The sequence below is a fragment of the Sphingomonas sp. jy18 genome, assembly GCF_056931895.1.
Window position 1 is genome coordinate 1 of sequence record NZ_JBXPBT010000006.1, and the last position, 56,680, is coordinate 56,680.

49 protein-coding genes are annotated in these 56,680 nt (G+C 61.1%); 8 read left to right on the forward strand and 41 right to left on the reverse strand.

The features are described from left to right. Positions 1–37: 37 nt before the first annotated feature. The gene (gene sbcD, locus AC0QC4_RS13635; protein ID WP_483660468.1) at positions 38–2,137 is read right to left on the reverse strand and encodes an exonuclease subunit SbcD; all 2,100 of its coding nucleotides are present in this window, start codon (positions 2,135–2,137) and stop codon (positions 38–40) included. Between the two features lie 73 nt (positions 2,138–2,210). Here sbcD and AC0QC4_RS13640 point away from each other — a divergent pair, with 73 nt between their 5' ends. Then, complete coding sequence (locus tag AC0QC4_RS13640) at positions 2,211–2,984, forward strand: BrxR family transcriptional regulator (protein WP_127692108.1); 774 nt, start codon at positions 2,211–2,213, stop codon at positions 2,982–2,984. Between the two features lie 41 nt (positions 2,985–3,025). Then, positions 3,026–4,498, forward strand: a complete 1,473-nt coding sequence (locus AC0QC4_RS13645; protein WP_483660469.1) for a DUF6035 family protein — start codon at positions 3,026–3,028, stop codon at positions 4,496–4,498. 467 nt (positions 4,499–4,965) lie between these two features. Here the strand turns inward: AC0QC4_RS13645 and AC0QC4_RS13650 are convergent, their stop codons facing one another. From AC0QC4_RS13650 to AC0QC4_RS13725, 16 genes are all read right to left on the reverse strand, one after another. Continuing rightward, a complete protein-coding gene (locus AC0QC4_RS13650; protein WP_481774161.1) occupies positions 4,966–5,832 on the reverse strand; it encodes an Eco29kI family restriction endonuclease in 867 nt (288 codons plus the stop codon). A gap of 2 nt (positions 5,833–5,834) precedes the next feature. After that, positions 5,835–7,016 carry a DNA cytosine methyltransferase gene (locus AC0QC4_RS13655; RefSeq protein WP_058456596.1) on the reverse strand — a complete coding sequence of 394 codons (1,182 nt, stop codon included), beginning with the start codon at positions 7,014–7,016 and terminating at the stop codon, positions 5,835–5,837. A 300-nt stretch (positions 7,017–7,316) separates the two neighbouring features. Next, positions 7,317–7,670, reverse strand: a complete 354-nt coding sequence (locus tag AC0QC4_RS13660) for a CopG family transcriptional regulator (protein WP_483660470.1) — start codon at positions 7,668–7,670, stop codon at positions 7,317–7,319. 32 nt (positions 7,671–7,702) lie between these two features. Next, positions 7,703–9,691, reverse strand: coding sequence for a conjugal transfer protein TraG (locus AC0QC4_RS13665; protein ID WP_483660471.1), 1,989 nt, complete (start codon positions 9,689–9,691; stop codon positions 7,703–7,705). A gap of 112 nt (positions 9,692–9,803) precedes the next feature. After that, a complete protein-coding gene (locus AC0QC4_RS13670; protein WP_481774165.1) occupies positions 9,804–10,505 on the reverse strand; it encodes an RES family NAD+ phosphorylase in 702 nt (233 codons plus the stop codon). Further along, the gene (locus AC0QC4_RS13675; protein ID WP_483660472.1) at positions 10,492–10,929 is read right to left on the reverse strand and encodes an antitoxin Xre-like helix-turn-helix domain-containing protein; all 438 of its coding nucleotides are present in this window, start codon (positions 10,927–10,929) and stop codon (positions 10,492–10,494) included. Before AC0QC4_RS13675 ends, AC0QC4_RS13670 begins: the two co-directional genes overlap by 14 nt. A gap of 79 nt (positions 10,930–11,008) precedes the next feature. Then, the gene (locus tag AC0QC4_RS13680) at positions 11,009–12,754 is read right to left on the reverse strand and encodes a relaxase/mobilization nuclease domain-containing protein (protein WP_483660473.1); all 1,746 of its coding nucleotides are present in this window, start codon (positions 12,752–12,754) and stop codon (positions 11,009–11,011) included. Between the two features lie 246 nt (positions 12,755–13,000). After that, positions 13,001–13,702, reverse strand: a complete 702-nt coding sequence (locus AC0QC4_RS13685) for a lytic transglycosylase domain-containing protein (protein WP_483660474.1) — start codon at positions 13,700–13,702, stop codon at positions 13,001–13,003. Positions 13,703–13,705: 3 nt separating this feature from the next. Continuing rightward, positions 13,706–14,035 (reverse strand): DUF736 domain-containing protein, encoded by a 330-nt coding sequence (locus AC0QC4_RS13690; protein WP_127692118.1) that lies wholly within the window; start codon positions 14,033–14,035, stop codon positions 13,706–13,708. Positions 14,036–14,038: 3 nt separating this feature from the next. Then, positions 14,039–14,617 carry a S26 family signal peptidase gene (locus AC0QC4_RS13695; RefSeq protein ID WP_483660475.1) on the reverse strand — a complete coding sequence of 193 codons (579 nt, stop codon included), beginning with the start codon at positions 14,615–14,617 and terminating at the stop codon, positions 14,039–14,041. Further along, positions 14,614–15,303, reverse strand: coding sequence for a DUF2840 domain-containing protein (locus AC0QC4_RS13700; RefSeq protein ID WP_483660476.1), 690 nt, complete (start codon positions 15,301–15,303; stop codon positions 14,614–14,616). The genes AC0QC4_RS13695 and AC0QC4_RS13700 overlap by 4 nt, the downstream gene beginning before the upstream one ends. Then, positions 15,300–16,193, reverse strand: a complete 894-nt coding sequence (locus AC0QC4_RS13705; protein ID WP_127692121.1) for a replication initiator protein A — start codon at positions 16,191–16,193, stop codon at positions 15,300–15,302. The genes AC0QC4_RS13700 and AC0QC4_RS13705 overlap by 4 nt, the downstream gene beginning before the upstream one ends. Positions 16,194–16,201: 8 nt before the next feature. Next, the gene (locus AC0QC4_RS13710) at positions 16,202–16,474 is read right to left on the reverse strand and encodes a helix-turn-helix transcriptional regulator (RefSeq protein WP_066479195.1); all 273 of its coding nucleotides are present in this window, start codon (positions 16,472–16,474) and stop codon (positions 16,202–16,204) included. Positions 16,475–16,605: 131 nt separating this feature from the next. After that, the gene (locus tag AC0QC4_RS13715; RefSeq protein WP_483660477.1) at positions 16,606–17,109 is read right to left on the reverse strand and encodes a DUF2285 domain-containing protein; all 504 of its coding nucleotides are present in this window, start codon (positions 17,107–17,109) and stop codon (positions 16,606–16,608) included. Beyond that, positions 17,087–17,380, reverse strand: coding sequence for a transcriptional regulator domain-containing protein (locus AC0QC4_RS13720; protein WP_483660478.1), 294 nt, complete (start codon positions 17,378–17,380; stop codon positions 17,087–17,089). The genes AC0QC4_RS13715 and AC0QC4_RS13720 overlap by 23 nt, the downstream gene beginning before the upstream one ends. 157 nt (positions 17,381–17,537) lie before the next feature. After that, positions 17,538–17,804: a DNA -binding domain-containing protein gene (locus AC0QC4_RS13725; protein WP_127692125.1), complete on the reverse strand. Its 267-nt coding sequence runs from the start codon at positions 17,802–17,804 to the stop codon at positions 17,538–17,540. 220 nt (positions 17,805–18,024) lie between these two features. On the opposite strand from AC0QC4_RS13725, the gene AC0QC4_RS13730 reads away from it, so the two are divergent. After that, positions 18,025–18,249, forward strand: coding sequence for a helix-turn-helix domain-containing protein (locus tag AC0QC4_RS13730; RefSeq protein WP_124811454.1), 225 nt, complete (start codon positions 18,025–18,027; stop codon positions 18,247–18,249). A gap of 50 nt (positions 18,250–18,299) precedes the next feature. On the opposite strand, the gene AC0QC4_RS13735 is transcribed toward AC0QC4_RS13730, so the two are convergent. From AC0QC4_RS13735 to AC0QC4_RS13745, 3 genes are all read right to left on the reverse strand, one after another. Next, a complete protein-coding gene (locus tag AC0QC4_RS13735; protein ID WP_127692126.1) occupies positions 18,300–18,620 on the reverse strand; it encodes a DUF736 domain-containing protein in 321 nt (106 codons plus the stop codon). Between the two features lie 611 nt (positions 18,621–19,231). After that, positions 19,232–19,636, reverse strand: a complete 405-nt coding sequence (locus tag AC0QC4_RS13740) for a hypothetical protein (protein ID WP_374143692.1) — start codon at positions 19,634–19,636, stop codon at positions 19,232–19,234. A 144-nt stretch (positions 19,637–19,780) separates the two neighbouring features. Continuing rightward, entirely contained in the window at positions 19,781–19,945 is a 165-nt protein-coding gene (locus AC0QC4_RS13745; RefSeq protein WP_483660479.1) for a hypothetical protein, read from the reverse strand. A gap of 303 nt (positions 19,946–20,248) precedes the next feature. On the opposite strand from AC0QC4_RS13745, the gene AC0QC4_RS13750 reads away from it, so the two are divergent. Continuing rightward, positions 20,249–21,130: a Shedu immune nuclease family protein gene (locus tag AC0QC4_RS13750; RefSeq protein ID WP_483660480.1), complete on the forward strand. Its 882-nt coding sequence runs from the start codon at positions 20,249–20,251 to the stop codon at positions 21,128–21,130. A gap of 42 nt (positions 21,131–21,172) precedes the next feature. Here AC0QC4_RS13750 and AC0QC4_RS13755 read toward each other — a convergent pair whose 3' ends face one another. The 6 genes from AC0QC4_RS13755 to AC0QC4_RS13780 form a co-directional block, all read right to left on the reverse strand. Further along, positions 21,173–22,090 (reverse strand): DUF2493 domain-containing protein, encoded by a 918-nt coding sequence (locus AC0QC4_RS13755; protein ID WP_483660481.1) that lies wholly within the window; start codon positions 22,088–22,090, stop codon positions 21,173–21,175. A gap of 305 nt (positions 22,091–22,395) precedes the next feature. After that, a complete protein-coding gene (locus AC0QC4_RS13760; RefSeq protein WP_483660482.1) occupies positions 22,396–23,454 on the reverse strand; it encodes a DUF7146 domain-containing protein in 1,059 nt (352 codons plus the stop codon). Position 23,455: 1 nt separating this feature from the next. Next, on the reverse strand, positions 23,456–27,799 hold the full coding sequence (locus AC0QC4_RS13765; protein ID WP_483660483.1) for a strawberry notch-like NTP hydrolase domain-containing protein: 4,344 nt from the start codon (positions 27,797–27,799) through the stop codon (positions 23,456–23,458). Positions 27,800–27,840: 41 nt separating this feature from the next. Next, on the reverse strand, positions 27,841–28,056 hold the full coding sequence (locus AC0QC4_RS13770) for a DUF6117 family protein (protein ID WP_058456597.1): 216 nt from the start codon (positions 28,054–28,056) through the stop codon (positions 27,841–27,843). Between the two features lie 73 nt (positions 28,057–28,129). Beyond that, positions 28,130–30,202 (reverse strand): ParB/RepB/Spo0J family partition protein, encoded by a 2,073-nt coding sequence (locus AC0QC4_RS13775; RefSeq protein WP_058456598.1) that lies wholly within the window; start codon positions 30,200–30,202, stop codon positions 28,130–28,132. Positions 30,203–30,331: 129 nt separating this feature from the next. After that, the gene (locus AC0QC4_RS13780) at positions 30,332–31,525 is read right to left on the reverse strand and encodes a hypothetical protein (protein WP_058456599.1); all 1,194 of its coding nucleotides are present in this window, start codon (positions 31,523–31,525) and stop codon (positions 30,332–30,334) included. A gap of 788 nt (positions 31,526–32,313) precedes the next feature. On the opposite strand from AC0QC4_RS13780, the gene AC0QC4_RS13785 reads away from it, so the two are divergent. Beyond that, complete coding sequence (locus AC0QC4_RS13785) at positions 32,314–33,621, forward strand: tyrosine-type recombinase/integrase (protein ID WP_483660484.1); 1,308 nt, start codon at positions 32,314–32,316, stop codon at positions 33,619–33,621. Between the two features lie 10 nt (positions 33,622–33,631). On the opposite strand, the gene AC0QC4_RS13790 is transcribed toward AC0QC4_RS13785, so the two are convergent. Next, the gene (locus AC0QC4_RS13790) at positions 33,632–34,432 is read right to left on the reverse strand and encodes a hypothetical protein (RefSeq protein WP_483660485.1); all 801 of its coding nucleotides are present in this window, start codon (positions 34,430–34,432) and stop codon (positions 33,632–33,634) included. Between the two features lie 518 nt (positions 34,433–34,950). Between AC0QC4_RS13790 and AC0QC4_RS13795 the strand changes: the two genes are divergently transcribed. Both AC0QC4_RS13795 and AC0QC4_RS13800 read left to right on the forward strand, forming a co-directional pair. Then, complete coding sequence (locus AC0QC4_RS13795; protein WP_483660486.1) at positions 34,951–35,835, forward strand: type IV toxin-antitoxin system AbiEi family antitoxin domain-containing protein; 885 nt, start codon at positions 34,951–34,953, stop codon at positions 35,833–35,835. Then, positions 35,828–36,730, forward strand: coding sequence for a nucleotidyl transferase AbiEii/AbiGii toxin family protein (locus AC0QC4_RS13800; RefSeq protein WP_483660487.1), 903 nt, complete (start codon positions 35,828–35,830; stop codon positions 36,728–36,730). Before AC0QC4_RS13795 ends, AC0QC4_RS13800 begins: the two co-directional genes overlap by 8 nt. Positions 36,731–36,756: 26 nt before the next feature. Here the strand turns inward: AC0QC4_RS13800 and AC0QC4_RS13805 are convergent, their stop codons facing one another. After that, on the reverse strand, positions 36,757–36,993 hold the full coding sequence (locus tag AC0QC4_RS13805) for a hypothetical protein (protein WP_483660488.1): 237 nt from the start codon (positions 36,991–36,993) through the stop codon (positions 36,757–36,759). Between the two features lie 267 nt (positions 36,994–37,260). Here AC0QC4_RS13805 and AC0QC4_RS13810 point away from each other — a divergent pair, with 267 nt between their 5' ends. Continuing rightward, positions 37,261–37,557 (forward strand): type II toxin-antitoxin system TacA family antitoxin, encoded by a 297-nt coding sequence (locus AC0QC4_RS13810; protein WP_483660489.1) that lies wholly within the window; start codon positions 37,261–37,263, stop codon positions 37,555–37,557. A 20-nt stretch (positions 37,558–37,577) separates the two neighbouring features. On the opposite strand, the gene AC0QC4_RS13815 is transcribed toward AC0QC4_RS13810, so the two are convergent. The 13 genes from AC0QC4_RS13815 to AC0QC4_RS13875 form a co-directional block, all read right to left on the reverse strand. Then, complete coding sequence (locus AC0QC4_RS13815; RefSeq protein ID WP_483660490.1) at positions 37,578–37,985, reverse strand: hypothetical protein; 408 nt, start codon at positions 37,983–37,985, stop codon at positions 37,578–37,580. A 1-nt stretch (position 37,986) separates the two neighbouring features. Next, positions 37,987–38,370 (reverse strand): DUF3768 domain-containing protein, encoded by a 384-nt coding sequence (locus AC0QC4_RS13820; RefSeq protein ID WP_483660491.1) that lies wholly within the window; start codon positions 38,368–38,370, stop codon positions 37,987–37,989. Next, complete coding sequence (locus AC0QC4_RS13825; protein ID WP_483660492.1) at positions 38,367–38,555, reverse strand: hypothetical protein; 189 nt, start codon at positions 38,553–38,555, stop codon at positions 38,367–38,369. Before AC0QC4_RS13825 ends, AC0QC4_RS13820 begins: the two co-directional genes overlap by 4 nt. Positions 38,556–39,056: 501 nt before the next feature. Then, the gene (locus AC0QC4_RS13830; RefSeq protein ID WP_483660493.1) at positions 39,057–40,592 is read right to left on the reverse strand and encodes an AlbA family DNA-binding domain-containing protein; all 1,536 of its coding nucleotides are present in this window, start codon (positions 40,590–40,592) and stop codon (positions 39,057–39,059) included. 8 nt (positions 40,593–40,600) lie between these two features. Then, positions 40,601–42,301 (reverse strand): GmrSD restriction endonuclease domain-containing protein, encoded by a 1,701-nt coding sequence (locus tag AC0QC4_RS13835; protein ID WP_483660494.1) that lies wholly within the window; start codon positions 42,299–42,301, stop codon positions 40,601–40,603. Positions 42,302–42,319: 18 nt separating this feature from the next. Then, entirely contained in the window at positions 42,320–42,721 is a 402-nt protein-coding gene (locus tag AC0QC4_RS13840) for a DNA-processing protein DprA (protein WP_483660495.1), read from the reverse strand. 98 nt (positions 42,722–42,819) lie between these two features. Next, a complete protein-coding gene (locus AC0QC4_RS13845) occupies positions 42,820–43,701 on the reverse strand; it encodes a phospholipase D-like domain-containing protein (RefSeq protein WP_483660496.1) in 882 nt (293 codons plus the stop codon). Further along, positions 43,698–46,979 carry an Eco57I restriction-modification methylase domain-containing protein gene (locus tag AC0QC4_RS13850; RefSeq protein ID WP_483660497.1) on the reverse strand — a complete coding sequence of 1,094 codons (3,282 nt, stop codon included), beginning with the start codon at positions 46,977–46,979 and terminating at the stop codon, positions 43,698–43,700. The genes AC0QC4_RS13845 and AC0QC4_RS13850 overlap by 4 nt, the downstream gene beginning before the upstream one ends. A 2-nt stretch (positions 46,980–46,981) precedes the next feature. After that, positions 46,982–50,419: a helicase-related protein gene (locus AC0QC4_RS13855; RefSeq protein WP_483660498.1), complete on the reverse strand. Its 3,438-nt coding sequence runs from the start codon at positions 50,417–50,419 to the stop codon at positions 46,982–46,984. Then, positions 50,416–51,321: an ArdC family protein gene (locus AC0QC4_RS13860; protein WP_483660499.1), complete on the reverse strand. Its 906-nt coding sequence runs from the start codon at positions 51,319–51,321 to the stop codon at positions 50,416–50,418. Before AC0QC4_RS13860 ends, AC0QC4_RS13855 begins: the two co-directional genes overlap by 4 nt. A 222-nt stretch (positions 51,322–51,543) precedes the next feature. Beyond that, on the reverse strand, positions 51,544–54,291 hold the full coding sequence (mobF, locus tag AC0QC4_RS13865) for a MobF family relaxase (protein WP_483660500.1): 2,748 nt from the start codon (positions 54,289–54,291) through the stop codon (positions 51,544–51,546). Further along, entirely contained in the window at positions 54,291–56,123 is a 1,833-nt protein-coding gene (locus tag AC0QC4_RS13870) for a type IV secretion system DNA-binding domain-containing protein (protein WP_483660501.1), read from the reverse strand. Before AC0QC4_RS13870 ends, mobF begins: the two co-directional genes overlap by 1 nt. Further along, positions 56,120–56,500, reverse strand: a complete 381-nt coding sequence (locus AC0QC4_RS13875) for a hypothetical protein (RefSeq protein WP_483660502.1) — start codon at positions 56,498–56,500, stop codon at positions 56,120–56,122. The genes AC0QC4_RS13870 and AC0QC4_RS13875 overlap by 4 nt, the downstream gene beginning before the upstream one ends. Positions 56,501–56,680: the final 180 nt, after the last annotated feature.

Here is a 56,680-nt window from a genome sequence, read left to right on the forward strand (position 1 = left end):
AAAACCCAACAACAGACGAGGCCCGCACTCCGCTAATTTACGCCGCGACCTGTGCCAAATGTTCTGACGACGGACAGAGGCTTCCGAAGCCTTCATCGATGAAAATGGTGTCGAGCCGGATGGCTCCGTTTGTCATTTCGACAATGTCGGACAGGCCGAGTGCTAGGGACAAGGCTGCGATGAAGGTCTCGCCGCCGGACAGCGTGATGATCTCGCGGGCCCGCCCGGTCTCGATATCATGGACGCGAACATCCAGTCCTCGCTTCGATCGGCCTCCAACGCTGACGGTGTCGCGCTCGAACCGATATCGGCCGCTGGTCATCGGATCGAGGCGCAGGTTCGCCGCTTCGAGAACCTGATCGAACATCGCACCGATGGCGAACGTCTCGAGACTGGTCCGCATGTCGTTCTGACCGTCGAAGGCTTCTGCGATACCGCGCAGCGCCCCGGAGGACTGCTCAAGGGCTTGAAGGGTTTCAAGCTGATCCACCAGACTGGTCTGCAGATCGATCAGCGATTGATGTTTCTGCTGAGCAGCGGCGCTCTGCTGCACCGCCTCGTCTACAGCGGCCTGTGCTTGAGCGCAGCTCAGACGATAGGGCTCGAGGCTTTGCCTCTGCGCATTGCCGACCGCGTTTCTTGCCATCGTTTCTCGTGCACGGGCTTCAACAAGGGCGGTGTCAAAGCCTGCGATTGCCTTCTCTAGTGCGGAGATTTCGGCAATATCGGGGATTGCCGCGCGATATTCTGCCTCTGCCATCCCAAGCTCAGTAAGCCGGGCTTCAAATGCGGTTTGCTTTGCGGCGAGTTCGATCTCGGTGTCGCTGACCGCGGTCGCAGCGCTCTGCAGTGCGGCTGCTGCTTTGATGGCAATGGCATTTAGCTCGCGCTGCTTCGCATCGGCATCTGCAAGGGCCTGCTTCCGGCAGCTCAAGTCTGCGGTGGCGGCATCGATTGCGGCCTGCAGACCGTCTTGCTGGCGCAGATTTTCGGGGACTGATGCAATCTTCTCGTCGTAAGCTTGGCGTGCCAAGGCCTCTGCAGTCGTGGCACCCCCGAGCGCGTCGCGAGCCTCTTGGAGGGTCTCTGTCGCTGCCAGCTTGCGCTTGCGTGCGTCATCCAGTTCCTGGGTGAGAAGGCCGATGTCGACGTGCGCGCCCAAAGCATCGATCTGAGTAAGAATGAGCTGCAACTCGCCATCGATGTCGCTCGCGCTGCGCTTCGGCTCCGCGAGTCCGTCCAGGACTGCACGCTTTGCGTCGAGTGTGGCACCAGCGGAACTGGCTGTCGCTTGGGCCTCGCGATCGGCCTTGGACGCGGCATGGGCTACTCCCTGAGCATCGCGCCACGCCTTTTCGAGTGCACCCGCATCTCCGGAAACATGCGCCGGTTCGGGGTGGTCGCTGGCGCCGCAAACCGGGCAGGGGTGCCCGCTAGGCGCGCCGGAATAACGGATGTGATCCTGTCCGACCGGTTGCGGGCGGTGGAGGTGCCCTAGGGCCACATAGTGCGCGCCCTCGAAGGCCGCCGCCGACACGGTCTCAATCCCGCCGACCATGCGCGTCAAGGGGCGCTCGCTTTCGCTGGTGGCGGCGCCGTCGACAAAGGCGTGTACGACGACAACCCAACGCATTCCCTCGGCCACGTGCTTGCGAGCGCTTGCAAGCTGGGCCCGGATGACGTCCGCAGGGCAGGCGATGGCGTCGTCTTCGAAGCACAGGCGCGCGGCATATTCGAAGGCAAAGGGCAGGGCGGAGATGGCCACCGGCCCATGTGCATCAGAAATCACGAGCGGGCGCTCATCTTCATCCAGTGGTCCGCGCACAATTGCCTCGCCGCCATCTGCAAGCACGCCCATCGCACCGATCTGCGCCGCAGAATCGTGGTTGCCTGCGATCATAACGATTGCCGCATTGGATGCTGCCCGCACCGCTATGAGGAACTGCGAGAGGCGGGTGATTGCGCTTTGGGGCGGGTTTGCCCGGTCGAAGATGTCGCCGGCAATAATCAAGACGTCGGGGCGCTCGTCATCGATCATCGCGAGGATCTGAACGAGGATGTGCTCGTGGTCATCATCGAGGGACAGGCCATGGAACTGTCGGCCCAGATGCCAGTCGCTGGTGTGCAAGATGCGCATTAATCTGTCCTCGAATCCAAGTGCATATAAAATTTATATAGACTTGTGATGGTGCGTCAAGTAGGGTTCGGACATGGACGAACCTGCACTCAAGCCAGCAATGCTTGCCCGCCTAGTCTATCTTGACCGGTGCCTGACATGGCGCGGACAGGTGAATCGCAAGGATCTCATCGAGCGTTTCGGGATCTCGTCTCCGCAGGCAGCAATCGACCTGAGGGAATATCTCGAGCGGGTTGCAGAGCCGAAGCCTCGCTATGACACAGTGCGAAAGTGCTATGTTGCCGACCCCCACCATCGCGGCCTGCCTTTTGTGGAGGATGCAGGCTCACCGGATGAGTTTGTTGGTCATCCCACATCGAGCGGCCTTTCTGTACTTCCTTCGCCGGCACGGCAGTGCCCGCCATTTGTGATGCGTCGCCTTTGGCAGGCGATCGAGCAGCGGCAGAAGATCGAGATCGGCTATGTGTCGATGTCGAGTGGGCTGCGTCAGAACCAATGGATCGCGCCGGCGCATTTTGCCTACGACGGAGAGCGTCTGCACGTTCGGGCGTGGAGCTTCCGCCGTGAGGAATGGCGTGACTACGTTCCGGTTCGGGTCCTGCCTGACAGCACCTTTGCCGTGGCTCCGGTCGACGAAGACCTTCCGCGCGATGAAGAATGGGAAGAGTTCGTTGAAATTCGGCTTCGGCCGCTGAGCAGCCTGACGGAAGAGCAACAGGCCGCTGTCCGGCTAGAATATGGGTTCACCCAGGAAGTTCTGCGCTTCGAAGTCCGTAGGTCGCTCGAATTCTATGTCGAGCGACGCTGGGGGCTCAAACAAACGGGCGCGCGACTGGAACGCTGTTAGGCTCGCCGTGCGAGCGAAGGGTTCTGCCTCAAGGAAAGGAGATGACCATGGTTGGAAACACGACAGTCGATCCGTTGGCATGGGCCGAGGCGGTGACAAAGCCGGAAATCGACGCGGTCAGGAATCCGAGAACTGGCCATGTGCTCAATGTCCGCCGGTTGATCCGGGCATTCCGGTATGAACGCGCAATCCTGCTACGCCAGAGACTCAAGGCGCTCGTCAAAAGTGACGAAGCTCGCTTGGTCTGCGCGATGTGCGGTGTCCCAGGCTATCTGGCTTGCAGCACGACCAAGCGCTTCTTCTTCCGGCATCGCCATGAAGATGGCTCGTGTCCGGCTGTCACGCGGACGGATCTGAGCGAAGCTGATATCAGGGCCATGAAGTACCGCGGTGCCCAAGAAAGCGGGGCGCACAAGCGGGTCAAGGCACTTCTTCTGCGGAGCCTCTCAGCCGATCCACGGTTCAAGGATGTGGCCTCAGAAAGGACCTGGAGAGCGAGCGAAGGTCTCTGCGGCCTCCGCCGACCTGACGTTTCGGCCCGGACGGACACCGACAGACTGGCCTTCGAGGTGCAGCTGAGCACAACCTTCATGGACGTCGTGCTGAGCCGGAAGGAATTCTATCGGGCCGAAGGGGCGGCGCTCGTCTGGGTCTTGCCGTTTTTCCATCCGAGCTATCGGCGCATGACGGATGACGACATCCTTTTCGGGAACAACTCCAACGTTTTCGTGGTCGATGAAAAAAGTGCTGCTGCGTCCGAAAGGGCAGGGACCTTCATCATGACATGCTGGTATCGCAAGCCGCTGATACAGGGCGATAAGATCGTCGATGAGTGGGTCGAGCGCCTGGTCTGCTGGGATGAGGTCACGGTCGATGTGGACCGCCAGACCATTATCGCGTTCGACTATGGGCACAAGGCGGCAAGACTCGGCGAAGAACTCAGAGCGGCCCGCTTGGAAAGGATCGCCGCTGCCGAGGCGACTGAAAGGCAAGCCCGGGAGGACCGGGAGAATGAGCTGCGCGAGCAAGTGCTTTGTTTCGTTCTCGATGCCTCGCGTGATGACGTCTACCCGCCACGGCACAAGGAATGGCTGCTTCTCAACGATCGCCTTTGTTCCATAGGATTCGGCCTCGAAGGGGAATACCCTGATCTGCAGACAGCCACTCGCATCGTCCATTTGATCGAGAGTGCGAGGGCAGGGAAGCCGGTGGGGTTCCGATACAAGAGGTTCGCCGAGCTAGGCCATCATCTCATTCATCAGCACCCGGAATTGCTGCTCGCCTTTGGCCATATGCTTCGCAGGTTTGGGACGAGGGACGCCTTGTATAGCGACGATAGGACGGGAAAGCTGAGGGCTAAGCTTGACGCCATACGGTCTGACCTCACCCAAGACCCGAAATACAGGATGGCAAAGGATGAGGAGCGCTTGTGCGCGTTTCTTTCCATGGGAGCATCTCGAAAGGCACAACCCGACAACGACAATCGCGATCAGCAAGGCCGCGAGGCGGCATAAGCTGACCATTGCGAACACAGGACACGACCAATGGGACTTCTCGCGCTCGCCTCGGCTGCAACTTTTGTCTGCACACCCGTTGCCGTCTGGGATGGGGACGGCCCTATCTGGTGCAAGGAGGGGCCAAAGATCCGCATCGCCGGCATTGCAGCTCGCGAAATGGACGGGACTTGCTCTCGGGGACACCCATGCCCAGCGGCCTCCGCAGTCGCGACAAGGGACGCATTGATCCGGCTATTCGGCGGGCGGAAGGGCCAGCGCGACACCGGTCATATCATCGTGCGCGCACCGGCAATGCGGTGTTCGGCAAATGGGCAGAGCTACGGCCGCGTCGTTGCCAGTTGCAGGCTTTCAGATGGTCGAGATCTCGCCAAAGCCATGCTCGCGACAAGAACCGTTCAGCCTTGGAGATGACGCAAGCGTGATGGGATGGAGCGCTGGAGAAGCGAAGCCGAGCTAGGATGAGTCTAGTCTTCGCCCTTGGGTGCAGCGGCGGGGTCTTGGCGATCGAGGCGGTCTTCTCTCTTGATGTTATCGACGAATGCCTGAAGCACCGCGTTTCTGTCCCGGAACACCGTCGCGGACCGGAAATGGTCGCGCACTTTCGCCTCGATCTCGCCGACCGTCTGATTTTCAGGGTTGCCAGCGGCCCACTTACGGCCGGGATGGACCGTATCGAAGGGCGACTTGTTGTTGGCTCGTGTAGTGGCGTCATCACCGTGCTTTCCGAGCCCGTAAAGAATGCCTGTCTCGTTGTTCCAGATCGGCCGGAACATTCGGATTAGGTGACTTTCAGCGGCTGCCTGATAGCCTGTCTGCACGGCCAGCGCCCTGCATTCGAAGTCCTCGATTTCGATACCTTCGACCTTCTCTATATTGCGGCGATGTTCGTTGAGGCGGTCTGCAAGCTTCGTACCCTGATCAATCGCTGTCTTGGGATTGCCCTTCGGATCGGCTTTGCCGACATAAATCGGCGTCTCGGTCCCGCTGATCGGAGCGTAAAGCCGGTTGGGCCCTGTGTAGTAAATTGCGTAGACGCCGGACCCATAGAAGCGGGTCAGGCTACCGAGTAGCTTGCGGTCCTGGGCCACCATCGCAAGCGCCACGAAGTTTCCGATGAGACTGGGTTCCGCCGGGTCGAAAAAGGCATCGGGTAATTCGTTGGGATCGATCTTGCGCGTAAGGCGCTCAAGACGATCACGCATCGCGTCAACGCTGCTGACCAGCTTCTTCCGCGCCGGGGTTGTCAGCCCCTCGGCCTCGGTGGCGGCAAGCAGCGCCTCGATCTCGGCGAGGATCTTGCTCGCCTTCGTTACTGAAGGATCCCGCGACATGCCTATTGCTTGGTGCTTTCCGCGCTTCGCAGCGCAAGGGCGACACTGCGCGCCACGCGTTCGGCGAGCGTGACTGGCACGGCGTTGCCAAGCTGCCGCATGGCCTCGGACCAGACGCCCTCGATTCGATAGGAGTCGGGAAAAGTCTGAAGGCGGGCGCTCTCCCTGACCGTGAAATAGCGAACCGATCCATCGGGCCGAGCGAGCATGTTTTCTCCTCCGGGAACGCCATGAACGCCGGCCTTCAATGCCTTCGCGGCGTCATCCAATGGGCTGCCGGTATGGCCGGGATAGCTGCGAGCTCCCGGCTGGAACCTGTGGCCGGAAAGGCCCGAGGCTTCCGCGGGGTTGCGCTCGGGGTCGGGCAAGGTCGCGAGAGCATCGCGTACGGTGAGCCATGGCAACTCAGCTGGCTTTTCCGTAAGCCGCTCTGCTCGGGACCTGGTGCGCTCGGCGTTCGACCATCGCTCCGCCTTGGAAACGTTGTGCCGTTCGAAATAGTCCCCGTGGGCCTGATCCCACAATAGGGCTTCCTGCGAATGAGACGCTTCGGGGAAGGACCATTCAATACCCTGATCCTTTCGGAACCCAACAAAGAATACCCGGTGCCGCTTCTGGGGCACGCCATAATCGGCCGCGTTCAATACCTCCGCAACAAGTCGGTACTCCAACCCGCGCTCCGCCCTCGAACTCGTATGATGCCTTTCGAGCCTGCGCAGATGCGTGGACCAGTCCTCGTCGTCCATTGCGACGAGCTCGGGGTATTGCATCTGTAGCTTGATGTATTCGTAGTAGGAACTGAACCGAGCCCGCGTCAGTCCTCGCACATTCTCGAAAATGAAGGCTCGAGGCTTGACCTCGCGCACCGCGCGAACCGCCTCCGGGAACATGTCGCGCCGGTCCGCTTGGGCGCGATGTCGGCCACCAACCGAGAAGGGCTGGCAAGGGGGGCCACCGGATACCAGCTCGATCTTGCCCTCGTGCGCGGTGAAGTCGGCGTCGCGAACGTCACGCTCGATTTCGAGCGGCCAACGTTTCGCGTCCGCCTGACTGGCATGCCGATTGGCGAGAAGGGTGCGCTGGCAATTCGGCTCCCATTCGACAATGCGCTCAGGCTTGAAGCCCGCTCGCCCAATCCCAATGCTGAGACCGCCAGCCCCTGCGAACAGTTCGATCGCCTTCATTGCGCATCATCCATAAATATCGACAAAGTCTGCCTCATTTCACCCTCTTTCCTAGTCCGGCACGCCCATCTGACCAAGGCCTTTCAGTCCTGTTTCCGCAGTTCAATCGCTGCGAGGTCTTCACGAGCCTTGTTGTGCTGAAGTGTGGATAGCTAGCAGGTAGGAAAGGGGCCCATGACGCGCCCCATATTGTGCTGTAGCGGCATCGTGCCGAGCGCACGCTGAGATGGCCATTCCATCATGTGTGTGTCGAATTTACATCTCGTTGGTGAATGCCGCCTCTTCTACTTTCCGCCTCTTCTACTTTAAAGAATCGCCCAGTCGCGATCGTCCCTCCAATCGCCGCGCAAGTGCCTCGACAAATCCCTCATACCGCTCCCTGCCCTGCGCTTGCGCTGCGGCAAGGCCACTATCCGGCAGTGGCGGATTGGCAGTAAGCCAGAACCGCACGAACAAGGCCAAAGCCTCTGTGGTGATCTCAGTCTGCTGATCGAGCTGTCCAAGCCGCCGGTCGATGCGATCAAGGCGGCGGCTGAGCGCTGCCTCGAGCTGCTCAGGGTTGTCTGGCGACATGAATGATCTAAGCGCGGCCTCCACCACATCGGGCTGGCCGACGCGCCTGCGCATTGCGAACTCGGCAAGTTGGTCGATCACATCAGGCGGCAGCCGAAACGTACGCTTCAGCTTCACAGTTCGATCCCGTCGCCGAGGTCGAGCGAGGCCTGCCGTGCGCCGCGTTCCATCGTGCGCCGGATGCGCTCGTTGTTTGCGGCTGATTGGTCAGCGTCTGCGCCGTCAGCTTCAGCAAAGTCGAATTCGGCTGCTGGAGACTTGGGCCGCGCAACCACTTCGACATGTTCAGGCAGGTCAGGCTCCCGCCGCAAGCCGCCATTGGCAGGATCGATCCTGCGCCCGCCGTCTTCGGATGATTTGGGGTCTGGCTCTATTGGGGGCAGAGCGCTCCAGTCATCGGTGGCGCGCGCGTCCGCAGGCTGGCCGCAGTTCTCGGGGGCGGGCAACACTCGAGACTGCAGCCTCCGATCGGCGTAATAGCGCGCCTTCTTCGCCTTGATCGGCGGTGCTCCTGACAATAGCACAACCTCGTCGGTCTGCGGCAGTTGCAGGATCTCGCCGGGCGTGAGGAGTGCGCGCGCCGTTTCAGAGCGCGAAATCATCAAGTGGCCAAGCCAGGGCGAAAGTCGGTGCCCGGCATAGTTCTTCATCGACCGCTGTTCCGTGGTTGTGCCCAGCGCTTCGGAGACCCGCTTGGCTGTCCGCTCATCGTTGGTCGCGAAGGCAACGCGAACATGGCAATTGTCGAGGATGGCGTTGTTCTGTCCGTAGGCACGCTCGATCTGGTTCAGTGACTGTGCAATCAGGAAAGCCTTGAGGCCGTAGCCCGCCATGAAGGCGAGGGCGCTTTCGAAGAAATCGAGCCGGCCGAGAGCTGGGAACTCATCCAGCATGAGCAGCACGCGCTGGCGTTTGGTTGCAGGATCGAATTCTTCGGTGAGGCGGCGACCAATCTGATTGAGGATAAGGCGGATCAGCGGCTTGGTGCGGCTGATGTCGGACGGCGGCACGACCAGATAGAGCGAGGTCGGCCGACCGTTGACCAGATCGGCAATTCGCCAATCCGAATGGCTGGTGACCTTGGCGATGACCGGATCGCGATAGAGGCCCAGAAAGGACATCGCGGTCGACAGCACGCCCGATCTCTCGTTGTCAGACTTGTTGAGCAGTTCGCGCGCAGCGCTGGCAACGACCGGGTGCGGGCCTGCTTCACCCAGATGCGGGGTGTCCATCATGGCATAGAGCGTGTTCTCAATGGTCTCGTCGGGGTTGGAGAGGAAAGCCGCAACGCCAGCGAGCGATTTGTCGGCACCGGCGTAAAGGACATGAAGGATTGCGCCGACCAGCAGCGCGTGGCTGGTCTTTTCCCAGTGATTGCGCTTCTCGAGACTGCCTTCCGGATCGACCAGGATATCAGCGATGTTCTGCACGTCGCGCACCTCATTGAGGCCGCGGCGCACTTCAAGCAGCGGGTTGTAAGCGGACGATTCAAGACTGGTTGGATCGAAACGCAGGGTTCGGCTGAACGTGCTGCGAAAACCGGCAGTGACATCCCAGTTCTCGCCCTTGATGTCATGCACGATCGCCGAGCCCGACCAGGTCAGCAGGGTCGGGATTACCAGGCCGACGCCTTTGCCGGAGCGTGTCGGAGCAAAGCACAGGACATGTTCAGCCCCGTCGTGGCGAAGGTAGTTGTTCTGAAACTGGCCAAGCACTACCCCGGTGTCTGCCAGTAATCCGGCCTTGCGGATGTCATCGCGGGTTGCCCAGCGTGCGGTTCCGTAGGTGTTGGCGTTGCGGTTCTCGCGGCCGCGCCAGACGGACATCGCGATGGCGACCACGATTGCCACGAACCCGCCCGAGGTGGCGATCATCCCCCCGGTATCGAATATCTGCGGAGCGTAGGCGTCGAACGAGAACCACCACCAGAACAGGTCATAGGGGCGATAGACCGGATGGTCGAACAAACGGAACCAGGGCGCACCGAGCTCTGGCTGGAACCCGAGCTGCGAGGCTGTCCATTGGGTTGCCGACCAGACGCTCGCAACAATGATGATCAGTACCGCGAGGATCTGACCCCACAGGATTTTGGCAGCCGACATAGCGCAACTCCGCTTCGTTCACGCCTAGGTCGGTGAGCTTCGGAGAAGTTGGCAAGCGAGGAGTTGGGTTGTGAAGGCCTTGGCGTAGAAACGGACAGGTTTGCGCAGATCGTTAGATCGGCTCCCACGCATAATCCGGTGTGCCCGACCAAGTCAGCCGAACCATTGCGCCTTGCACCACCGACTGCACGACGTTTGGCCAGAGCGCAGCGATGCAGGTGCCACCTGTGTGGCGGACCGAGGGGTAGATGATGCCGTTGTGGCCCTCGACGCGTGCCTGCGCGGCTAGAACATTGCCAGCGGCATATCCGGTCGCGGGGTCGGCATCGAGCGCGGGATGATCCGCTGCCTCGCGCAGGTCAACGAACACGCCGGCCATGCTCGCCAGCATTTCGCTATATTCGACAACCGCGTTGAAGTCGCCAGCGTCAGCAAGTGCCTTGGTTAGGTGATGCCCGACTTCTGCAATGCAGGTTTCAACCGCCAGCGCTGCATACCATGCACCGCGGTCTGCAGGGTTGAAGCGCATCGGCTCGCGCGGTTTGGCATAAGCGAAGCTGGCGTTGATGAAACGGGAATGGGGGACGCCGTGAACCAGTTCTTCAGGGCTGAGCGCGCCAAGCCCGCGCTCCTCAGCAACCAACCGCCCGCTGGTCGCGCCTTCGATCTCGGCAAGCAGCACCAACTCGTCGGGATCGTCGGCCAGCGGCGCGAGCACGGCTTCGCGCAGCCGCGCGCTGGCCACAAGCCTGATGGTGCGCGGGAATGCCTCACGCACCAGCGGCAGTGCGGATTGCGGCTCAGAGCCCGCCACGCAGCGCGTCGATATACTGCCGGGTTTCGAGCATACGGGGAATGCCGCCTTCAATCATCGCCTCGACCGGCGACTTCGCGCCGAAGACCGGCGCCCGGTTGGGCAAGCGCGGCCAGCGGTCGGCCATCGCGTCGGCAAACAGCAGATGCAGCCCCTTGAACACACCGATCAGAGCCGAGGCGCGGGTCAGTTGGTCCTGACTCAAGGCGCCGTCCCATTTGCCGGCCTTAATGCGGTCCCATGTGCTCTCGGACACGCCAAGCAGCGCGGCGCCTTCGGCATTGCTGCCACCCCAGGCATCGACGAGCCGCAACACGGCCTTGACCGCCGCGCCGGTCAGACGCTTGCGGTCGCCGTCGCTCGAAAAGGTCTGCAGGCCTGCTGCTGCCGGGGCCGCATGATGGGTGAATGCTGCGCTTGCCATGGTCGTTTCTCCTGACGCGAATGTACGCATCACATGGTGCGTTTGTCAAGATTGGGCTGATACCGGTCAGCTTGCCACATCATATCTCGATCGACCTGCTTCGGCCGAGTGTCCATTCGATGCCACCACCTGACCGCGGCTGGCCGCTCACATATTGCCCGAGCTGCCGGTCGAGCTGCTTTGACCAAGGGACAAGCGAAAACCCAAGGCCATCGTCGATCATCGCAAACCGGCCCGAAGCAAGTTGGATGCGCTGGCGATAGACGCCTGATACCTCACCGGATGATCGGCTTTGGCGATAGGGCAGGCCGTGCTCCCGTGAAAGTGCGGCACCAGCGTCGGCGAGGTCGCGCTCGCGCAAGGTGCCAAGCAGGTTGCGGGACATGGCGAAGCGGTCACCGCGCCGTTGGGCAAGACCTTCGCTTTCCAGATATTCGAGCCGGCGCGTTTTCGCTGCCTCGACTTCGCTGCCAAAACCTGGACCGAGCGGCAGAGGCTCCGAGGCAATCAATTGCTTGTCGAGCCAGGTGGCTCCGCCGCTGCGCTCCTGGGTAGCAAGATCGCAATCGGAATGTGTCAGGAGCGAGGATTGCTCGCGGCCGCGCCGATCAGTCCAGACGCGCAGCTCGACGATTGCGCCCGGCGCAGCATCGCCGGTCAGGTCGATGTCGGAGAATTTGCAATGATGGACACGGCCATCGACGCCGTCGACCACGGCGTAGGCCTGACCGGTCAGCTCATTGTGAAGGCCGCGCTCGACCAGTCGCCCGATGACGGGCTCGCTCGCCCTTTCATTATGAAGGGCAAGTCGCCCCGCTTCAGCGGCAAGGCCGTGCCCGGTCATGGCGCGGTGCATCGTTTTGATGATATCGCCTCTGGTGCCAAGCTCCCGCAAGGTCTGCTCGAGTGCTGGCTTTATCCGCCAGCAGCCAGGCGCAATCTTCTCTGCCAGGCCCATGCGTTCGAGTTTTGTGGCGCGGCCGATCAGATGCTGGTTGGCCGGGTTGGCGATCCGCTGCGGATCGGGGCGCAGGTCGACTACGCCGCCGAGGCCGTCACCAAGCGTTTGCAGCTGGCGATCAAGACCGGTCCAGCGATCGGCTTGCACCTCGCGGGCCAAGCTTCGATCCATGTCCTGCTGGGTTCGGGCGCCCAGTTCCATGGTCACCAGATGCGCGGCGCGAGCCCGCATGCCCTCGCTGATGTAGCTGCGGTCGATAACCAGGTCGCGGCCATCCTCGGCCTTGCCGCGGACCAGAATGTGGATGTGGGGATTGTCGGTGTTCCAATGGTCAACGGCGACCCAGTCGAGACCTGTGCCAAGATCCTTTTCCATCTGGGTCAGCAGGTCTCGGGTAAAGCTTTGCACATCGGTCAGTTCGGCCGTGTCTTCGGGCGAAACAATGAAACGGAAATGGTGGCGGTCATCGGCGCAGCGCTCGGCGAAGGCTTCGCCGTCGACGGTATCATCGCCGCTGCCGAACAGCGCCGCATCCTTCCCGTCGCGGGTCACGCCATCGCGCTTGAGATAGGTCAGGTGCTTTGCCAGCGGCGCTGCAGTGAAGCGAGCGCCGCGATGCCGCACGATCCTCGCCTTGACGATCACACGGCGTTGGCTGGCGCGGGAGCTTGCCTGCAGGCTTGCGATGCGGCCTCGGGCAAGGCGACCGGTGCTGCGCCGCGATCCGGAACCACCCGCTCGGCCGCCATGTCCTGACCGGTTGGCAAGCGCCCGCAGTTGGGCTTTGAGAGTGCGCGCTTTGCCCTGGCCGGAACTACGATCGCGGATGCGCCCGGGCCTGATTTCAAGATCGTCATCACTCATGAGGTCAAGCGATGCGATACAGCGGCTGGCTCATCGAACGGCGGAATTGCGATGATTGTCGAGACTGGAGCCAGCCATGGGGCAGGGCGGCTGGCTGTGAAAATCCCGCAATTCTGCGGCCCCACACCCCGGCGGCTGGCTCCGCTTTCATCTTGCCATCCTCCTGACCCATCCTTTCCTGCAACCCCGCTTCCGCACAATTTTGCGCCAGGCCACGCCATACCGCGCCAGATGGGAGGTGGCCCATCACTGGTCGCGGTTCCCCAAGACAGGGACGAATAGGCCGCCATGCGGACGCAGCGAAGCAGGTGGCGCAGCCGCCGCTCCTTCGCTTATGTCCGCGTTCGGCGCTGACTCGGTCGCGGCAGTTCGCGCCGCGAACAGCCCGCTTTGCGTCCACGCAATGCGCACGGGCCGCGCAGGCGACGCGCTGGCGACGACATTTGCTATGCTGTCGGATTGCAGCATCGGTGCGATTTTTGCGACATAAGCGCGGGTTTCGGCAGGAAGGGGGCGACCGCGATCGCGCCACTCCTGATAGCGCCCTGGGCCTGCATTATACGCGGCGAGCATGCCGTAGGCGCCGTAACTGTCGTACATTTCGCGAAGATAGCTGGTGCCTGCCAAAATGTTGTCGCGCGGATCGAACGGGTCGCTGCCGAGACGGAAACGGGCGCGCTGGCGCCCCCAGGTTCCAGGCATGAGCTGCATCAGCCCCATCGCTCCGGCCGACGATACCGCGCCGATCCGGCCAGCGCTCTCGGCCCGCATGACCGCATAGATCCATTGCTCCGGGATGCCGAAACGCAGCGATGCCTCAGCAACGTGCGCTGCAATGTCGACGGTGCGCGGCGCTGCCGGGTCGGCAGCGTCCTGCCCAAAGGCAGGCGCGGCACCGAACATGGCGAGCGCAGCCAAGGCGGCAAAGCCCAAGCGGCGTAGCTGCATGGCTCAGTTCGCCTTTTCGCGCCGCGAGGGACGCGACCACACCAAAACATGGCCGTCGTCATCGCCCTTGAACAGGTTGGCCCGCAGCGGCTGCAAGAATGAGGGATCATCGATCTGCAAGCTGACATAGTCGCCAGCCTTCTCCCCGACATGCTTCCAGCCTGCGCCGATTTCGCGCGCGCCTTCATCTTCGCCAGCAACCACACGGAAGTCCGGAGCATTTTCACTATCCGATAGGTCTGCCGGGACGAGTGAGATCTCAATGCTGAGCGACAGCGTCCGCAATTGCCCGTTGTAGCCGCCACCGGCCGCACGAAAAGTTCCGATACGCATGGGTCAATCTCCTTGGGTTGAGGGTAAAGAAGCGTCGGAGGTGCGCGGATCGGCGAACCAGACATGGTCGCCAATGCCCGCTTCATCGGTCCAGACTGGGGCCGCGCGACCAATGACATGGGTCAGACGCAGCACGCCGAAATAGCGCCCATCGAAACTGTCGGGCGCTGCCGGGTTCATGACAAACAGCTCGCCGATGCGCAGCACATGGCAGCCGGCCCAGATCGGCAGTGGGCGCCCCAGACGGTCCTGCGGACGCGCCGCGCCGACATATTGGCCGTCGATCGTGATGCTCAATGCATCTCGGCAGACGCGCTGGCCGCGCACAGCTGCGATGCGCTTCAGCAGCGGGACGCCTGTCGGGAGGTAATGCCGCTCGGCGAGCAAGCGGCGCAATTCCGGCGGCGGCTCAATGGCCACCCGCTCGCCTACATGTAGGCTCGCCTTGCCACGGATGGCGTAGAGTCCAGTGGGGACCGAGGCGGTCGCATTCCACACGGCGAAGCGCGCGACTGGCACGGCCAACGTCGTGAGCGTTGCGCAACTTACGATGGCTGCAAATATCATGCTGCGCCGCTTCATGGCAGAAGTGCCTTGCGCTGGAGCCAGGCTTGGTGCCGCGCGGGCGTGTAGTCGCGCGGGGTAAGTCGGCCCGCCATCCTGTTGTGGATGTGTCGCCAATATTCCGGAGCAACATCACAGGGGTCTATGCCTGACGCTTCGATGGCATCGATAAGGCGGAAGACTTGCGCGACCTTGGGCCAGCCATGGACCGAAAGCAGCAGCTCTCCGCCGGGGTCGACCTGCGGCACGGTTGCGCATTGCTTGCCCAGGCTGACAGCTTGAACGATGTCCAAGGTTGAACGGACGGTGCCATAATCGTTGGACGCCCAGCGAACCAAGGCGAACATCTGGCCCGCCATATAGCTCTCGATTCGCTCGCTACGGCTGACGATCCGTTCGGCAACGGGCCTGCCGAATTTGATCCAGTCCTCATGCTGGCCTTCGCGCCAGACCAGCGTCACATGGGTCAGCTGCGGGTCATCACCCATCCTCGTACCGGCAGGCCTTTCGGGGTCCGCCCCGCTTTTTGTCCACAGGCTCGCAGCCGTTAGCAAGAATCCGAAGGATTCTTTGTTAGGATAGTTAAGGGCAAAAATTGCCGATGTTTTCCCGTAATTTGGACGGCGTTTTGGTTCCCGATAGTCCGAACTTCCGGTTCCTGATGGTCCGAGTGTGGCGGTTCCTGATAGTCCGTGCTGCATCATGACATATCCACAGGGTGATGGTTGGTGGTCCGCAGACCGAGACGGCGCATTGCGGCGTCGATCGGGTCGGGCCGGACAGCGACAAAGTTCAACCGTTCGCGGCCGAGTGCATGTTCGATGGTGAGCGTGTATCCCGGCAGCGCTTGGCGGCGGACGATGTCGCGCAGCTCGAATGCGAAGCGTTTCGGCGGCGAGAGCGCACCTGACTTCATGTGCAGATGCTGAAAGTCGAAGCTCCAGCCTCCGCGCTGTTTGCCCCCATGCTTGCGCACGAGGCGGTAAAGCCAGCGCTCCAGACCACCGGTCAGTGCGAAGTAGTCGGCATCAATGGTGAGCACGAGCGCCTGATTGATCACGCCTTCGTAGAACCAGTCGGGGATGATCATCTCGATCCCGAGCGCGCGACCCGAATGGTCGAGACGCTCCTTCCATTCATTGATCCAGGAAAAGCGGTGCCGCCGCCGCGCGTCATGCTGGCGGATCGAGGTCGCGATGGTGGTGGATTGCAGGCGATCCAGCCCGGCCTTCAGCCGCTCGTAGCTGGCTTTGCCTGTGCCCCGCCGGGTGAAAGCAAGGATCTCGTGCGGGGTCGCGGCGATCAACCGCGAGGTAGGCCGACCGGCATCGCGCGCTTCGACGATCTGGCTCGCTACCCAGATGAGGACATCAGCGTCCCAGATAGTCGCCATGCCATGTTCGGCTGTCGCCTCGACGAGGATCGAAACCTCACCCATCCGGAAATCGATCGGACGGACTCGCTTTGATTTGGCGAGGCTGAAGAACGGCCAAGCCATCAGGTCCTGCGCGTCGCGCGCGGCAATATCGCGGCCCTGGGACATGAACAGGTCAAGCTGAGCAGGCTTGGCTGGGAAGGCGGACAGGCGTCGCATTGCGTGCCTCAGCGCCGGACCGGCGGAGTATAGCCATCAAGACGCTTGGCTGGGTGGACGATACCTTTTCCGGGATCGCTGGTTGACCGTCGCAGCCCTTGCTCTGCCCATGCGTCGAGATCTGTCACCGCATAGACGATCCGGCCACCGAGCTTGCGATAGACTGGCCCCGTCCCGAAACAGCGGTGCTTTTCGAGTGTGCGGGCCGAAAGCCCGAGGTGCACTGCAGCATCGGGCGTCCGCAAAAATCGTGCAGTCACGGGGGTGGGTCTGGCATCCATGGCAAGGCTCCGGCGAAGGTTGGCAGCAGCAGCGGGCTGTCGCTGGGGTTCGCGAGCTTTGGCGGAGGATTGGCATGGGCAGGGAGTGACCGAATGCAGGTGACGCAATATGTCACCCCCGAATGTCTCGGTCAGCGGTGTAAAAGAATATCGCGATATCCGCGGGAGACGAGGCTACGCGCTTGGGCGATCAGCCGAAGAACCTGCCGCCGCTCACTCGAGGCTTTCCAGGTCGCTCCGAAAAGAGGACGGTGGTTGGGGAAGATCAGGCCGTAGGCGAGGTCACGAGAAGACGCACCCGCCACAAGCGCATCGTAAATCGCAAGGAAGCGGCTCAACCGCAGTCGTTGATTGTGCGTGATGACGTTAGCGCCTTGGGATGTGGAGCTGGAGGCGCGCGTTATCAGATGCATACGCGTGACAGCTGCGATGCGAAGTTCATAGGTCTCATCGCACGGTATCGAGACGGCGGGAACGGGCAAGGCGGCTCGGTATTGAATGCAAAGTCGCAGCTTGGAGTTGCCCCTCGTATAAACGAGATGTTTGCCGACTGATGTCGATATCTCTGCCAGCGGCTTCCAGCTCGACAGCCACATCAGAGGCAGGTCCGGGTTAGAAGTTTCGACGATGATCACGTCGGGCGATGCGCTGGGCGACCAGTGGGCCGGGCTCTTGCGCGGATTTGCTTGTGGATCGGTGGGGAAAGCTCAGGCCCCATCGCCGGGACAGGCCCTCCTTTTCATGGTGTTCGACCGATGGGAAGCGAGCAATGCGCTCTTCAGTTTCGGCATAATCGCGGCGGTAATCAGCATTACGGTGCAGGAATTCCTGCGCGAAGTCCGCATAGTCGTGATCGCGATATTGATCCGCGGTCGATGGTGACCGCCATGACGAACCACCGGGCATAAAGACCCCTGCAAAGCACAGGCAAAAAGGCCAAGCTTCAAGTCTTTGTTAACCAACGGTAAGCCGCAAGTAACAAATTCTGGGGATGCTTATGCCCGGAGGCGCAGAAATTTTGACGGAGCGCTTAGGGCAAGGCGTCCGATCTGTGTCCAAGAATTCAGCCTTTTTGTTCTTTCTCAAGCAGATGTCGGTAGCCGTGGGACGTCATCCAGCGTGCTCGGTCGAGGTGGGTCTCATGGACCTGACGCGCCCAGACCGGCTCCAGGGCAGGATCGATCCCAAAGACGATCTGCACAACTTCGGTCCATTCCGCACCCTCGTCCGCGGCGTCAAGTAGCCGTAAATACGTGACAAAATGGCGTTCGTCATACGGCGTTACCGTATCCGACAGGGGCGGGCTTTTTTCGAAAGAAGCAATCGTCATGGTCCGAGCCTTTGGTTCCGACTCATTTTTGCATCCACAGTCTTTTAGCACCAAGACCCACCAAAATGGCGAAAACTTCGCTTGTTCGACAACGGGCAGGGAATTGTACCTTTTCGCGGATAAGCCGTGCGCGTTGCTAGCCTGCTGAACTCAGCCGAATTTCAGTCGTGACGAGTATACTCCGTGGTTAAATACTCTGCAACGGTGGTGAGTTCGTGCAATGAAATTGCGCGAGGTCCTGGCTGCGAATCTGAAACGCTATCGGTTGGCTGCTGGCCTGTCGCAAGAAGAGCTTGCACATCGGGCCCATCTCGATCGAACCTATGTCAGCAGCCTTGAGCGTGGACGCTACAGTGCCTCGGTCGACAAGCTTGAGCATCTTTCCATAGCGCTCGGGATTGAAGCCTCAGAACTCCTTATGAGAGTGACGTCAGCAGACGAATGAGAATGCCGGAAGCCCCGCCCGGCAGGTGCCGGGCGGGGCTGGCTGTTCGGTCAGTCGCCGTTGGTGCGGCGGGCGCGCGACCAGATCAGGTTGAAGCTCTTGCCGTCTTCGTCATCGAAGAGGTTGGCAAAGATGGGAGCGGTGAAGCTGGGATCGTCGAGCTTGACCGAGAGATACTCGCGGCCTTCGTTGGAGGTCTTGGTCCAGGCGGCGCCGATTTCCGCGCGGCCGACGAAAACCCGGTGCGACGGCGCATTTTCGTTGTCGCTGGTTTCGGGGACGATGCGGACGTTCTTCTGCTGCACCGACATGGTGACGATCTCGCCCTTGTATTCGTTGCCGGTCTTGGTGAAAGTTCCGATGTTGGCCATGATGCATTCCTTCAAGTTGGTCGAACCCGCGCCCATCGCGGCCTCGATGGCTGGTTGAAGGCAGGGGCTTGCGCCCGCTGCACTGGAACGGCCGAAACGCAGTGGAGGACGACGGCGAGACGGCTTTCTTGCCTCGCGAGGAATGGGCGGCACGCCCAGGGGAAGAAAGTTGGCGCAGACGGCGTTGCAGCAAGGGATCAAGCGGCGAAGCCATCCCCTGCCAACCACGGCCATTGACGAGGCAGCAGTGGGCTCGGGTCACACTTGACCGGGAGAAATGGCACTTCCCGGACTTCCAAGCCCGAACTGCGATGAGAAAGGTGTCGTCACCGGTGTGCTGCCTAGTCGTCACTGCAATCGCAGATATCGGCAACGGCCATGCGCCAATCCGGGCCTGATTGAGATCAGCGCAATCGGTCCGCCACTGGCCAGGTCAAAACCGGCTGCGAATTCTCGGCCTCGCTCCGACCGCGCAAACGCCCAGACCAAGCTGACCTAAGAAGAGGGACGCAGAAACTGCCACTCGAACACAACGCCTGCCTCGTACTGGCCGATTTGGCCGTGCGAGCCCCGCCGGGCAACTGCCGGGCGGGCCTTCGAAAATGGCAAAGCTAGGGACGGGCGCGGCTCCATTGAGTCCAGGATGCAGCCGCGATTATCGCAGCGCCAAGCAATGACAAGGCGTGTTGCCATGCGCTTGGCGGCATGGTCGCCGCAGCAATGCCGTGGACTGCGTGATAGCCCGCAATGGCTGCGGGCGCGGCAAAGGCGAACCCGACCGCAGCACGTGTCAGGTCGGACTTAGCGAACGCCAGTGTTAATTGGGCTGCAGCAAGCAGAATGATCGCGGATATGGCTGCAGCGGCGAGCGCAGCGAGAATGCCGCTATCGGTGCGATAAGTCGCCGAACCCGCAAGAAACGCGACGAACAGCGGAAGGGCGTAGATCGAAAGGCGGAATAGAAGCGCGCAGCACAGGAATACTGCGACGATTATCAGGGCAAAGCCGATCAGCATGGCGTCCTCCTTGGAACCAAGGGCAAGGGACGCGCTCTCCGCCTCCACCGCAGCGCAATGTGCATGGAATCCATAGCAGAAATGGGCATCGGCTGGAATACCCGATGGGCATCCAGCCATGCGCCGCAACGCAATCTGACGCGGTCAGGGATTGAACGGGTCATATTCATGGATGACGCTGTCGGCATCGCCATCGAATTCGGCGGTGGGAACGACGGCATAGCCATTACCGGCTTGGAACAAGGTAACGCAGACCATCAGGGTGCGGGCGAGGCTCCATGCGTGGCGCTGTGCGACGGTGAGTGACATGTTCGAGCTCCTGTCTCGGAGCAGGGACCATCCCCGCTCGACAGGCCCCGGACAGACGGCGCAAAGCCGCAATCACCACGAAGGTGCAGCCGCAGTGGCCGCACGCAGAGCGTAGCGGACCCTTTACGGGTTGATTGAAGGAGGCTTGGGGTCGGCCAACGGATTGGCCTCAAAGAGCGGGGTGGTTGGTGTTTAGAACCAAGGGGGAGATTTCAAGAATTCCGCGCAATGGTAAAGGGCGCTCATGGCGCTTGAAGTAGGCCAAAAGTGGCATACACTAGAGGCTCTTTTTGGGATGAAACTATGTATCTGCCAATTGACGAGGACCTGATTAGCCGGTTTCTGCAGGTTCTCGCTGATCCGCCACCTAAGGGGAGGCAAAAGGAGCAGGTGGTCCAAGCTTTCCTTGAGGAGAATAGCGTTCTCATTCCGATGCATAATCTCGAGAACCACGGCCTGCACATGGACTCGATAATTTCCAAGTTTCCCTTGGGTACCGCATTCACAACAGACTACGCCTACCTTACAAAAAGCTCGAGCAGGTGGGTGGTGACATTTGTTGAACTTGAAGCTCCCGAAAAGCCGATTTTCACCGCTGACATGGATCGACCCACCTTTTCTTCAACGTTCAACGGGGCAATCTCACAAGTCGAACAATGGATGCATTACGTCGAAGAGCACCGCGATGCTGTTCGGGAGAGTGTCTCAAAACTGCTGCGTCCTATGGCAGGAAACAAGCTGACCTTCGCCTATCAACTCGTAATAGGACGGTCGGCTAGCAAAAATGTGTCGGATGATCACAAGGCCGCTTTCGAGATGAGAAGAGACAAAAGCGGGATCGATATCTTCACTTACGACGCCCTCATTAGCCATTATGGCAGCGGCAAGCGGTTTGAAAAAAATGTCATGTTCGCTTCAAAGAACCGATTTGCGTTCAAGCGCCTTGCCTGCGAATTCGGCAATATGCTTGCGTGGATCGGGCCGGATGCGCTGAAGTTCAGCACCGAGCAACGCGCAGAACTTGTCTCGCGTGGCTATGAAATGGACGCTTGGGAAGTTGGCGAGACATTGAGTGTTGGTGGTGGAAAGCGAGCCTTGTGCATTGACGAAGAGGTTGGAAGCATGCTGGAAAACGTCCTCGCCTCGGCGCTGAATTCTAATATTCGTGACGCCCCCAAGAGCTGATGGGCACAATCGATAAAAATTCCATGAAGTGCGATCTCGCGGTCATTCAATAGACCAAACCGAGATCCCCAGCTTGCGGGCCTTGTCGACGAGGTTGGCATTGATGCCATTGCCTGGGCAGGCGACCACGGCTTTGGGCAGGGCTTCCAGCATTTGATCGTTACGACGAAATGGGGCGGCCTTCTTGTATCGCGTCCAGTCTGGCCGGAACGGGACATGGGTGATCTTGCGATTGCGCGCCCAGAGCGAAGCGATGTGTTCGCCGCCGGTGGGATTGCCGCCGTGGAACAGGACCATGTCTGGATATTTGGCGAGCACCTTGTCCAGCACGGCCCATATCCGGGTGTGGTTCTGATACTCAGGGCCAGACGTGAACGCGATGCGGGTGCCTACCGGCAGCAGCGGTTCGGTTTCTGAGCGACGCTTGGCAGCGAGGAAGTCACGGCTGTCGATCATGGCGGCTGTCATAGTGCGATGGTTGACGAGTGACCCGGTGCGCGGGGTCCAGGCCTTGCGGAAATGCATTTCGAACTGGTCTCCGGCAGCATCGCGCATAAATTCCATAGCGTTGCGGCGTTCGATCAAGCCGGTGCCTTCGCGAAGCAGGCGTTCGAGTTCGACCGACATGACCTCGGAGCCATCCTGCTCGCGCTGGCTGCGCTTCTGGGCATCTTCGTTGTCGTCGAGTTCGCGCTGGATCCGGCCCTCGGCGCGGTGGAAGAGGTTGGCGAGCGACCAGCACAGGTCCTCCAGATCGGGTTCGAGCCTGGTGTCGATCATGGTGGCGATGAGGGCATCGAACATGTCGGCGACGGCGCCAGCGGCGATGCGCTCTTCAGGGAGCGGCCGCGGGTCGGCTTCGTCGGAGAAGGGGCGATAGCCGTAGAGGGCGATTTCATCGAGAAGATGGGCGGTGGCTGAAGTTTCGTGTTCGGGTTCTGAATCGGGCGTGATGGTCATCGCATCGGTCCTTGGGGCCTTGGGACCGGGCAACTTGCCCGGCCTTCATGGGCGACCCTCTGACCGGCTGCCGCGAGGCTGCATCCACATGGACCGAAGCGCAGCGGAGGATGGCGGGCGGGCGGCTAATTTGGTTCGCGATGGAAAGGCGCGGATGCGCCGCCGGAAAATAGCCGCATGACCGCCATTGCGGCCTCGCGGCAGCCGGTCTCCCGGACGCCACTCGAAGGAGGCCGGGCTGGGCCAGGTCTTGGCTGAAGTCCTATGCATGCCGCCATCGCCCCATCCTCCAACCCCGTATCGGCTCAGCCAATGTCGACGGAAAAGCGTGTCTGATCCTGCTGTCGGAGATGATGGCGGACCCGTTCCGCCAGTGCAGCAACGCCATGCTGGCGGAGGTCGTCATTGAAGTCAGCGAGGTCCGGCATGAGTGATACAAGTTCGATCCCTTCTGCCAGTGTGCGCTCAGTCAGGACGCCAAACGCTGCGTCGCCTGCAGCATCGCGGTCGCGCGCGACATAGAGTCGCCGGAGTGTCGGCGGGAACAAGATCGCTGCGAGGTGGGCTGACGATGTTGCGGCTGCCATCGGTATGGTTGGCAGAACTTCGCGCAACGACAGCATGGTTTCGATGCCTTCGCCTGCGATCATGACATCATCCGCAGATCCGAACCTTACGGCGTTGCCGAGGATGTTGCCCATCGCCCTGCGCGGCGATGCGACCTTGGCCTTCGCGCAGCCGGATGGGTCGAGCCAGGTCCGATGGGTGCCGGTCTGCACCCCGCCGTTGTCGGTTACTGCTGCGATCAGCGCGGGGAAAGCGCACGCAGTTGCTGGGTCATCGTCCTCATTTGGTCTGTAGTAGCATCGCGGATGAAAGCGCAGGGCTGGCAGGTCAGATACGCGTGTGATGCCACGTGATCGCAGGTAGGTGCTCGCCATTGATCCGGTCAGTGGTTTCGAGGCGGCAAACAGGCGTATGGCAGAGGTCGTGGATCCTGCGCGCGCGGGCATGGCGAATGAGGCGGCACTGCGCTGATCGTCCGAAGCCGATAGGGGCAGGCTGAGGAAGCGTTCGGCTTCCTCAATGGTTTCGGACAGACGCCCATGCCGCTGGTTGAGCCGGATGAGATCAACGAGATCGCCATACTCGCCGGTTGCGGCATCGACCCAGTTGCCGATCGCGCCGCGTTCGGTTTCGAAGAGGCGGACATAGAGACTGCGCCCGGGCGTTCCCGCGACATCGCCAACCATCCAGTAACGGCCCTCGCGCCTGCCTGCGGGCAGATAATGGCGGCAAACGGCCTGCACGTTCTGCGCAAGCCGTTCCGACAACTCTGCCGCGCGCGTCGAGAGCTTGGCCATGTCAGGCAGCCTTCCGGTCGGCGATGCGCGTCAAAGGGTGCCGTTCAAACAGCCGCTCGATCACTGCCGACCCTGTCACCAAGTCGTCGGGCACGAACAAACGCAGTTTCCAGCTGACGATCTCGGAGAACAGCCCCATGGCTTTGAGCCGGTCGACCGCCGTAGATCCAAACCCGGTGAGTTCGATCCGGTTCACCTGCATCAGCCGCGACCGGCGCAGTTGCAGCCCATCGGCAAGGTCGAGCACCGCGTGCCCTTCACGCAGCAATGCAAGTGCCTGTGGTGGCGATAACACTGGCGCGTCTGGCCTGGCTGTCGCGCGCGCTGCCCATGTTGCGGACACCCGGCGACCGACAATGCGGGTGCCATCGTCGGTCTGGAGCCGGTAGACACGGGTGGATTCTTCGGGAAGCTGTTTCCAGATCGGCAGCAGCAGGCCGGTGACGATGTGCAGTTCGCTTGTCGTGAAATCATCGACATGCGCCACCTCGTCTTGCCAGATTGTCGCGAATGTCCGCTCGTCCACCTCATCCCAGTGGGTCTCGGGAAGGTGGGTCAGGGCGAAGTTCAGCCGCTCCATCGGCCGGATCAACCGGACGCGGCGTTCAACTTCGCCATCGTCAAGCATGACGCTGCGAGCCGGCAGCTGGACTGCAGCGCGTTTCGAGCGAGTGTTGACCAACAGCCGTGCGCCAGGCTCACGCCGAAGGTCGAGCGCCCGCTCGAGCGAGACCGGCTGGTTGCGCTCCTTCATTGCAATGCTGAGCAACCGGGTCTCTGCGCCCGTGGCCGGATGGACGTAGATCGGCTCACTGGCTGTGACGGTGAAGCTGTCGGCGGTCAGCGTCTCCAGCCCGAGATCGTAACTGCCCGCCGCGATTGCGCTCTCGACCTTGGCGCTAAGCAACTGCTCGAACACCGTGAACAGCACGTTCTGCATGTCGATGGTGAGTGCCAGCAGCCTGTTCAGGAAGGTCGTGATCGGCGGCAACTCGTCCTTGAGGCACCCGCTGCTGTCGGTCAGCGACAGGCCGGTCATGCTTTCAAAGGTCGCGAGCGAGCATCGCTCGACCTTGCCCGCATAGATCAACACATAGAGCTGGCGCAGCGCATCGCGGGCATAGGGGCTTTCGAGATTGTCTTCGGGGCGGAACAGCCCCTGACCACCGGTCTGCCGCTGTCCGCGCGTGATCGCACCCAGAGTGTCGAGCCTTCGCGCGATGGTTGAGAGGAAGCGTTTCTCGGCCTGGACATTGGTGGCCACCGGCCGGAACAGCGGCGGCTGCGCCTGATTGGTGCGATTGGTGCGGCCCAGGCCCTGGATCGCGGCATCGGCCTTCCAGCCTGCTTCCAGCAGATAGTGATGGCGGAGCCGCTGGTTCCTCGCGCCCAGATCGGCATGGTAGCTGCGTCCCGTGCCCCCGGCATCGGAGAATACGAGGATTTGCTTGCGATCCTCCATGAATGCCTGCGCGTCGGCGAGGTTGGCATGGGCTGGCCGGTTTTCAACAGCGAGCCGGTCGCCGTTCGCATCGACCTTGTGGACGATCCGGCGCGATCGCCCGGTCACCTCAGCCACCATGTCGGTCCCGAACCGCTGCACGATCTGGTCGAGTGCGCCTTGGACCGGTTCCATCGATGCCAATTGCTCGATCAGCCCGTTACGTCGTTCGAGCGCCTCGCGGCACTGCACGACATTGCCATCCTCGTCATAGGCTGGCCTCGACGCGAGATTGCCGTCGCCGTCGGTGAAGCTCTCATGAAGCTGGGTCGGGAAGCTGTGGAGGAGGTAATCCAGAACATATTCGCGGGGCGTGATATCGACCTGAATGTCGTTCCACTCGCCCGGATCGATATCGGCGAGGCGGCGCGACAGCAGTGCCTCCCCCGTCGAGACGATCTGCACCACAGCGGCTTGGCCATCGGCGAGGCCCTGCTCGATCGCGGCGATCAGCGTTGGCGTTTTCATTGCCGTGATGAGGTGATTGAAGAAGCGCTGTTTGGCGGATTCAAACGCCGAGCGGGCCGCCGACTTGGCCTGCGCGTTGAGCGTGCCCTCGCTGCTCGTGACGTTGGCGGCCTCCAGCGCTGCGTCCAAGTTGTTGTGGATGACCTGAAACGCCCCGGCATAGGCATCATAGATGCGGACCTGGTCCGGTGTCAGCTGATGCTCGACCAGCTCATATTCGACGCCTTCGTAGGAAAGCGAACGGGCGGCATAGAGGCCGAGCGATTTCAGATCGCGGGCCAGCACTTCCATCGCTGCGACCCCGCCCGCTTCGATGGCCGCAACGAAATCGGTGCGTTTGTCGAAGGGAAAGTCTGCGCCGCCCCACAGGCCGAGCCGCTGAGCATAGGCAAGGTTCTCGACCGTGGTGGCCCCGGTTGCAGAGACATAGACGACCCGGGCATCGGGCAGTGCATGCTGCAGACGCAGTCCGGCACGTCCCTGCTGCGAGGGGGCGCAATCGCCCCGTTCGGATTTGCCGCCGCCGGCATTCTGCATGGCATGGCTCTCGTCGAAGACAATGACCCCGTCGAAGTCGGCCCCCAGCCAATCGACGATCTGCTGGACCCGGGAAACCCGGTTTTCGCGCGCGTCGGAGCGTAGCGTGGCATAGGTCGTGAAAAGGATGCCTTGCTCGAGCCGGATGGGTGTGCCCAGACGGAACCGGGCGAGCGGGGTGACCAGCAAGGGCTCTTGCCCCAGAGCCTTCCAGTCGCGCTGCGCATCTTCTAGCAGCTTGTCGGATTTCGAAATCCAGACTGCGCGCGTTCGGCCCTTGAGCCAATTGTCGAGCACAATCCCTGCAACCTGACGCCCTTTGCCAGCTCCGGTGCCATCACCGAGGAACCAGCCCTTGCGGAACCGGACGGCCGTGTCGCAATCATCGGGCGCGGCTTCCACCTTGTCCCAGGTCGCATTAACGGACCAGCTGCCGGCGAGATGGTCGGCATGGGCTTCGCCCGCATAGATTACCGATTCGAGCTGGGCATCCGACAGCAGCCCCTGTTCGACGAGGCCAGCGGGCAGATGGGGACGATAGCTCGGCTTGGGCGGCGCGACCGAGGACATCGCCGCGGATTGCACCAGTCGTGTCGGATGCGGCTGAGCGCCCGCGATGCGGATCGATTGGAGCGTGTAGGGCTCATAGAGCGTTTCGGAGAGCTTGCCGTCAGTCGGAGGACACCAGTCGATCACATCATAGTCGAGCGGCACGCGGGATGTCGCAGGGACCGGGGCTGCAGCCAGTCTCGGCTTTGGGCTGGCTTTGATCGCTTGTGAATTGCGGGCAGCGACCAGTGGCTGAAGAGCTGATGCGGCGATGGGCTGACGTGGCGGGAGGCTGTCGGCCAACCAGCGCAGCAAGGTCGCAAGATCGGAAGCCATGCCCGGCGATGCCGGAAATTGCGCTGGATCGTCTGCGGGCACCTTGTCGATCACGGTCAGCCGGGTTTCGACCGAAGTGCCGTGCGGTGCGAACACGCTGCCCGCTATCACCGCGCTGAACACTACCCGTGCCTTGTCCTGCATCCGGATGAAGCCATCCCGCCATGCCTTGTGATCCGGCGCGCAGTTGGCTCCTGTGATCGCCACGAGCCGTCCACCGTCGGCAAGCCGCGCGACGGCCGATGACAGATGCCGGATGGCTGCGTTGGCCACACGGGCTTCGACATTCAGCGCTGCCGAGAACGGCGGGTTCATGATGATGCAGCTCGGCACCACGGCTGCATCGAGCCGGTCGTGGATCTGTGCGGCGTCATGCATGGACAGGGGCGAGCCTGCAAACAGGCTGCCAAGCAGGGCGGCACGCACGTCGGCGACTTCGTTCATTGCCAAGCTGCATCCTGCCAGTTCAGCCTGGATGGCCAGCAGCCCAGTGCCCGCAGAGGGCTCGAGCACCAACTCGCCCGGGACGAAGCCTGCAGCAAATCCGGCCACCCATGCCAGTCCCAGCGGCGTCGAGAATTGCTGGTAAGCCTGCATTTCCTCGCTGCGCCGGGTTTGCGTCGGTGCGAGCCGGGCAATCCGTTCGACCAGTTTCAGGCGTTCGAACGGCCCGGCGATCCTGGCATGGATCGCCGGGCCGTAGCGACGCATAAACAGCAATTGCGCGACCTCGACGGCTTCATAAGCGGTCTTCCAGCTCCAGGCTCCGGTCGCATCGCTTGCGCCAAAGGCGGACTGCATCGCGGTGCGAATGGCGGGCGTGTCGATCCGGCGACCGGCGGCAAGGTGGCCGAGCAGGTCATCGGCTGCGGTGATGATCGCGGTAGCGGTTTGCTGCGGGGAAGCAGCGGAAAGCGGGCGCGCGGAGGCACCCGCCAAAGGCGAGTTGGTCATGTCGGATTTCCTTCAATGAAGTTGGGGTGGTGCCGACCCGATCAGGCGGGCGGAATATAGGCCTCGTAAGGATTGCCCGGCGCGAGGTGCCCGAACGGTGTCATCACATATTCGCCGTCGTCGCGGCCAACGGCGCAAAGAACGTAGCGGGTTTCGCCGCTGGCAACCTCAGTGCACTCCATCAGCGCGAGATCGCCGGCTTGTGCTGCTTGCAGCAGTGTCTCGAAATTGGCGCGGGCATGGTCAGGAATTGCCATGGCAAGGCTCCTTCATCGGTGAGGGGGGAACAAGACACGCGGGGCGACCGGGGCCGCCCCGCGCGAGCAAAGTTCATTCGGCAGCGATTGCGAAGGCATCGTCGGCGTCCGCCTGTTCGGCATCATCCGCAAGGAAATCGGGCAGGTCGGCGATTTCAGCTTCATCTGCTTCGATGACCGGCAACCGCAGGGGTTCCGGCAACCAACCGGTGCCGCCCAGCAGCCGTTCGGCCTCGCGCGCCATGTCACCCTTCTTGAGATGTTCGATCAGGGCGGCGGTCGCATCGCCCTTGGCTTCGCGGACCGCTTCAATGATCCGGGGTTTGGTCACCCGCCCGAGGTAGTTGTCGACCGTTGGGGTCCAGCCAGCCTCGGCCATGTCGAGCCCGACGACTGCTGCCAGAGCATCTGCGGCGGCAATGCGCTGCGCCATGCCATGCGCCGAAATGCGCCCGTCATAGCCCTTGCTCGGCTCAAACAGCGCATTGACGCCGTGGCTGACACAGTGGGCGAGCAGTGCCATCTGCTCATCCTGCGGCATTGCGGCGAGGGCGTCCCACAGCGGCTGTGGTTCATCCGGCAGCCTTTCACCCCAATGTTCGTGCCGCGCCTGGATCGACTGGCTCCAGACACTCTCGCGCAAGTTCGGTGCGACATTGCCGAGCCAGGCCTGGGTGACGCCGATCTGCACACAACCATGAGTCCCGTGGGGACGGAACACCGACAGGACGAGCGCATGGAGAAGGGCGAGGAAAGCCGCCTGCGGAGCGTTGGCCAGTGCATCGCGCAGAGCGAGCGTGCGTTCAGCAGTGAGTTCGGAAACGAGCCTGTCAGGTAGCGGTTTGATCGCCTCGTCTTCGTCGTCGTCACCGCCGGTCTGCGCCGCTTGCCCTGCCACGGTGACAGTCGGGCCATCGGACACGTCTGCGTTGGCATCGTGCGCACTGTCATTCTGGCCATCAGCGAGGGGTTCATCTTCAGGACGGACATAGCCGCGGTCGATCCGCAGGCGACCATCATGGGTCAGCGAAATGAACACGCCGGCGCGCGCCATGTCGTCCGGATCGTAGACGGTGGGACGAGTGTTCAGGGCGGTCAGTTCGGCATCGATCTCGGTCAGCCGCGCATCGACTTCGTCGGGAAGGTCGCTGCCATCGCCGTAGTCGTCGCCAATGCGGTCATATTCCTCGACCAGCACATCACGCCGTGCCTGCTCGTCGTCGGTCAACGGAACGGTCGTGCCGACGATCCGGCGTTTGCCGCGCTCGCAGCCATAGGGCAGGTCAACCGCAGCCTCGACCCATTTCCAGCCATCTGCACCGATTTCCTGGGCGAGTTCGGCGAGCTTCTCGCTCACCAGCAATTCGACCAGTCCGGGATCCTGCAACCATCCATCCTCGTCCGACGAAAACAGATCGCGCATCACATAGCCGCCAGCCTCGGTGTAGGCGTCAATGCCGATGAACCGGACGCGGCGGTCACTTGCGGAGATCGCATCTTCGGTCAGCAAGCGGCGGATGTGGTAAGCCGGCACATGGTGCCCCTGATTGACCTGTTCCCAGACCTGCTCTTGGCGCGCGTGGTTGTCGGTGACCGAGAAGGCCATGAGCTGTTCGAGCGTGATGCCGTCCTCACCATAGATCTCGAGCAGGGTGGGCGAGACCGAGGCGAGCCGCAAGCGCTGGCGTACGGTCGAGACAGACACGAAGAACCGCGCGGCAATGTCTTCCTCCGACAGACCGGCTTCGATCAGCGCGCTGAAGGCACGGAACTGGTCGAGCGGATGCAGGGCAACGCGCATGACGTTTTCAGCGAGCGAATCCTCTTCGGCGATCCCGGCTTCGCGCACGACGCAAGGGACCGGTTGATCCTTGGCCATCCGCTTGGTCTTCACCAGCAGTTCGAGGGCCCGGAAACGGCGGCCACCGGCCGGCACTTCGAACATTCCGGTTTCCTTGCCGTCGGCGTCAAGCACGGGGCGGACGTTGATGCTCTGGAGCAGGGTCCGGCGATAAATGTCCTCGGCCAGATCCTCGATTGAAAGGCCGGCTTTCACGCGCCGCACATTCTTCTGGCTCAGCACCAGCTGCGAAAACGGGATGTCGCGCGAGGAACTGAGCACGAGCTTGGGCAGTGTCTTGGTCATCGGGTTTCTCCATGACGGGCCGCCCGAAAGACTCTCTCTCAGGCCCGGACCCGTCACGAAGCGAAGCGCCGCCCTCTCACTCTGAGAAGGCAGCGCAACGTTCAAGTAACACGCTGGGCCCGGGGAGGCTTAGTGCACCCGGTCGAGCAACTTCTTGGCCTTGCCCTCCATGTCGAGCCGGGCGTCCTGATGGGGCTTGGACCGCGCAAGGGCAGTGATGCCCTGCACGAAATCGAAGATCGATTCCGGCGGGCGGCCTTCCTCGGCGAGGACGGTCTCGATGATCCGGCCGGTTTCAGCCTTGGAGAATCCGCGCGCCCGGAGGAAATCCTGCCGGTCTTCGTCGCTACTGGCGACAATTCGCTCCCGCGCGGTCTTGATGCCGTTGATGAACGGCTGCGGCGAGGAATTGGCAAAGTTCAGCAGCGCCGGTTCGGCTTCATGGGCAAAGCGGTTCGCGGCATATTTGCTGTGGCGAATGCTGATCTCCTCGAAGTCCTCCACCCCCCACAGGTTCCGGTTCTGGCAGACCGCGCGCAGGTAGAAGCTCGCCATGCCGAGCGTCTTTGCGCCGACCTCGGAGTTCCAGCAATAGAACCCGCGGAAGTACAGATCGGGCGATCCGTCGGGCAAGCGCCCGGCTTCGATCGGGTTGAGATCATCGACCAGAAACAGGAAGACATCGCGATCCGATGCATAGAGCGTGGTCGTATCCTTCGAGATGTCGACGTTAGGATTGTAGACCCCGGTCGACCAGTCGAGCACGCCCGGAACCTTCCAGCGTGTGTCGCCGGTGCCGTTGCCAGCGATCTTCTGCACGGCTTCGACGAGTTCGTGGTCGTAGATCCGGCCGTAGTCGGGGCCTGTCACTGCGCGCAGTTCGAGGCGGCCATTGTCGGTTTCGAGCGTTTTGATCTGCTCGGCTCGGTTGGAGGTCAGCCCGTATTGCAGATTGATCGCGGCCAGCGGCGCCGGAAGTTGGCGCAGATAGGCAGCAGGAGCGCCTACCTGGCTGGCCAGTTGCCCAAAGCTCCAGTGGGTTGGCGTCACCGGTGCCTCGGCACCCGGCAACATGAGAGCCAGGCGTTCCGGATCATTGCGGTTCGCCTCGACATGGATCAGCGCCGTCTCGACCACGCGCGTCCGGCTCCGGTCAGACCGACCGCGCACCGACCGGGCAAGATCGCCCAATGACAGAAACCTCTCATCATCGGGGCGCGAGAACCATTCCGACGACACCCGACCCACGCGCGAGCCGCGCGAGACATCCACCTTGTAACCGCCGCTTGAGTCGCGGCGCGTATCGAGAACCTGCATATCCATGGGGAATCTCCATGACGGCTGGCCGGGAGCCTCTCTCTCGACCCTCATTCCGTCACGGCGAAGCCCGCCAGACTTTCACTTTCAAATCCCAAGGCTTGTAGTTGCACGAGCGACCAGCGAGATCGCCATGGCAGAAAATCTGCACCCTGACAGAGGCGGAGCGTCGCGTCATCGCTTGCGCAGGCGGAAAGGCGGGGCCTGTCGGCTTTCCCGGCCTGCGCTTTGGGCCATGTCCGCCGGATCAGAGTGCGTGCGGGGCCCCATGCGTCAGACACCGCGCCCTCAGGAGCAGGGCCGACAGCCCTGCGGGACAGAGCGCGTCAGCAGCCCCGCTCCTCGTTTCGGGGCGTTGCGGGGTGTCCCCGCTGAGGTGGGTGTGAAGAAGACGCGCAGCGGGTTCGACCAGGGAGGAAGCGTCCTCCCGCACATCGAAAATCAAGCCTCTACGCCAGCCTACGAAACACGTTGATTACGTGGCGATTACGTGGCTCTCGACAGCCCCTTGGAAGGGGTGTATATTTGCACTTAAGCCATTGAGAAGTTTGGTGGACGCACTTGGGCTCGAACCAAGGACCCGCTGATTAAGAGTTGTAAAAAGACACTATTTGGCCACATTCATTAATGTTCAGACATGTTCTGAAGTGTTCATTTTTATCTCTGGATTATCATTGTTCTAGGCATCAAACCTATTTGCATTTCTGATTGATTTTGTCCATGCTGGTTTGGCCTTAGCTTTTCCGGGGTGGAACCTAGATGGAACCTAGAAATTGGGTCGGGCAGGGTGCCCGATGACGAGTTCAATTACAAAACAGGCCATCGATGCCATGGCTGCGCGCGCACATCGGGCCGGTGATGTGCAGCTGGAGCTGGTCGATGATCGCGTGCCCGGCCTGCGGGTAAGGGCTGGCAAGCGTGCCGTGACATGGTCGCTGCTGGTGCGGCTCAGGAACGGCAAGCGTTCGCGGGTCAAACTTGGCGACTGGCCGATGATGTCAATTGCCGAGGCGCGCGAAGCCGCGAGGCTCCACCGCGAGCAGGTGTCGGACGGCGTTGATCCCAACGAAGTGAAGCAAGCCGAGATCGAAGCAGTCAGGCGAGAATACGAAAACCGCATCACCGTGAAGGTCGCTCTCGACGAATATGAGGCGATCAAGCTCTCTCAGCTACGCCATGGCCCGGAACGGCGGCGGTCGCTGGACGGCAAGCGGGGCATTATTTCCGATCTGGTCGATCGCGAATTGGCATCCCTGACGCGGGCAGAACTGACCTCCCGGGTCAGGGAGTTGGCGGTGAAGTCACCCTTGGCTGCCAACCGCAAGCTTGCGCACCTCAAAGCTTTCCTCAACTGGTGCGTGAACGAGGATTTCATCACCACGAACGTGATCGACAAGGTCAAGAAGCCGGGTCGCGAAGTGCCGCGCACGCGCTGTCACAGCGTGGAAGAGCTCCGGGAAATCTGGGCTGCGGCAAGCAGGCTCGGCTATCCCTTCGGGCCTTTGATCCAGTTGCTGATTGTCATCCCGATGCGGCGCGAGGAAATCGCGTCGCTGCCGGTTGATGAGCTCAAGATCGATTGGCAGAGCAACAGCGGGGAGGGCAAGTGGACCATCCCCGGCGAGCGGGTGAAGAATGGCCGGGCGCTGAATGTCCCGCTCTCCCCGCTGGCAACGCGCATCATCCGCCAGGTGCTCGACGATCCCGAGCGCCCCAAGGACAGCCGGTTCCTGTTCACCACCACGGGCGCGACCTCGGTGTCAGGCTTCCGCAAAGCCAAGGATCGGCTCGACCGCTATATTCAGGAGGCGCGGGAAGAGGCGGCATTGGAAGCTGGGCAAACGCCTGTCGAAATGCCGCATTGGCGAATACATGACCTGCGCACCAGCTTCGCGACACAGGCGGCGGAGGTCCTCCATATCGACATTGCGGTGGTGGACCGCATGCTCAACCACGTGGCGACCGCCACCACGTCCAAGGTTGCTCGCATCTACAATATGTCCGAACTGTTTGAGCAGCGCCGCGAAGCATCGAACGCGTGGGCCGCTCTTCTCGAGCGTGAAGTGATTGGTAGGACGGAACCGGTCGGCGTTGGGTTATGAACAAGGAGAATCAGGCTGGGTCAGGCGGATCGAATTCGGTCTCATCGCCCAAAAGCGAAATATGCTTGTCGAAAGCCGCGATTTCGTCGTCGGACGGCGGAGCCTTACAATGATCAAGGTCCCGCAAGCTGTCTGATATATCCCTTCGGGTGGTGTAGCCCAGGATGATCCGCCCACCTCCTATTTCGTAGCTCAGCGATCCAGTCCACCTGTCAATCCTTGCATAGCCGGGCGCAGCGACGGGCATGTTTGGTTTTTTGCGTACTTCATGCTTTGCCAGCGATACTCGTAAAACCTCGAGTTGCGTGAATGGAATGTGGATACGCCGCAATGCTGCGGAAATGTCGTCAGCAATTTTGGGATGATCTTGTATTTCGCGCAGCTGGGCGGCGCGCATGCTTTTGCCAAAATTGGTGTAGCCTTTGTCCGCTTCCAAGCTTTCGATCTTGAGCTTAATACCGCCATTTTCTAGGAGTCTTAGAACGTCTTTTGCTCTTTGACGCCATGTGCGCAGAAGTTCGTATGTAGCGAACAGCCACATTTGCGACTGGGCATTGAGAAATATTGCGTCATCGAATGGAGTACGTTCCTCTTCGACCAGTCGTTGCAAGACATCGTGCTCGATATCCATCAGCCATCTGTCGATAAGGCCAATATTGTTCGCCTGCATTCGCAGGTAGGGGTCATCAAAAAGTGGCAGTTTGCCTAGGGACTCAGGTAGCTCCCACATTTCGATTTCTGAGTGCGGGCGATAATTCGGCCCATCATCCTCAAAATATTCATCGTCTGGCATTTCGAGATCTTCGTCCATCGTCGAGATATGGGAGCGAGAGTTTCTTTTTCCAGGTGTTCCAGGGCGCATGCGGTCAATGGGCATCTCGTTCAACGTTCTCGAAAATTGCATTATTCCCATCGCACCCGATGCTTCTGCGTACCCGGCTCTTGGCCTCTACCATCCGCCCGGTGGCACGTGGCTTGACTGGCTAGGATCGCAGGCATCTTCGAAATCCTCAGCTAGTGGACTGGTGGCGCTTCGAGTTCGAGGTGTCTCTCGGTAATGATTCCGTCTCTTCCGAATCCTTCTCCCGTGCCTGATTTGGTTTCTGGCTGTTGAGCAATGGTCGCAGTGGTTCGTAGTTATGGGTGCTGACCACATTCAGATGACGGGTTACGCCATGTTTCCATTACAGGCGGAACGGCATACGTCCTTAGGACGTATGCCGTTCCGCCTGAGACAAGTCAATACGCCATGGGCAATGGCTGATGCACGCTAGACATATCTCGCTCCAGATGTTATACGTCCTGAGGACGTATAACATCTGGAGCTGCATGACTTACTTTGCTCAAGCGGTAGCCCGTGCAATCGAAGAAAGCGGCTTACCGCTCGTGACCGAGTTTGCCCTCTACAATCTCGTCACTCCCATAGCGGCGAGGGGGCAATATGCCGATGAAAAGATTACGCGTCCGCCCTCGACCTGGAATGCAGATCAGCTGCGGCGGCTGATCCGCACGCTGATGAAGCGCCGGGTCCTTGTACCAGATGACGACTTCAAGGCAGGTGTCTGGCATGTGGTGGGCGCGCTGAAAGCCGCCAGCGCCGAAGAGGCGATCTGCCTTGTCGATCCCTTCGCCTATATCTCCCATCTCTCGGCCATGCAGCGTTTCGGGCTGACGGATAGAGCGCCCGAAAGCTTGCACATCACCACGCCGAGCCGTGCTCTCTGGACCCGGCTGAGGGACGAAAAAATGTCGTCCCTGATCGAGGAGCGCCCCGGCTCGGAAGTGCCTGCCATGACACGGATTGGTGTTGCACCGGTCGTCCGCCGCAGACCGGTCATCATCCACGAGACCAAGCATCCTGCTACGCCGAGCGCCATTGCAGACAGCTATGCCCGGATTGCGCCGATAGGCCGGGTGTTCTGCGACATGCTTGATCAACCAGACCTGTGTGGGGGCATGCCGCATGTGCTCGAATGCTTCGAGCGACATGCCGAGACCTGGCTCACGGAGATCGTCGCTGCCGTCGATGTCTTTGACAGCGCGATAGTGAAGGTGAGGGCAGGCTACATTATTGAAGAATGGCTTGAACTCGGATCGGATACGGCTGCGGGCTGGGCGCGATATGCGCAGCGCGGCGGGTCGCGCAAACTGGACCCCCATCAGCCCTATGGGACGGTGTTCTCGGAGAAGTGGATGCTGGCGCTCAATGTCTGACCATGAACCGGTCGATATCGTCGATGTCGACATTCGCGCATGGGTCGATTCTGCCCGCGCCGATCCGCAGTTGCACCGCGATCGCCAGGTCACCGAGATTGTCCTGGCGGCTATTGGCCTGACGCCCTCGCTCAAGCAAAGCCTGGTGCTGAAGGGCGGGACACTGATGGCCATCGCGTTTCACTCCGCGCGGGTGACCGGTGACGTCGATTTCACCGCCACGGTTCCGCCGGATGATTTCGACACTCTGCTACAGGCGGAACTCGACAGTGCTTTGCCGAAGGCAGCCATTCGGCTCGGCTATCTCGATCTGCTTTGCCGGGTCCAGGGTATCAGGCGCCGCCCGCGGCCTGAACTGTTCGAAGGCGCAGATTTTCCGGCGCTTGAAGTGCGGATTGGATCGGCACTGCGCGGGACGGGCCAGGCTGAGCTGCTGGCTCAAGGCAAGGCGGCAAGAACCCTGCTGATCGAAGTCAGCTTCCGCGATCAGGTCTATGCGTTTCAGGAGCTGCACCTGAACAACGCCAACATCGCCGTCCAGGCCTTCACGCTCGAAGAGCTGATCGCGGAGAAGCTGCGCGCGCTGCTGCAACAGCCTTCGCGCAAGCGCAATCGGCGGCAGGACATCTACGATATCGCCTTCCTGCTCCGGGACAATCAGCCGGATGCGGCTGCCTGCGGGACCATTCTTGCGACATTGATCGAGAAATGCCGCACGCGCGGGATTACGCCCGGCCCGGACTCTCTCGACGATGATGAAGTGCGCAGCCGCGCCGCCAAGGAATGGGAAACCCTGCGCCTTGAAATCACCGATCTGCCAGCGTTTGACGACATGTTCGCGGTGGTGGCGGAATTCTACAGGTCCCTGCCTTGGGAAACAATTGAAGGTCTTTGATTGCCAACGCGGCCCGTCGCCGGGCGCTAAGCGTCCGGCTGCACCTCCCTGGCCTCGTCGTCCATCGGCGTGCGCAGAACAATCCGGCCATTGATCGGCACGACCTCGAGCTGGAGCGACAGACCCTTGCGGTCGCGGTGGAACCATGCGGCTCCGACCTTGGTCCAGAAGGCCTTGTCGCGGCGATTGCTGACATGCCAGGCGATGAAATCCGGAGCCTTGGGCTCGGGCGCGGTGGCGGGTGCTTGGGACGTGCGGGCCATGGAATGTTCCTTTCGTGTTGGTGGCTCGTTGCACCAGACAGAAAGGCTGCGCGGCAAAGGGCGCGGGGTCATGTCCAACACGGGTGACTGCAAGGAACCGGCGCGGGCCGGACATTGACCCTCGCCCGCGCGCGGCCAGTGACGGTGCTGAAAACGAAGCCACCGACCGAAATACCGGGCACCGCCACTTCCCCGCCCTGCCGCCGGCCTCGCCCCGCAATGCGAAAGCCGGAAGATTGTGCTATCTACGCGGCAAGGAGATTGACCATGACTCGCCCCGTCCAGCGCAAGGATCATCGCGTTTCGATGCGGCTTGCCGATGCCGATGTCGCGATCATCGACCGGGCGGCAGGGATGCGCGGGCGCTCGCGCGCGGAGTTCATGCGCGATGCGGCGGTGCGGGCAGCCGAAGAAGTGATCATGGAGAACACGGCCCTTCACATGTCGCCCGAAGGCTTCACGGCCTTTGTTGCCATGCTGAACAGCCCGGCGAAGTCCGTGCCGGAATTGGTCGCGTTGCAGAAGCGGCTCGCACCTTGGGAAACCAAGGCCTCTGCCGAATAGGCCGTCGATATCTCGGGACCTCAGAACAGGGACAGCTGCGCCTCCTCGCCCGCCACGAAGGTAGCGGGAGGACCAGCCATCACAAGCTCCCGTCCCGCGTGACGCACAATGATGCCATCATAGAAGCCCGCCGGATCACTGCGCGCGTGATCGCCATCGCGGCACCGATCATGATAGCTGCGCGCCGTGCCGCCATAGAGCGATGGGTGCACTAGCCGGTAGGCTTCGGCTCCGGCAGGGCCGGTGCCAACACAGACCCAAAGCTGTCCGGCGTATCGGAACGGCTTGCGGATGGGCTGCCCCATGCCGATACGGTCGGCGCTGTAGCTGGCGCGAATATCGCCTTCGCCAATCTGCTTTTCGCTGGCGTGGCACCATGCGCCGAAAGCAAGGCGCGACGGTTCCACCGTGTGGGAGCGGGAAGCCATATCAGTATTCACTCGCCAACATGATGGTCAGCACCCGCCGGGTCACGGCGGGATCGGCGGGGTCCTCGCTGCCGAACCGCAATTCGCGGTCATAGGCATCGACCTTCCAGAACACCGTCACCGCGACATCGACTGGCCGCGAGACCGACCAGACACCGTCCACACCCTGATAGATCGCGCCGAAGTCCCGTTCGCCATAGGGATCATTGTCGGGCGTGAAGGCATCGAAGTTCTCGACCAGCTCGCGCAGCCGCGACTGATCGGCCTCGGGCAAGGCCCGAATGCCTTCGGTCGCCACCACCACACACGCAATGCCCATGGCGCGGCGCGCCAGATCATTGAGCCGCGCAATCCGCTCGGCGCGGGACAGCAGCGCGCCGCTCATGACGCGATGCCCCCGCCGCATTCGCACAGGCGCATCAGCTCGCCGAAATCCTCGCGCTCGCCAAGGTCGTCCGCTAGCTGCTGTACCGCCACCAGCGGCAAGCCATTGTCATGCGCCAACATGCGCAGCCAGTCCTCGCGGCACTCGGCCCCGCACACGCGGTAATTCAAGATCAGATCACCCATGGTCCACACTCCATCCGGCAAAGCCGCAAGCGTCACGCGGCATGCGGCTCTGCCTTCCGGCGAGGATGGGAGGGGGAGGGACAACCCCAATCGATGCCCTGGCGCGGGCCAGCGGGCGAAGCCCGCCACACGGGGGTGATGATTGGGGTTTGGGAACGAGAGGGCAAAGCCCTCGGCGTTCCCCTCAAGGATCGCAGCAGCGATCCGCACAGGAACGGCGCCCTTGCACGGCGCGAAGCCGCCGGACGCCCTGCGCGCGGGCCAAGTGGGCCAGCGGGCGTCCGGCAATGAGAGAGGCGAGCGCGCCTGCGGGTTAGCTCAAAGACACCGCGCCCTCAGGAGCATGGCCACCGGCCATGCGGGACAGAGCGCGTCCACCAGAAACTCCCGCTCCGCTTGCACCCGCTCCTGATCGTCACCCGGATGGGCCGGGACTAAAGGCCCGGTCTGCGCCAGCGGATAGAGCAGGTTGCCCGACTGGGCAGCGGCCAAAAAATGCCACTACTCAGGCACAAGTGGACCATAGATCAGCTCATCCAAACGCGATGCCGCTTTCCGGATATAGGTCACCAAATTACGGTCATCCGCCCAAAACTCGAGGCACTGACCCACCAATTCGTTCGCATACTCGAATACATCGGCGTCGGCTTCTTTCAGCCCGGTCATGGCGTCCATCACCTCCTTGGCTCGCGCAGATGTCGTAATCTGGCCGACTGCGCGTTCGCGGATCTGAATGAGTCTCCTCAACCTCATCCCTCCGGCCTTGACGAACATTGTTCGCTCGCGCTGAAGTCGGCGGATTATCTCTTTCACGGTATTGGGCTTGGCATTGCGGTGCGCCCTCAGGGCGACGATAGCTTCCCCGCGTGTTTGACCAGCAAGGTGCAGATAATAAAAGATTGGCAACAGGAAGCTTTGCTCGTGGCTGGCCTGCCGGACATATGCCAACGGCTCCTCCACCAGCACGCGCCCAACGAAATTCCGGACGATCGATTCCTCTGTAACTTCGGTTCGAACTGTCTTCACTGTCGTGACGCTTGACAGGTCAACAGCGCTTACATCTCCCACGAGGCGCAACGTTTCCGCGCCCTCGCGCTCGTCGAATTCGCCGTCCCGAATGAACTTGATCCGGTCAACGAGTTGCTGGTCGATGATGATCGGACGATCCCCGCCTTCTAGCTGACCGTCTGCGATATTTGCGACCATCGCGTCTTTAGGACCGAGTTCAAGCAATCGCTGGACCATCGGCAAAATCGCCTCCCGGCTGCGTTGATCCCGTTCGTCCAAGATGGCGCGAAGATCGGCATAGCAAATTGCCTTCGTTTCGCCGGGGTATCGGAAATAGATCGCTCCCTCAGCGACTTCGCCCTCTGTCCGGCTTGCGATAACGGGTTTGGCGCTATGCGGTTCGACATGGATAACGCCGACCGTCATTGCATCAAGTATCAGGCTGGCGACGCGAAAGCGTGGTGTGGGCTCCAGCACAGAGCGGATTATCTGGCTGAACTTGTTCTGGTCGGTGCTGGTGAATCGATCATCGGCCAAGCCGCAGACGGCAAAGCCGTGTGGCTTGTCCTTCACCCCGAAAAACAGGTAGCCGCCACGATTATTGGCGAAGCCCGCGATGGTGCGCAGCGGCTTCCCGAAGTTGCGGAGGCTGAAGTTTTCCTTGCATTCGAATTCGTCAGTCTCGCCAGCCGAGCACCGCCAAACCCCTTCGTCATCCTTGGCGAAGAATGACCGCAGAACCCGTTCGTCCGTAGCGCCTGGTGGCGTGGGTGGCGCGGCTTCGACGACGAGACCGGGGGCTGCCAACGGCGGAGCCCTAAAGCTTGCGATGAATGCAGCTAATGCGTCGTCGCCCGCTTTTGGCACCTCAGGCCCGTAGCTTCGGTCGCGTATCCCGGTGATCCGTCCGGAATTCACCGCACGGTCTTGACGGTTGAAGTAGAACTGGATGTCCTTGTTCGCCATGCCGCGAGCGAGCATGGCCTTGATCAGGCCAATCTCTTCATCGGTGATGGAGCGCTTGGGCAACGGCGACCCTACTCGTCCGATACACCAAGAAACGCATTGATCGCGGCGGCCAGCAGCGAGCGCCGCGCATTCAGAAATTCGCGGTAGCTTTCCACTTCCAGCAAATTCGGCTCAGCCGGGATACCCTGCAGCGACAGCAAGTCAGGCCCCTGCTTGGCCAGATAATCAGCCAAGTAGACCGAAGGCGGCTTGTCGCTGATTTTGCGGTTGGTGCGTCCGCCGATGAAGGTCAGGTTGGCAACGTCGTCGGCTTCCCGCGAGGAAAAACCGTGCTTGGTCAGCACGGCTTTGGGGAAGAAATGGTGGAATTGCAGGCGGTGCTGCGCGCCGGAATGATCCAGTGAAATCAGAAGATTGGAGGTCCAATCCTTCGCACCCAGTGCGCGGAACGTGAGGAACATCGTTTTGAACAGCGAGCTGCGCTGATCGCGGCCTTCCAAATCTTCGGGCGTGACAGTAAGCCTGCCAAACTGCAGGCGAACGCGGTCGATCAAGGCGTCTGCTGAACCAACCTTGTCGATGGTCGCCAAATCCTGGTCGAGGATCGTTTCGCTGGAACCACGTGAGAACCTGCCCTTGGCGTTGGCCAGCAGCGCCCATTGACGCAGGCGGTCCGACTCCTCCGGGGAAAGCGCATAGCCCTTGGCGTGTCCGAAATAGGCTACCACGATCATCAGGAAGGGAGATGACAGCAGCGCGGGGCTGTCGATCCCGACGTTGCTCTTCAGGAAGTTGATGGCAAACCGCATGCCTTCGGTTGCCTCCTTCCACCCGGTCTGCAGTACGTCGAGCGACAGGCGACCAGCGGTCAAGAAGCGTGATTGGCCCGTCGCGAAGGCGATTAGCGTCTTAAGGTGAATGCCGAGGTCCAGGTCAAACCCAAGCTTGGCACATTCGCGCTGGAATTCCTGGAAGATTTCAAGACTGTGGCGCCAGCGCGCCGTGATCTGCGCCAACGCAAGATCGGAGCTGCGCAGCTTTGCGCCGAGGGAATTCACGCGGACGAAGATTTCCGTCACTTCCTCGTAAGTCAAAGACCGTTCGAGGACATCCATGCGGTAAACATATTTCCGGATGCGGCGGAGCTGCGCTAGCCTCTGCGTGTATTTCTCATAGCGTGGATCATCAAAGTTGCTGACCCCGGCGCGCTTAAGAAAAACCGTGTCGCTCTCGCTTTTGAAGACCTCGGAGACTTTTACCCATTGTGGCAGCGCCGCGAGCTTGTTGGTCGATACAACAAACGTCATCCGCTCAAAGCGCTTCTGAAGTTCGTCTTCGGTCGAATCCGCCTCATCGGTCTCGGGCGCGTCGTCCTCCGCATCCTCGTCCACCTCGGTGACGATCTCCTGACGCTCAGGGTGCTCGAGATTGAACAGCAACTCGATCGGTCTGACGCGGCCGCGGACCTTGACCGGCTCTCCCCGGATCACGGCGGACAAGGACGTCAACCGCTGCTGGCCGTCCAGCAGAAGCCGGGTCGTAGCGTAGGGGTTGGCCGATTGGGTCACGGCCATCTGCTGCAGGGGCACGGCTTCATCGGTTTCCCACAGCAGGATCGCACCGGAGGGATAGCCGCGATAGAGCGAATCCATCAGGTCTCGGACGCGGGGCGAGCGCCACACATATTGGCGCTGCATTTCGGGCAGCCTCAGCTCCCCACGCTCGACCATGCCGACGAGCTCTTCGACTGTTGCTTCCGCTTTCGCCATGCGACCCCCCCAGACAGGCTATTGATCTGGAACGATTTGCGCCCCCATTTGCAATAGATGCGAATTGGCCGGGGATGGCAAGGTGAAGATCGGGAGACCCATTGTTTTCGCCTCCTGTGCCAGCGCCTCGGTTTTACTGCCGGGGGCAGCGTGGGCGATCAGGACCGTGTCGCACAGGGTCAAGATGTGACGGTTGCGGGCTTCGGCGGCGGTCGCGGTGGTGCGCGTCTGGGTTGCGGGAAACGGACTGACGATCTGAGCCGTGCCTGCGGCAACGCCGGCCTTGATTGCAGGGCCGAGAGGCTTGGGGGCGCGCCAGCCTTGTGCGGCGCGGGCAAGGACGATGATCACGGGCGCATTGCCGCGCAGCAGGATGCGGAGAACGTCGCGCTCAACGGGAGTGTGAAAGCCGCCGATCACCGGAGCGCTGTCTGGACCCCGTGCATTGGCCCAGTCCTGCGCCCTCAGGATGATGTCGCCGGGGCAAGAATTGGAGCAGAAGAGGGCGACTGCGCTACCTATAGCACTGCCCATAGTCGTCCCGACACCCACGAAGGGTTATCCGTAGTCCGAAGCAGTCTGTCGAGCGCCCGATATTTGCTAGTCGAAGGAACCACAACTCGGTAGTCATAACGATCAAGGCCAACATGCCAGATCTCCAAAATCGAATCGGGAGTTGCCTCTGGTATGTCTAACGTCATGACTTTTGTGTGCCTGACGACCTTCCGATCAAAAACCTCTCCACTCGACAGATTTCGCAATCTGAATATTGGCATATCATCATCGTCGATTTCTATTCCGAAAAATTCCCTCCATGCCCCTGATGGTGGCTGCACTTGATGACGTGAGTAACCTTGCTGATCTGCTGGCATGATCTGCATAATCAAGCGTTTATGCACATCATCGGAAACGCTAGGCATCGCAATGTTCGGCGGCCTGTAGCGCTTCTCAAGCCAGTCTAGAGCATCATTGTCGAGACTGTCTGTTGCCAAACTCATCACGAATTCACGAATGCTTTTGAGCGTCTTGGTATCAGAAATTGCAATGTTGGCTTCAATTAGCCGCTTTGCTGAATTAGAAGATGCATTCGAAGAGCCAACAAATCCAACAGAATCAAAGGCAAAGGCCTTTGCATGAAGCAAAGGCATAGAAAAAACGCTGACCCCGCGATTGTGGAGACGCCGAAGGGCTTTGGGATCTGTAATGCCCGTTGTGACAGCGCCAAGGCTGGCATCGACAACCAGCTTGCTACCTTTTCGGAGCGGAAGGAGCTTATCTCCGGTACTGCCAAAATATGCAACGGCAGCATACGAAGGCTTTGAAGCTATCTTGGCTGCCGCTGTAATGTGACGCCAAACCGCCGTTGAGTACAATTTCGTCGTCAGGGCCAAGCTTGTCATGAATCGAACTCCCCCGATTCATCTTGGCCTTTGGAGTGGAAATCTGTTTTCACAATTTGTGAATAAGCCAGCTCAATATCTGACCATAACCCCTCAACCCCCAGATGCCTTATCCAGATAGCATCAGATTTATCAGTAACATTTCGACACTTAGCGAGATTATAATTGCCAATCCTTTTTCCAGCATTCAATTTGAATACAATGTTTTGTTTTATGCAATCTGTAAGTTCTTCCGATAGAGCGATTAATGCATTCATGTCACTTTGAGGCATATCTGTAGGGAAAGGTATCCCCTCAAAGTTAGCCTTGGTTACATGGAAATCATCCCCAAGAAGCATCCACCAAATCAGCCCAATTTTACCATTCAAGAAAGTGTGAGCCAATGCAGCAGACTCTTTCGATTCAAATGAGGTTAAACCCGTCTCTGTGATAGGGAGCTGCTTTCCATTCGCACCATAAGATGGAGCCGGATCGAAGGCAAAAGAAACCCAATTATAGGCAGATTTTTTGAAGTACAGCTGATAACGGTTTGCTTGAGATACAATTTTGGCATCTAGAGGCTTTATTCGCTGCTTGGCAACTTCAAGCGCAGCCATTAGCCGCTGGTTGCCAAGCTTTGGGATTAATCCATCCCATATTGCAGGATCGAATTTCGCATACTCGATGCGTTCAACAAGATGTGGCCGAGCCACCTCAAACCATCGATGAGTTGATGTAGTGTAATTGCCCTGGCGCCCACAGCGCTGCCCGATATGAATTGTGTTCCGCACCCGTACGTCAGCGCTGAAAAGCGCGGCCGGAATTCTTGCAAATGACGAAAACCAATTGGCGTCAAATTCCTTCAACAAGAGCTGGCGCAGTGGCTGAAAACCACTCGAGAAGGCGAGGCTAAGCGGAACAATCATGCCATAGAAGCCATTTTCTGACGTGAGCTCGGCAGCCCGTTCCATGATCCATGCATACATATCAGGGCAGCGTTCAGTATCGTACCCCAGAATGGCATAATCTTTTCGAACATCTCCGGCCTTTACGTATGGTGGGTTACCCACCACTACGTCAAAACCATGGCCGACTACGATGTCATAAAATTCCGAGAGCCAGTGAAACGGCTTGTGAGCCGCCTTCCACTTCTTTAGGCGCGAGTCCTTGGTAGTTTTGTCGGCACCTTGAACTCCGTAATCTTCTGCAAGAAAATGGTCGAGCTCCATGTTGAGCGCTGCCAAGCGTGCCCGTAACTCCGCTTTGTCTGCAGACGTGATTTCACCGTGAAGCTTGGTCTGCTGCTCGCGGAACAGGCGAAGGCGAGCGCCGTGATCCTGGGCTGACGCTTCGATTTTACCGGCCCGGTCGTCGAAGTCGAAGCCCCTTGAACTCGTCGCCTTTCGAACATCATCAAACGAAGTGTAGCCGACTAGGGTATTCCCCGCCCGGATGTTGAAATCGATGTCCGGTAGCGGCTCGATCTGGTCGGCGCTTTCAAGCTGAGAGGCGAGTTTCAGGAAAAGGCGGAGCTTACAGATTTCAACCGCCTCATCCATGATATCCACGCCATAAAGGTTATCGAGGATGATCGATTTGTAGATGAAATAGGACCGGTTGGGATGGCGCTCGATCCGCTCGAGCACGGTGCGGAAATCGGAATAGAGCTGGCGCGGGCCGCTGCCTTCGAGAGCGGTCTCGACGAACTGCTCCATTCGCTCAAGGCAGGCGTCATACAGGTCGTACAGGATGTTGAGCGCGGCAAACAGGAACGCGCCCGATCCGCAGGCGGGGTCGAGCACTTTGATCGCCGAAATGCCTTTCCAGAAGGCGCGAACCAGATCGGGGCTTTCGGCATATTGGATCGCATCGCGCGCGAACTGGCGGATATCGAGATTGAGGGTGATGAAATCCTCGATCGACGAAATTTCGCCCGAGGCCGCCTTGGCCTTGAGGTTGGCATAGCGTTCCCGCCGCGCCACCAGCTCACGCCAGGTTTCGGTCGGCAGGCCGTGGCTGGCGGGGGCGGTCTTGTTCCAGTCGCCGCGCTGCGCAACATCTTCGATACCTGCGGCGATATTGTCGGGAAGCGGCTGATCCGCCCCGTGCTTCACCGCCGGATAGATGTACTTATCCGGGTCATCAGACAGCATTTGCCACACTGCACTGCCCGGCTCGAATGCCACCTTGTCGTGTGCGATGGCATTCTGGAAAAGCCAGGGGATGACGGTGTTCTTGGTGATGTAATCGGTGATGTCTTCCTTGGTGTAATAAGCCCCCATCTGCTTCTGGTTGATGTACTTTTCGAAGATGTGGCCGAGGACGTCGGGGTTGATTTCCTTGCCATCGGCCTGCTCGATGGGGCGGGTGTCGAGCGTCCATTCGTACTGGTCGAAGAAGTTGAATACGCCTTCGAATGCGGCGTCGGCGATTTGGATGTCGTTACCGTCCGCCTCCAGCGCGTGTGGCTCAAACAGGCCGCCATTGAGATAGGGGATGTTGCCGAGCAGCCGCGCCGTGTCGGCATCACGGGCATTGGCGGGTGTGGCGAGGCCACCGTGGAAAAGCTTCAGCAGGAACGCGCGGTAGAAAGTGTGGAACTGGTCATCCCCCTTCTCGGCGCGCACCTCGGCCAGCTTGGTCTTCAGATAGTCGATGTCGCCATTTAGGAAGCGCTTCTTCTGAATAAAGTAGACGAACATCAGCCGGTTGAGCATCAGGGAGGCGTACCACTGACGGTCGGATACGTTGGCGAGGCCATCGATGAAGCCAAGGAAGCGGTCGTGCTGCTTCTTGAAATCCTCGTAGAAACGCTTCGTGATCTTCTCGCGGTCGAACGCATCGCGCATGCGCAATGTCGTGCCGGAAAGCGTCAGGCCCTCTTCGTCGTTCAGGGTGAACGCGATATGGTCCAGCTTCTGGATCAGCGGATCGGGAGCGCTGTTCGCGAGCCAGATGTGCTCACGGAAGGCGGCCGACTTACCCTTTTCCCTCGCGACCCATTGCCAGATCTGCCTGGTCTGCTCCTCATCGGTGAAGATGATGAGATGCTCGAAGGCGCGCTTGGTAATCTCGCGCTCGATGTACTGGCGAAGCGCGCGATCGGGTATCTCCGGGCAATGGAAAATCCGAACGCCACGCTTATCGGCTACGGGCGACAGCCGATAGTCTTGCCCGCCCGCGCTGATGATCTCGGGCTGGCGTGAGCTTGGGCGATCCCAGCCAAGCTCTTCAACGAAGAGCATCGCGAAATCGAAGGCCTTGAGGTGCTGGGTGGCGCGGGGTCTATCAATTGCCATTGTCAGCCTTTCAGCCCCATGGAGCAGATGATCCTCATGTCGGCTTGGGCCTCGTCCTTGTCCTGCTTCATACAGAGGCGCCCATCCTCACGAAGGGCGATAACCATCTGGGCGAGCGGATAATCGCCAATGCCCGTTTTCAGGTGGCGGTTGAGTGTATCGATAGCCGATTGAAACATCGGGAAATCATAGATGTCTGCCATCGCCTTCTCAACGTCCCGCACAAAATGGTCGGTCACAAAGAGCGTCCGTTCGCTTCCCTGCTGCTCAAGAAAACGCTTCAGGCGGTCATAGGTCTTGTAGCGGGCACCGGATGGTCGCCCCAAGGTGCCGTGGGTGGTGCGTTCCTCCTGCATGAGGTGCTCTACCCCATGGCGGACAATGTCGTGGTGGTAGTCAGTCCTCTCCAACGCGAGTTCGGTGGGCGGGCACTCCGCCGCGCGCAGGATAGCCAGCGGGGATTGCGTCAGGATTTCACCGTTCTGATCGACCCACGCCAATGCGTCATTGTCGTCCGGTGTCCTGATGTAGACGAGCGCACCGGCCTTCGCGTCAGGTACCGAGGGCAACGCTTTGGTGGCGTAAACCACATCGGGCAGATCTTCGACCAACTTCCGAAGCTTGGGATCGGCGGTGATGGCATTCTGCCAAATCTGGAACGCGTATGACGCAAGATCAACTTCGCCGTCATCCTCGCCGTCGAGAATGCCGGACTTCTCGCTGTAAAGGTCTTGGATGGGGTTCTCTTTATTGTCGTCCTCGAAGAAGGTTTCATCCGAACCGACGACTTCCTGGTTCTCTTTCAGGCGTGCTCGAACGCGAGCGCGCAGCCTGATGATGCGCTCAACGCCTTCGGCCGGAAGGAAGGAATAGCAGTTGATCGTATCCGCCTGCTGGCCGATGCGATCGACGCGGCCTGCACGCTGGATCAGCCTGATAATTGCCCAAGGCAGATCAAAATTCACGATCGTTGCGCAATCCTGGAGGTTCTGCCCCTCGGACAACACGTCGGTCGCGATCAGAACACGAAGCTCGCCCTCCGCCTGCGCCACCTTTTCCTTCCTGTTCGACCTTGGGCTGAAGCGCCACGCAAGCCGTGTCGGGTTCTCGGATTGGCCAGTGACTGCGGCGACCGCAGTTACCCCGGCGTTGCGAAGAGCCGTTTCAAGATAGCGGGCGGTGTCCGCGAACTGTGTGAAGATCAGCAGCTTGTCGGCCGGATGGCGGGCGGAAACGAGCTCAATAAGTGCATGAAGCTTCTTGTCGCGAGCCTCTTCCCAGGGTCCGCAGATTTCGAGAACACGGCGAAGAGCGTCGATGTCGGCTTGAAGATCGGTCTGCAGCGCTCGCTTGAAGTGCGTGGCCTTCAACCATTTGAAGCGCCGCTTCTTGGCGTTGGCGTAAACCCCATAGATTTGAGCTGCCTGCTGCTTGAGCGCGGTAAGTTCGTCGGAGAGGACTGCTGTGGCGTCGTCATCCGCATCGCTATACTCGCCCGTTTCAAACAAACCTTGGATAGCATCGGAATCGGCATCTTCGTCCGACACATCAAGCAATTCAGAATCCTGCGTGCCGATGGGCACCGGCAATTCGTTTTCCAATGCATACAGGTACACCAGATTGCGCATGATGTGTCTCTGCAAGGATTGGACGAAAGCCGGACCGCCGCTCTCTAGGCGCTTGAAAAGGTTCGTTTTGCAGAAACCCATCAACCGGATACCGGCACGTCCGAGCCCATCCATGATGGTGTCTTCCGCAGGCGTAGGCGGATGCGCCGGGTCTGGGTTGAGATAATTCGCTAGGCCATAGCGAGGGAGCGCTAGACCATCGATGGCTGAGACTACCTCATCCGAATACGCCCTCGCGTATGGGTCCAGGGGGTCGCTATCGTCGATCTCAAACTTGACTGATCTCGGTTGCCGCACTGGAAAATATGACCGTGTTCCGTCCGAAAACGTGATGTACTTCCGACCATTATCGTCATCTGTCTGGGCGTAGTTCTGCAGAATGAAACCGCGCGTCCGGCGGATCATGTACAGCCGCATAAGCTCGCGCCAATCCTCGGTCTGATCACTTTTTTCGAACGCAGGCAGAGACCGGACCGCGCACTGATGCCGGCGCACAAACTCGGTTTCACCGCCGATGGTTCGGATCATGGCTTCGGGGCGAATGCCGATGTCTTGATCGTCTTCTATGAACAAACGAAGCTGCGAAGATAGATCAATAAACGTCTTGTTATACGGCGTCGCAGAAAGCAAAATACATCGACTATCATTTGTCCGAATGTAGTCCGCAATCGCTTTATACCTCTTCCCCTCACGGTTCCTGAGGTTATGGCTTTCGTCGATCAAGACAGTTCGATACCGCTTGAGTTCTTTGAGTTCGCTTTCAACCCGCGATAGAGACACGACCTTGGCGTTTAGCTCGTAGGTCTCGACGTAGTCGTGCCACATATCGAGAAGGTTTTTCGGGCAGATAATCAGCGCACGTCCATCAACTTCCTCCACGATCTTTAGCAGAGCGGACGCCATGATGGACTTTCCCAACCCGACGACGTCGCCGATCACCACGCCACCACGCTTATTGAGGTGATGGGCTGCGACTTTCACCGCACTGGTCTGGAACGCGAAGAGCTTGTCGCCAAAAATGGACGGGATACGAAACTCTGACTGACCAAGTCTGGCCTCTTGCGCGAGGTGATATGCGATCTTCAGGTATACGTGGTGAGGCGGGACCAAGACCTCCCCCGCCCAGCTGGTCTCGATGATCTCAGCCAGCTCATCCGAAATGTCTACACACCACCGATCGGTCCATCGGGCTTCGAACCATTCCGCCAACTTGTCGCAAGCGTCGTGGTCCATAACGTCGACGTTCAATTCTCCCTGAAGGGAGAGACCAGCAAAGGTTAGGTTGCTGCTGCCAACAAAGCCCACCTTTGGATTCACTGGGTCAGGGCGATGCAGAAGGTAAAGTTTCGCGTGCAGCGGGTGCCTCAAGAACAGCTTAACGACGACCTTCTTCGCTCGAATCTGACGCGCAAGTCGCCGCAGTCCTGCTTCGTCGCTATTTGAGGGCGTCCCAAGGGTGAGCTGAGTCCTGAACTCTTCAGCAAGAGCTTTCTTGAGCTCCAGCGCACGGGCGTTGTCGATGCCGTCCTCATGAAAGGCAGCGGCTAGTTTTTCCCGAAGACCGCGTTCTGGCGATTGGTGCATGCCGACGAGAAGGCGACACGAATTCCCGTTTTCGCCCGACCAGGTTTCGATGTGTTCATCGATCCGGCGCCAGCCACGCAAATTGAAGTAACCCACGCAGAAGTCGGCCCGCTCCGAAACAGATAGAACCTTGCTCAGTTCAGGTAGGAGAGAGTTGTCGATATTATCAAATATGCGCGGCATGCGGTGCTCGATCTCCGGGTAACCAGGTGTAGCTATCAGGATCACTGCCGAGCAGAAAGGCCTGATTGTTCCAGATTTTCCAACCACTCCGCAGCCTTGGCCGCCGCACTGGCGGCGGTGAAGATCGCGCGGTTGTCGCCCTTGAGCACCTTGAGCCAGCTGGCGAGGTAGCAGGCATGGTCCGGACGCGGGGTCACCGACAGGCCAAGGTCACCGCACAGGAAGGCTGAGCCGAGCTCGGCGACCAGCTCTTCCATGGCATAGGCCTCGTCACCGAAGCGCTTGCCGAAGGTGCGGGCCAGGCGGTGGTCGGCACCGGTCCAGTGGACCAGCTCGTGCAGAAGGATGGCATACCAGTTCTGCTCCGCGCTGGCGGTATCGGTGGCGAAGAACCGCTCGCGGTCGGGCATGGTGATCGTGTCGGCGGAAGGGCTGTAGTGGGCGCTGTCGCCCTGAATACGGATGGCGGTACCTGTGGCAGCGATGAAGGCCTCGACATCAGGGATGGGATTGAAGGCCTCGGCTTCCGGCACCTCGGGCAAGGCATAGCCCTCGACCTGCGCAACGTTGAACACATGCGAGCCCTGCGCGAAGATCCGGCCCGCGCCCTCGCGCGCCTCATCTTCGCTGCCCTCTGCCTTGTCCAGGACCTTGTAGAACACGATCGGCGAGGCCTTCTCGCCCTTGCGGACCTGTGCACCCAGCGACTGCCACTGCCGATATGTGGCCCAGAGACCATGCCCAAAGTCCTGCGCCTCGGCGCTGGCCCAGAGGGCAAGGACATTGACGCCGCGATAGGCCTTGCGGGTGACCGCATTGATGGGGCGCGTGAGCGGGGCGCTGCTTCGGTGCCAGGGAAGCGTGTAGTCACCCGTGCCGCGCTCCAGCGCGGCGATGATCTGGTTGGTGATGGTGTCGTAAATGCTGGCGGTTGCGGTGCTGGCCATGGTGATAATCCTTCGTCCTGTCGTTGGGAACGCGGATGAAGGGACGGGCCGGATAGCCGGACGGGTCAGCGCAAAGCGCGGAACAGCCAACACGGGAGGGCGAAGCCCGAATGGAGCGGGCAGGCTGTTGATCCCGCCCGGCACGGGCCGTCACACAGGAGCAGTTCATTCCAATGGCAGGGCGACGGATGCCATGGCGCTGCGCGTGCGCTACCCGCGTTGTCAGCCGAGACCGGCCCCCAGAGATTTCGCCTTGGACGCTTCCTGCGCACTGACCTCCATGGCCGTCTGCTTCTCGCCCGCGCGCTCGTGGATGGCGCGGATCAGCCGTGCCTTGTCGTCGGTGACGACAATGGCTTCTGACTTCGCGCGCGAGAGCGCGACATAGAGCATCTTCTGATCGACCAGATTGGCGGAGCGGCTGTCGGCGTGGATCAGGACGCGCTCGGCGGTCTGGCCTTGTGCGGCGTGGGCGGTCTGGACATAGGCATGGCGCAGATGTGCGTCGCGCGGCTCGGTGAGATCGAGCCGCTGCTCGCGGCCATTGGCCAGCGCGATGGTGGCCTGCTGGCGCTCGGGATCGATGCCGGTCACCGTGCCATGCAATCCGTTGATGCGCCCGGCCTCGCGGTCGTTGCGGGTAAACTGCACACGGTCGCCCGTCTGCAACTCCATCGCCTTTGGCTCGAACACCTCGACCTTTCCCGAACCCCACTGGCGCAGCCGCCAGTCGACGGCTGAACCGTTAGCGGACTTGAGCGATATAGCGGCCTTGTCCGGATCGATCCGCTCGACCCGGTAGGCAGCGCCCCGAGTGACGCCCTTGTCGGCATAGTCGCGCAGGAACCGCACAGTGTCACCGGGCGCATAGCTCGCGGGATCGCGGGCCTCGATGCGCGACAGGTTTTTGGCGACCATGCTTTCCATGATGACGGCGGGACCGGACAGAACCCCGGCTGCGGCAAGCTCCCGGCGGATATCGGCGGTGAGCGTATCGCGACCATCTCGCGACGGTTCGATGACTAGCGTTCGAGCGCGTTCGCTGGCATCCAGCGCGGCATAGGCCTTGGCCATGGCGGCATAACGCTCGCCCTGACTGCCATGGGCAATGATCTTTCCGCCGCCGCGCTCCAGCGCGTCCAGCGCCTTGCGGGCATCGCCTTCGATCGATGCCAGCACCGCTTCACGGGTGGCAGCATTGGTCTGGCGCACAACATTGTCGAGCCGCGCGGTTGCCATGCCGGCGGATTGCAGCTGCGCAAAGGCCGCGCCTGCGCCAACGGAGCCAAGCTGCTTCACATCGCCCACCAGCACCACGCGGGCCTTGCTGTCGGCGGCAAGGCTGAGCAGCGCCGCCATATCACGCGCCGAAAGAAGCGATGCCTCGTCGACGATCCACACACCGCCGGACAGGGATGCGCCATTGCGAACCAGCTGACGGGCCACGGTCTCGCCGCGCTGGCCGAGGGCATCACCCAAGGTCTGCGCAGCGGACGCGGTCGGGGCGAGCGCGGTCACCACAACCCCCCGCGCCTGTGCCTCGCGGGCAAAGGTCGCCAGCACGGTGGTGGTCTTGGCGGTCCCCGCATAGCCCTGCAGGCCGGTCACGCGGTGCGGGCTGGTCAGCAGCGCGCGGGTGGCCGCGCGCTGGCCTTCATTCCAGGGGTGATCGGACTTGAGCTCGGCACGCGCAACCGCGCTGGCAGCCTGCTTTGCCAACAGGATTGGCGAGGCGGCCCCGCGTCCCTCGGCCTCCAGACGCAGCAACTGCCGCTCATGGGCAATATTCTCGGCGGTGGTGAACCCAGTGAATTCCGCGCCGCGCTTGTCGAGGAAGGTGCGCGGCACAAGCGCACCGTCGCCCTGCGCCCGCGCAACGGCAGCATTGATCTGCGCAGCGCTGACGCGGCCCAACCCATAACGCCCTGCCTCCTTCTCAAGCTCAGCGGCAGCGAACACCGACTGGCGTTCCCCAAGACTGGCGGCGGCAAGGGCAACGGTCTGATGCGCAGCGATCTGCCCCTGCGCGGCCAACGCGCTGCCATACTCCAAACTGGCCGCCACCTCCTTGCTCGCTGCCACCAAGGCTTCCCGCGCGTCCTTTCCAAACCCTGCTGCATCCGCCTCGGCGCGCCAGCTGCTGACCAGCTCACCCCGCTCCAACGTCTGCTTCGCTTCGCGAGTATCGAGCGCAGCGATCTGCTTTTCCTCGGCGGATGCGGTGGCGCGGGTCTGGCCGCGCTCGGCAAGCCGGGCTTCGACCTGGGCGGCGCGCTCGCTGAAGGCGCGGATCACGGCGGCGGGGACGCCCTTGATCTCGAACAGGGAATCTTTCCCCTGCTCGATGCCGTAGCCGAGCGCGCGCACGCCCACTGCCAGCTCCTGCCGATAGACCGCGCCAATAGCCTTCTGCAGCTGGTAGAGCGCGCGCGGCTCCAGGCTGCGCCAGTTCCCTTCCGCGTCCTGCGTCATGTTCATGATGACATTGTGGGTATGGAGCTGAGGGTCCTGCGCTCGGCTCGTGTCATGCCGGAAGCTGGCGATGACAAGATTGTCGGTGGTCTGTCGCTCGACCCCGCCATCCCCGCGAATGCGGGTGGCGGCGGCATGGCGCTCGATATAGGCCAGCGCCGCCTTCACCGCATTGGCGTGCGCGGCGACCAGACGGCGGTCGCCCGCCACCTCGGCCATGATCGAAACCGACTTGGGCGCGGAAAGCGTAATGTCCCAACCGGGCCGGTGCTGGAGCTTGCCTTCACGCATGGTGCCGAGTTGCTGGCCGTCCGGCAGGGTGCCATCGAGCATGGCGCGGAAGGTGTCGCGGCTGACCTCGCCGGACAGGCCAAGCGCCTTGGCCCCCTCGCCCTGCCATTCGCTCGGAGAGATGCCACCATCGGCGTAGTAGTCGTCGGCCTCATAGTAGCTGGAAGCTGCCGCCGAACTGCCGATCGCGCCGATGGTGGCAACCATCAGACCGGACCTTTCAGGGTGTTCGCGGGATCATCCTTGGCCGTGCCGGTGTCAGCCTTCTTGGGCATCCGGTTCCAGAGCATCCGGCTGATATGGGCCGGAACAAAGGCCGGATGGCGGGCAGGCCCGCGCGCATCGATGTGCTCCCGCGTCAGCTTGATCCGCCCCACCGGCAAGGCGTCGGGCAATTGCAGGAAGCCGTGATGTGGCTGCAGACGAAGATCGCTCTCAATTACCGCAGGGCGGACCACGCGGGTGCTGCCGACGGACGTGCGCCCGCTGTGCGGCCCGGTCTCGAAGCTGTCAGAGGCGCTGCGCACTTCGACCTCGACATCGCCGATGTTCCGCGATGCCCATTCACGTGTGTCGCGGTCGATGAGCTGCAGGTAGAGCTTGGAATTGCAGCAGCCGAGCAGCGCCTCGGCGCTGTCGCGGCCATAGCGGCGGTGCATCTGCCCGATGGCCTGGAAGGTCAGCACGACGCTGGCCCCGAACTTGCGGCCCTCAGGCAAGAGCCGGGTGAGATTGTCGACGCGGGGTAGGTCCGCCAGCTCATCGAGAAAGAACCACATGCGCCGCCTGTCTGATGGAGGCAGGCCCAGCATGGCGCTGGCTGCGCATTCGAGCCAGCAGGCCAGCAGCGGCTTCATGGCCTCGAAATAGTCTTCCTTGCGGGGGACGAAGAGCCAGGGCTTGGGCCCCTGATGCGCGTCCAGCCCGGCGATGAATTCGCGGAAGGCAAAGCTGCCGCGATCTCCCGGCTCCCGCCACAGGAACTGCAACAGCGTCGCAGCCTTGGCGAGCATGAACAGCACGCTGCCCGTGGCGCGGTCGGCATCATCGGCAAAGGTGCGCGCCGATGATGTGCCCGCCAGCCAGACCTTCATCTCCTCCTTGCCCTTGACCTGAAGCGCGTCGAGCAGGTCGGGAAGCGTGGTCCGCCCCTCGGCGCTCAGCACCCGCAGGATATTGGCCACCAGAATGCGGGACGTTTCCAGCCAGACATCATCATCGCGCTCGCCGGTTTCGGACACCAGCTGGCGCGCGATGCGGTCGGCGTCCGCCGGATGCGCAATCTCGGAGAAAGGCGACCAGAAGGCCGAGCGCTCGTCGAAGGGATTGAGGATGATGTCGCCGCGCTCCGGCCGGTAGTATTGGGTGATGAACTCGCCCGAGGTATCATAGACCAGCGCCGGTTCGCCGCGTGCTTCGACCTGATCGAGCATCTGGCGCATGACGGTGGTCTTTCCCGCCCCGGTGGTGCCGAGCAGGGCAAAGTGACGGCACTCCAGCCATGATGGAATGCCGACCGACGCAATCCGGATCGAGCGATCATTGGTGGCCTTGCGGGTCAGCTTGGCCAGCACGCGCTCCGATACGATCTGCGTGCCCGAAATGAACCGGTCGCGCGCGGCTTCCTTGCCCTCGCTGCGTATCCAGATGGCAAAGCCGAAACACAGTAGCATCCCGACCAGCGCGCCCAGCGTGCCCCCTAGCACAACCTTCCCGACAAGGTCATCCCAGCACCATAGCCACATCCGGTCATTGGCGAGGATGCTGGCCGGCACGCGCGCGGTGCGATCCATGAACCGAATGGTGACCTCGGGATCGCTGCGTCCGCTGGCAAACCAGCTGACCGCTACGCCTTGGGCATGCTGATAGGCGCAGGCGAACTGGCCCGGCGCGGGATCATGGCTGGCGAGCAGGAATGCTCCAAACACGCCGCTACCGACAACGGTCCAGGCATAGGCCCGCCACCGGGCTGCAAGCCCGGCGATACCCTGCTTGAACTTGCCCTGCCCGCGCAGGAGATTGTCGCGGTCGCGGCTCATGACAGGGCCTCCGCTGCAAGCGCGCGCTGTCGGCGATAGGCCGAGTGTGCGGCTTCGCCGATCATGCTGTCGGTGCGGTCGGCATCGCCGTCGCCGCGCAGGGCCGCGCGGCGGGCATAGGCATAGGCCGCGCTGGCGGTGAAGAGGCTGCGATCAAGCAGAGCCTCGATCACGCCAAGCCGCGCTTCGAATGCCGCCATGACGTCATCGCCAGCGTTGCTGCCGCCCGCCATTGGCGCATCGGCAACCGCGCCAAGACCGGCTTCGATCACCCGCGACAGGGCCTGATAGCGGGTCAATCCGCGCGCCTCGGCGTAGCGCCGGATCATCACTTCCTGCCCCATCGGGACGCGGACGGAGAGCTTGACCCGGTTCATGGCCGCGCCTCCCGGAGCGCGCCAATGGCGCGCTCCCGAAATGGCGCAAATGCGCGGGTTCCGAGCGCGCCTCCAAAAGAGCGCGCGCATCGACCCCCACGAAAATGGCGGAAATCCTTGAGGCACCCGTGCGTGTGGTGTGTCACTGAAAAACTGCTTCGGATCGCAGAGCCGAAGCCC

What these genes read in the sequence shown, in the direction of transcription:
- sbcD (WP_483660468.1), bottom strand. Translation starts at nt 2,137, where the DNA reads ATGCGCATCTTGCACACCAGCGACTGGCATCTGGGCCGACAGTTCCAT.
- AC0QC4_RS13640 (WP_127692108.1), top strand. Translation starts at nt 2,211, where the DNA reads ATGGACGAACCTGCACTCAAGCCAGCAATGCTTGCCCGCCTAGTCTAT.
- AC0QC4_RS13645 (WP_483660469.1), top strand. Translation starts at nt 3,026, where the DNA reads ATGACCATGGTTGGAAACACGACAGTCGATCCGTTGGCATGGGCCGAG.
- AC0QC4_RS13650 (WP_481774161.1), bottom strand. Translation starts at nt 5,832, where the DNA reads ATGTCGCGGGATCCTTCAGTAACGAAGGCGAGCAAGATCCTCGCCGAG.
- AC0QC4_RS13655 (WP_058456596.1), bottom strand. Translation starts at nt 7,016, where the DNA reads ATGAAGGCGATCGAACTGTTCGCAGGGGCTGGCGGTCTCAGCATTGGG.
- AC0QC4_RS13665 (WP_483660471.1), bottom strand. Translation starts at nt 9,691, where the DNA reads ATGTCGGCTGCCAAAATCCTGTGGGGTCAGATCCTCGCGGTACTGATC.
- AC0QC4_RS13675 (WP_483660472.1), bottom strand. Translation starts at nt 10,929, where the DNA reads ATGGCAAGCGCAGCATTCACCCATCATGCGGCCCCGGCAGCAGCAGGC.
- AC0QC4_RS13680 (WP_483660473.1), bottom strand. Translation starts at nt 12,754, where the DNA reads ATGAGTGATGACGATCTTGAAATCAGGCCCGGGCGCATCCGCGATCGT.
- AC0QC4_RS13685 (WP_483660474.1), bottom strand. Translation starts at nt 13,702, where the DNA reads ATGCAGCTACGCCGCTTGGGCTTTGCCGCCTTGGCTGCGCTCGCCATG.
- AC0QC4_RS13690 (WP_127692118.1), bottom strand. Translation starts at nt 14,035, where the DNA reads ATGCGTATCGGAACTTTTCGTGCGGCCGGTGGCGGCTACAACGGGCAA.
- AC0QC4_RS13695 (WP_483660475.1), bottom strand. Translation starts at nt 14,617, where the DNA reads ATGAAGCGGCGCAGCATGATATTTGCAGCCATCGTAAGTTGCGCAACG.
- AC0QC4_RS13700 (WP_483660476.1), bottom strand. Translation starts at nt 15,303, where the DNA reads ATGATGCAGCACGGACTATCAGGAACCGCCACACTCGGACCATCAGGA.
- AC0QC4_RS13705 (WP_127692121.1), bottom strand. Translation starts at nt 16,193, where the DNA reads ATGCGACGCCTGTCCGCCTTCCCAGCCAAGCCTGCTCAGCTTGACCTG.
- AC0QC4_RS13710 (WP_066479195.1), bottom strand. Translation starts at nt 16,474, where the DNA reads ATGGATGCCAGACCCACCCCCGTGACTGCACGATTTTTGCGGACGCCC.
- AC0QC4_RS13720 (WP_483660478.1), bottom strand. Translation starts at nt 17,380, where the DNA reads ATGCCCGGTGGTTCGTCATGGCGGTCACCATCGACCGCGGATCAATAT.
- AC0QC4_RS13725 (WP_127692125.1), bottom strand. Translation starts at nt 17,804, where the DNA reads ATGACGATTGCTTCTTTCGAAAAAAGCCCGCCCCTGTCGGATACGGTA.
- AC0QC4_RS13730 (WP_124811454.1), top strand. Translation starts at nt 18,025, where the DNA reads ATGAAATTGCGCGAGGTCCTGGCTGCGAATCTGAAACGCTATCGGTTG.
- AC0QC4_RS13735 (WP_127692126.1), bottom strand. Translation starts at nt 18,620, where the DNA reads ATGGCCAACATCGGAACTTTCACCAAGACCGGCAACGAATACAAGGGC.
- AC0QC4_RS13740 (WP_374143692.1), bottom strand. Translation starts at nt 19,636, where the DNA reads ATGCTGATCGGCTTTGCCCTGATAATCGTCGCAGTATTCCTGTGCTGC.
- AC0QC4_RS13745 (WP_483660479.1), bottom strand. Translation starts at nt 19,945, where the DNA reads ATGTCACTCACCGTCGCACAGCGCCACGCATGGAGCCTCGCCCGCACC.
- AC0QC4_RS13750 (WP_483660480.1), top strand. Translation starts at nt 20,249, where the DNA reads ATGTATCTGCCAATTGACGAGGACCTGATTAGCCGGTTTCTGCAGGTT.
- AC0QC4_RS13755 (WP_483660481.1), bottom strand. Translation starts at nt 22,090, where the DNA reads ATGACCATCACGCCCGATTCAGAACCCGAACACGAAACTTCAGCCACC.
- AC0QC4_RS13760 (WP_483660482.1), bottom strand. Translation starts at nt 23,454, where the DNA reads ATGGCCAAGCTCTCGACGCGCGCGGCAGAGTTGTCGGAACGGCTTGCG.
- AC0QC4_RS13765 (WP_483660483.1), bottom strand. Translation starts at nt 27,799, where the DNA reads ATGACCAACTCGCCTTTGGCGGGTGCCTCCGCGCGCCCGCTTTCCGCT.
- AC0QC4_RS13770 (WP_058456597.1), bottom strand. Translation starts at nt 28,056, where the DNA reads ATGGCAATTCCTGACCATGCCCGCGCCAATTTCGAGACACTGCTGCAA.
- AC0QC4_RS13775 (WP_058456598.1), bottom strand. Translation starts at nt 30,202, where the DNA reads ATGACCAAGACACTGCCCAAGCTCGTGCTCAGTTCCTCGCGCGACATC.
- AC0QC4_RS13780 (WP_058456599.1), bottom strand. Translation starts at nt 31,525, where the DNA reads ATGGATATGCAGGTTCTCGATACGCGCCGCGACTCAAGCGGCGGTTAC.
- AC0QC4_RS13785 (WP_483660484.1), top strand. Translation starts at nt 32,314, where the DNA reads ATGACGAGTTCAATTACAAAACAGGCCATCGATGCCATGGCTGCGCGC.
- AC0QC4_RS13790 (WP_483660485.1), bottom strand. Translation starts at nt 34,432, where the DNA reads ATGGACGAAGATCTCGAAATGCCAGACGATGAATATTTTGAGGATGAT.
- AC0QC4_RS13795 (WP_483660486.1), top strand. Translation starts at nt 34,951, where the DNA reads ATGACTTACTTTGCTCAAGCGGTAGCCCGTGCAATCGAAGAAAGCGGC.
- AC0QC4_RS13800 (WP_483660487.1), top strand. Translation starts at nt 35,828, where the DNA reads ATGTCTGACCATGAACCGGTCGATATCGTCGATGTCGACATTCGCGCA.
- AC0QC4_RS13805 (WP_483660488.1), bottom strand. Translation starts at nt 36,993, where the DNA reads ATGGCCCGCACGTCCCAAGCACCCGCCACCGCGCCCGAGCCCAAGGCT.
- AC0QC4_RS13810 (WP_483660489.1), top strand. Translation starts at nt 37,261, where the DNA reads ATGACTCGCCCCGTCCAGCGCAAGGATCATCGCGTTTCGATGCGGCTT.
- AC0QC4_RS13815 (WP_483660490.1), bottom strand. Translation starts at nt 37,985, where the DNA reads ATGGCTTCCCGCTCCCACACGGTGGAACCGTCGCGCCTTGCTTTCGGC.
- AC0QC4_RS13820 (WP_483660491.1), bottom strand. Translation starts at nt 38,370, where the DNA reads ATGAGCGGCGCGCTGCTGTCCCGCGCCGAGCGGATTGCGCGGCTCAAT.
- AC0QC4_RS13825 (WP_483660492.1), bottom strand. Translation starts at nt 38,555, where the DNA reads ATGGGTGATCTGATCTTGAATTACCGCGTGTGCGGGGCCGAGTGCCGC.
- AC0QC4_RS13835 (WP_483660494.1), bottom strand. Translation starts at nt 42,301, where the DNA reads ATGGCGAAAGCGGAAGCAACAGTCGAAGAGCTCGTCGGCATGGTCGAG.
- AC0QC4_RS13845 (WP_483660496.1), bottom strand. Translation starts at nt 43,701, where the DNA reads ATGACAAGCTTGGCCCTGACGACGAAATTGTACTCAACGGCGGTTTGG.
- AC0QC4_RS13850 (WP_483660497.1), bottom strand. Translation starts at nt 46,979, where the DNA reads ATGGCAATTGATAGACCCCGCGCCACCCAGCACCTCAAGGCCTTCGAT.
- AC0QC4_RS13860 (WP_483660499.1), bottom strand. Translation starts at nt 51,321, where the DNA reads ATGGCCAGCACCGCAACCGCCAGCATTTACGACACCATCACCAACCAG.
- mobF (WP_483660500.1), bottom strand. Translation starts at nt 54,291, where the DNA reads ATGGTTGCCACCATCGGCGCGATCGGCAGTTCGGCGGCAGCTTCCAGC.
- AC0QC4_RS13870 (WP_483660501.1), bottom strand. Translation starts at nt 56,123, where the DNA reads ATGAGCCGCGACCGCGACAATCTCCTGCGCGGGCAGGGCAAGTTCAAG.
- AC0QC4_RS13875 (WP_483660502.1), bottom strand. Translation starts at nt 56,500, where the DNA reads ATGAACCGGGTCAAGCTCTCCGTCCGCGTCCCGATGGGGCAGGAAGTG.